The sequence below is a fragment of the Massilia sp. ZL223 genome (genome assembly GCF_018119395.1).
Classification (GTDB): domain Bacteria; phylum Pseudomonadota; class Gammaproteobacteria; order Burkholderiales; family Burkholderiaceae_D; genus Telluria.
Genome location: NZ_JAGPWD010000031.1, coordinates 1 through 57,140, shown reverse-complemented (window position 1 = coordinate 57,140; position 57,140 = coordinate 1). Strand labels below are relative to the sequence as shown.

At 65.4% G+C, this 57,140-nt stretch carries 46 protein-coding genes and 1 pseudogene (1 of these 47 running past the window's edge); 15 read left to right on the top strand and 32 right to left on the bottom strand.

Annotation, left to right across the window (positions count from 1 at the left end; translation table 11 throughout):
- The 4 genes from KBW95_RS18105 to KBW95_RS18090 all read right to left on the bottom strand — a co-directional run.
- A protein-coding gene (locus KBW95_RS18105; protein WP_211526484.1) for a diguanylate cyclase crosses the window boundary here: on the bottom strand, positions 1 to 897 show its 5' portion. 294 nt of this gene lie to the left of the window's left edge; only the first 897 of its 1,191 coding nucleotides appear in the window; its start codon is at positions 895 to 897; the stop codon falls past the left edge of the window.
- Positions 898 to 1,015: 118 nt separating this feature from the next.
- The gene (locus tag KBW95_RS18100) at positions 1,016 to 4,048 is read right to left on the bottom strand and encodes a sensor histidine kinase (RefSeq protein ID WP_211528955.1); all 3,033 of its coding nucleotides are present in this window, start codon (positions 4,046 to 4,048) and stop codon (positions 1,016 to 1,018) included.
- Between the two features lie 168 nt (positions 4,049 to 4,216).
- Positions 4,217 to 4,882, bottom strand: coding sequence for a class I SAM-dependent methyltransferase (locus KBW95_RS18095; RefSeq protein ID WP_211528954.1), 666 nt, complete (start codon positions 4,880 to 4,882; stop codon positions 4,217 to 4,219).
- Between the two features lie 29 nt (positions 4,883 to 4,911).
- Positions 4,912 to 5,850 carry a CysB family HTH-type transcriptional regulator gene (locus KBW95_RS18090; RefSeq protein WP_211526489.1) on the bottom strand — a complete coding sequence of 313 codons (939 nt, stop codon included), beginning with the start codon at positions 5,848 to 5,850 and terminating at the stop codon, positions 4,912 to 4,914.
- A 162-nt stretch (positions 5,851 to 6,012) separates the two neighbouring features.
- On the opposite strand from KBW95_RS18090, the gene KBW95_RS18085 reads away from it, so the two are divergent.
- Genes KBW95_RS18085 through cobA form a run of 6 tightly spaced genes read left to right on the top strand, consistent with a single transcriptional unit; the run spans position 6,013 to position 11,982 of the window.
- Complete coding sequence (locus tag KBW95_RS18085; RefSeq protein WP_211528953.1) at positions 6,013 to 7,701, top strand: nitrite/sulfite reductase; 1,689 nt, start codon at positions 6,013 to 6,015, stop codon at positions 7,699 to 7,701.
- Entirely contained in the window at positions 7,694 to 8,251 is a 558-nt protein-coding gene (locus tag KBW95_RS18080) for a DUF934 domain-containing protein (protein ID WP_211526491.1), read from the top strand. Before KBW95_RS18085 ends, KBW95_RS18080 begins: the two co-directional genes overlap by 8 nt.
- A gap of 9 nt (positions 8,252 to 8,260) precedes the next feature.
- Complete coding sequence (locus KBW95_RS18075) at positions 8,261 to 8,977, top strand: phosphoadenylyl-sulfate reductase (protein ID WP_211528952.1); 717 nt, start codon at positions 8,261 to 8,263, stop codon at positions 8,975 to 8,977.
- A gap of 25 nt (positions 8,978 to 9,002) precedes the next feature.
- Positions 9,003 to 9,941 (top strand): sulfate adenylyltransferase subunit CysD, encoded by a 939-nt coding sequence (cysD, locus tag KBW95_RS18070; protein ID WP_211528951.1) that lies wholly within the window; start codon positions 9,003 to 9,005, stop codon positions 9,939 to 9,941.
- Positions 9,941 to 11,248: a sulfate adenylyltransferase subunit 1 gene (locus KBW95_RS18065; protein ID WP_211528950.1), complete on the top strand. Its 1,308-nt coding sequence runs from the start codon at positions 9,941 to 9,943 to the stop codon at positions 11,246 to 11,248. Before cysD ends, KBW95_RS18065 begins: the two co-directional genes overlap by 1 nt.
- A gap of 14 nt (positions 11,249 to 11,262) precedes the next feature.
- The gene (gene cobA, locus KBW95_RS18060) at positions 11,263 to 11,982 is read left to right on the top strand and encodes a uroporphyrinogen-III C-methyltransferase (RefSeq protein ID WP_211528949.1); all 720 of its coding nucleotides are present in this window, start codon (positions 11,263 to 11,265) and stop codon (positions 11,980 to 11,982) included.
- A 63-nt stretch (positions 11,983 to 12,045) separates the two neighbouring features.
- On the opposite strand, the gene KBW95_RS18055 is transcribed toward cobA, so the two are convergent.
- From KBW95_RS18055 to lptF, 4 genes are all read right to left on the bottom strand, one after another.
- Positions 12,046 to 14,205 (bottom strand): DUF4214 domain-containing protein, encoded by a 2,160-nt coding sequence (locus KBW95_RS18055; RefSeq protein ID WP_211528948.1) that lies wholly within the window; start codon positions 14,203 to 14,205, stop codon positions 12,046 to 12,048.
- 203 nt (positions 14,206 to 14,408) lie between these two features.
- Positions 14,409 to 14,801 carry a sirohydrochlorin chelatase gene (locus tag KBW95_RS18050; RefSeq protein ID WP_211526497.1) on the bottom strand — a complete coding sequence of 131 codons (393 nt, stop codon included), beginning with the start codon at positions 14,799 to 14,801 and terminating at the stop codon, positions 14,409 to 14,411.
- Positions 14,801 to 15,985, bottom strand: a complete 1,185-nt coding sequence (gene lptG / locus KBW95_RS18045; RefSeq protein WP_211526498.1) for an LPS export ABC transporter permease LptG — start codon at positions 15,983 to 15,985, stop codon at positions 14,801 to 14,803. Before lptG ends, KBW95_RS18050 begins: the two co-directional genes overlap by 1 nt.
- Positions 15,982 to 17,106 carry an LPS export ABC transporter permease LptF gene (gene lptF, locus KBW95_RS18040; protein WP_229429854.1) on the bottom strand — a complete coding sequence of 375 codons (1,125 nt, stop codon included), beginning with the start codon at positions 17,104 to 17,106 and terminating at the stop codon, positions 15,982 to 15,984. Before lptF ends, lptG begins: the two co-directional genes overlap by 4 nt.
- Positions 17,107 to 17,228: 122 nt before the next feature.
- On the opposite strand from lptF, the gene KBW95_RS18035 reads away from it, so the two are divergent.
- Positions 17,229 to 18,722, top strand: a complete 1,494-nt coding sequence (locus tag KBW95_RS18035) for a leucyl aminopeptidase (RefSeq protein WP_211526500.1) — start codon at positions 17,229 to 17,231, stop codon at positions 18,720 to 18,722.
- Between the two features lie 233 nt (positions 18,723 to 18,955).
- Here KBW95_RS18035 and KBW95_RS18030 read toward each other — a convergent pair whose 3' ends face one another.
- From KBW95_RS18030 to KBW95_RS18020, 3 genes are all read right to left on the bottom strand, one after another.
- Positions 18,956 to 19,414 (bottom strand): hypothetical protein, encoded by a 459-nt coding sequence (locus KBW95_RS18030; RefSeq protein ID WP_211528946.1) that lies wholly within the window; start codon positions 19,412 to 19,414, stop codon positions 18,956 to 18,958.
- 86 nt (positions 19,415 to 19,500) lie between these two features.
- Entirely contained in the window at positions 19,501 to 19,689 is a 189-nt protein-coding gene (locus KBW95_RS18025) for a DUF1653 domain-containing protein (RefSeq protein ID WP_211528945.1), read from the bottom strand.
- Positions 19,689 to 20,042, bottom strand: a complete 354-nt coding sequence (locus KBW95_RS18020) for a hypothetical protein (RefSeq protein ID WP_211526350.1) — start codon at positions 20,040 to 20,042, stop codon at positions 19,689 to 19,691. The genes KBW95_RS18025 and KBW95_RS18020 overlap by 1 nt, the downstream gene beginning before the upstream one ends.
- Before the next feature lie 706 nt (positions 20,043 to 20,748).
- On the opposite strand from KBW95_RS18020, the gene xth reads away from it, so the two are divergent.
- Positions 20,749 to 21,516: an exodeoxyribonuclease III gene (xth, locus tag KBW95_RS18015; RefSeq protein WP_211526351.1), complete on the top strand. Its 768-nt coding sequence runs from the start codon at positions 20,749 to 20,751 to the stop codon at positions 21,514 to 21,516.
- 12 nt (positions 21,517 to 21,528) lie between these two features.
- On the opposite strand, the gene KBW95_RS18010 is transcribed toward xth, so the two are convergent.
- The 7 genes from KBW95_RS18010 to KBW95_RS17980 all read right to left on the bottom strand — a co-directional run bounded on the left by KBW95_RS18010 (position 21,529) and on the right by KBW95_RS17980 (position 32,527).
- Complete coding sequence (locus KBW95_RS18010) at positions 21,529 to 24,126, bottom strand: EAL domain-containing protein (RefSeq protein WP_211528944.1); 2,598 nt, start codon at positions 24,124 to 24,126, stop codon at positions 21,529 to 21,531.
- A 136-nt stretch (positions 24,127 to 24,262) separates the two neighbouring features.
- The gene (gene prpF / locus KBW95_RS18005; protein ID WP_211526353.1) at positions 24,263 to 25,453 is read right to left on the bottom strand and encodes a 2-methylaconitate cis-trans isomerase PrpF; all 1,191 of its coding nucleotides are present in this window, start codon (positions 25,451 to 25,453) and stop codon (positions 24,263 to 24,265) included.
- A 49-nt stretch (positions 25,454 to 25,502) separates the two neighbouring features.
- Positions 25,503 to 28,109, bottom strand: coding sequence for a Fe/S-dependent 2-methylisocitrate dehydratase AcnD (gene acnD / locus KBW95_RS18000; protein WP_211526354.1), 2,607 nt, complete (start codon positions 28,107 to 28,109; stop codon positions 25,503 to 25,505).
- Positions 28,110 to 28,250: 141 nt separating this feature from the next.
- Positions 28,251 to 29,414 (bottom strand): 2-methylcitrate synthase, encoded by a 1,164-nt coding sequence (gene prpC / locus KBW95_RS17995; RefSeq protein ID WP_211526355.1) that lies wholly within the window; start codon positions 29,412 to 29,414, stop codon positions 28,251 to 28,253.
- Between the two features lie 19 nt (positions 29,415 to 29,433).
- Entirely contained in the window at positions 29,434 to 30,324 is an 891-nt protein-coding gene (gene prpB, locus KBW95_RS17990) for a methylisocitrate lyase (protein WP_211526356.1), read from the bottom strand.
- A 215-nt stretch (positions 30,325 to 30,539) separates the two neighbouring features.
- Positions 30,540 to 32,201 (bottom strand): cation acetate symporter, encoded by a 1,662-nt coding sequence (locus KBW95_RS17985; protein WP_211526357.1) that lies wholly within the window; start codon positions 32,199 to 32,201, stop codon positions 30,540 to 30,542.
- Positions 32,198 to 32,527, bottom strand: a complete 330-nt coding sequence (locus KBW95_RS17980) for a DUF485 domain-containing protein (RefSeq protein ID WP_211528943.1) — start codon at positions 32,525 to 32,527, stop codon at positions 32,198 to 32,200. The genes KBW95_RS17985 and KBW95_RS17980 overlap by 4 nt, the downstream gene beginning before the upstream one ends.
- Positions 32,528 to 32,668: 141 nt before the next feature.
- On the opposite strand from KBW95_RS17980, the gene prpR reads away from it, so the two are divergent.
- The 3 genes from prpR to KBW95_RS17965 all read left to right on the top strand — a co-directional run bounded on the left by prpR (position 32,669) and on the right by KBW95_RS17965 (position 37,122).
- On the top strand, positions 32,669 to 34,282 hold the full coding sequence (prpR, locus tag KBW95_RS17975; RefSeq protein ID WP_211528942.1) for a propionate catabolism operon regulatory protein PrpR: 1,614 nt from the start codon (positions 32,669 to 32,671) through the stop codon (positions 34,280 to 34,282).
- 300 nt (positions 34,283 to 34,582) lie between these two features.
- Positions 34,583 to 35,962: a pyridoxal-phosphate dependent enzyme gene (locus tag KBW95_RS17970; RefSeq protein WP_211526360.1), complete on the top strand. Its 1,380-nt coding sequence runs from the start codon at positions 34,583 to 34,585 to the stop codon at positions 35,960 to 35,962.
- A complete protein-coding gene (locus KBW95_RS17965; protein WP_211528941.1) occupies positions 35,959 to 37,122 on the top strand; it encodes a PLP-dependent aspartate aminotransferase family protein in 1,164 nt (387 codons plus the stop codon). The genes KBW95_RS17970 and KBW95_RS17965 overlap by 4 nt, the downstream gene beginning before the upstream one ends.
- A 67-nt stretch (positions 37,123 to 37,189) precedes the next feature.
- Here KBW95_RS17965 and KBW95_RS17960 read toward each other — a convergent pair whose 3' ends face one another.
- The 4 genes from KBW95_RS17960 to clpS all read right to left on the bottom strand — a co-directional run bounded on the left by KBW95_RS17960 (position 37,190) and on the right by clpS (position 45,116).
- A complete protein-coding gene (locus KBW95_RS17960) occupies positions 37,190 to 38,767 on the bottom strand; it encodes a methyl-accepting chemotaxis protein (protein WP_211526362.1) in 1,578 nt (525 codons plus the stop codon).
- 151 nt (positions 38,768 to 38,918) lie between these two features.
- The gene (locus KBW95_RS17955; protein ID WP_211526363.1) at positions 38,919 to 42,281 is read right to left on the bottom strand and encodes a S41 family peptidase; all 3,363 of its coding nucleotides are present in this window, start codon (positions 42,279 to 42,281) and stop codon (positions 38,919 to 38,921) included.
- Positions 42,282 to 42,516: 235 nt separating this feature from the next.
- Positions 42,517 to 44,817: an ATP-dependent Clp protease ATP-binding subunit ClpA gene (gene clpA / locus KBW95_RS17950; protein ID WP_211526364.1), complete on the bottom strand. Its 2,301-nt coding sequence runs from the start codon at positions 44,815 to 44,817 to the stop codon at positions 42,517 to 42,519.
- Positions 44,814 to 45,116 carry an ATP-dependent Clp protease adapter ClpS gene (clpS, locus tag KBW95_RS17945; protein ID WP_211528940.1) on the bottom strand — a complete coding sequence of 101 codons (303 nt, stop codon included), beginning with the start codon at positions 45,114 to 45,116 and terminating at the stop codon, positions 44,814 to 44,816. Before clpS ends, clpA begins: the two co-directional genes overlap by 4 nt.
- Before the next feature lie 320 nt (positions 45,117 to 45,436).
- Here clpS and KBW95_RS17940 point away from each other — a divergent pair, with 320 nt between their 5' ends.
- Entirely contained in the window at positions 45,437 to 45,640 is a 204-nt protein-coding gene (locus KBW95_RS17940; RefSeq protein ID WP_078032457.1) for a cold-shock protein, read from the top strand.
- An 83-nt stretch (positions 45,641 to 45,723) separates the two neighbouring features.
- On the opposite strand, the gene KBW95_RS17935 is transcribed toward KBW95_RS17940, so the two are convergent.
- Both KBW95_RS17935 and icd read right to left on the bottom strand, forming a co-directional pair.
- Entirely contained in the window at positions 45,724 to 46,008 is a 285-nt protein-coding gene (locus KBW95_RS17935; RefSeq protein WP_211528939.1) for a hypothetical protein, read from the bottom strand.
- Between the two features lie 87 nt (positions 46,009 to 46,095).
- Positions 46,096 to 47,349 carry an NADP-dependent isocitrate dehydrogenase gene (gene icd, locus KBW95_RS17930; RefSeq protein ID WP_211526366.1) on the bottom strand — a complete coding sequence of 418 codons (1,254 nt, stop codon included), beginning with the start codon at positions 47,347 to 47,349 and terminating at the stop codon, positions 46,096 to 46,098.
- Between the two features lie 187 nt (positions 47,350 to 47,536).
- Here icd and KBW95_RS17925 point away from each other — a divergent pair, with 187 nt between their 5' ends.
- A complete protein-coding gene (locus KBW95_RS17925) occupies positions 47,537 to 48,094 on the top strand; it encodes a pseudouridine synthase (RefSeq protein ID WP_211526367.1) in 558 nt (185 codons plus the stop codon).
- Positions 48,095 to 48,235: 141 nt separating this feature from the next.
- On the opposite strand, the gene KBW95_RS17920 is transcribed toward KBW95_RS17925, so the two are convergent.
- Together KBW95_RS17920 and rpsT are read right to left on the bottom strand one after the other, a co-directional pair.
- The gene (locus KBW95_RS17920; protein WP_211528938.1) at positions 48,236 to 50,464 is read right to left on the bottom strand and encodes an NADP-dependent isocitrate dehydrogenase; all 2,229 of its coding nucleotides are present in this window, start codon (positions 50,462 to 50,464) and stop codon (positions 48,236 to 48,238) included.
- A gap of 284 nt (positions 50,465 to 50,748) precedes the next feature.
- Complete coding sequence (rpsT, locus tag KBW95_RS17915; RefSeq protein ID WP_211520982.1) at positions 50,749 to 51,015, bottom strand: 30S ribosomal protein S20; 267 nt, start codon at positions 51,013 to 51,015, stop codon at positions 50,749 to 50,751.
- Positions 51,016 to 51,225: 210 nt separating this feature from the next.
- On the opposite strand from rpsT, the gene murJ reads away from it, so the two are divergent.
- Positions 51,226 to 52,776 (top strand): murein biosynthesis integral membrane protein MurJ, encoded by a 1,551-nt coding sequence (murJ, locus tag KBW95_RS17910; RefSeq protein ID WP_211528937.1) that lies wholly within the window; start codon positions 51,226 to 51,228, stop codon positions 52,774 to 52,776.
- Positions 52,777 to 52,917: 141 nt separating this feature from the next.
- Here the strand turns inward: murJ and KBW95_RS17905 are convergent, their stop codons facing one another.
- Positions 52,918 to 53,160: a hypothetical protein gene (locus KBW95_RS17905; protein ID WP_211526376.1), complete on the bottom strand. Its 243-nt coding sequence runs from the start codon at positions 53,158 to 53,160 to the stop codon at positions 52,918 to 52,920.
- 183 nt (positions 53,161 to 53,343) lie between these two features.
- On the opposite strand from KBW95_RS17905, the gene KBW95_RS17900 reads away from it, so the two are divergent.
- Positions 53,344 to 54,744, top strand: a complete 1,401-nt coding sequence (locus KBW95_RS17900; protein WP_211526370.1) for a PLP-dependent aminotransferase family protein — start codon at positions 53,344 to 53,346, stop codon at positions 54,742 to 54,744.
- 54 nt (positions 54,745 to 54,798) lie between these two features.
- On the opposite strand, the gene KBW95_RS17895 is transcribed toward KBW95_RS17900, so the two are convergent.
- The 5 genes and pseudogenes from KBW95_RS17895 to KBW95_RS17875 all read right to left on the bottom strand — a co-directional run.
- Positions 54,799 to 55,284 (bottom strand): DUF2199 domain-containing protein, encoded by a 486-nt coding sequence (locus KBW95_RS17895; RefSeq protein ID WP_267875477.1) that lies wholly within the window; start codon positions 55,282 to 55,284, stop codon positions 54,799 to 54,801.
- Positions 55,285 to 55,323: 39 nt separating this feature from the next.
- Positions 55,324 to 56,046: a type II secretion system protein gene (locus KBW95_RS17890; protein ID WP_307727657.1), complete on the bottom strand. Its 723-nt coding sequence runs from the start codon at positions 56,044 to 56,046 to the stop codon at positions 55,324 to 55,326.
- A 2-nt stretch (positions 56,047 to 56,048) separates the two neighbouring features.
- A complete protein-coding gene (locus tag KBW95_RS17885; protein ID WP_211528934.1) occupies positions 56,049 to 56,456 on the bottom strand; it encodes a prepilin-type N-terminal cleavage/methylation domain-containing protein in 408 nt (135 codons plus the stop codon).
- Positions 56,450 to 56,941, bottom strand: coding sequence for a type II secretion system protein (locus KBW95_RS17880; protein ID WP_211528933.1), 492 nt, complete (start codon positions 56,939 to 56,941; stop codon positions 56,450 to 56,452). Before KBW95_RS17880 ends, KBW95_RS17885 begins: the two co-directional genes overlap by 7 nt.
- Positions 56,938 to 57,140 (bottom strand): annotated as a pseudogene (locus tag KBW95_RS17875) (hypothetical protein); the annotation flags it as partial. The gene KBW95_RS17880 and the pseudogene KBW95_RS17875, both read right to left, overlap by 4 nt.

Below are 57,140 nucleotides of genomic sequence, written 5' to 3'. Positions count from 1 at the left end.
GCGCGCCAGCACGTCGCCGCCGCGCAGCACCTTGCGCACGCTGTCGGCCACCAGGCGCAGCGCCGCGTCGCCGGTGGCGTGGCCGCTCGCGTCGTTGATCGTCTTGAAGTTGTCCAGGTCGACCAGCATCAGGCCCAGCGGCTTGCCGCTGCGGACGGCGCGCGAACGCTCGCGCGCGGCCATGTCGGTGAAGGCCTTGCGCGACCAGGCGCCGGTCAGGTCGTCGTGCCGCGCCGCGAATTCGGCGCGCGCGACGATTTCGCGGTAGGCCATCAACAGGCCGCCCAGCGCCAGGGCCGGCAGCGCCAGCGAAGCGCCGACCAGGAACAGGACGCCGGTGTCGCTCGGCTGCAGCAGCGAGGCCGGCGCATGGCCGGCCGCGCCGACCCAGGCGATGCGCCCCGCGTGGCCGAGCGCCACCAGCGCGCACATCCCCAGCACGAAGCCCTGCGCATACCAGCGCCGCGGCCAGGCGCCGCGCGTCGACAGCACGGTGCGGGCGATTTCCACGCAGGCGCAGATCTGGAACAGCGAGACCACGGCGCTGCGCCCCGCGAAGGAGTCGATCTGATAATGAAAGAATGCCACCAGGATGCCGAGCGCGATGACCAGCGCGGCCAGGACCGGCTTGCCGGCGTCACGCCCGGCCAGCTGGCGGTAACCCGCCATCAGCGCGGCGCTGGCGGCCGCATAGGCGACGTTCGCGCCTTCATACGCGACCACCGGCGGCAGCTCGCGCCCGAAGGCGTACAGCATGTTGCCCACCATGCCGAGCACGGAAGCGAGCAGCATGGCGCGCATCCCGCGCACGCCGTCCGAGGTCACGGACAACAGCGCGAGGAAGGTCAGGAAGCAAAGCAGCGAGGCGATGAGGAAGATCTGCTGGGTAGCGAGCATCGGTAGCGGACTGGAAGCGGCGGGCTGGCGCCTTCGTGCCGCTATTATGGGCACGAACGCGCCGGAGTGCGCGCAAGATTCGCTTCGAAAGTGGCCGATCGGCCACAGGTATGATCAATCAGACCACGCTATCCGCCTCCCTGGCCGCCGTGCGCGCCGCAGCAAGGGGCGCGCCTTGCAAAGTCAGCATCACTTCCGTGCCGCGTGCCGGACGGTTGCGGATCACCAGCACGGCGCCGATCCTGGCGGCGCGCTCGCGCATGCCGGTCAGTCCCCAGTGGCCGGGGCGCCCGTGCATCTGGATGGCCGGGTCGAGCCCGATGCCGTCGTCGCGCACGGCCAGCACGGTCTGGCCGTCCGTGCAGGTCAGGTCGATCTCGATCAGTCCCGCGCGCGCATGGCGCATGGCATTGGCGATGGCTTCGCGGGCGACGTGGACCACCTCGTCGTGCACCTCGGGGGCCAGCTGCACGCAGCTCCCCTCGGTGCGCACGGCCACGCGAGCGCCGCTGCCCTCCTTCAGCTGGTCGGCCGCCTCGACCAGCGCCTGCGCCAGCGTGGGCGCGCCGCCGGCGTCGCGCAAGTCCATGACCTGGTCGCGTCCCTCGGCCACCACCCGGTCGGCCAGGTCGAGCGCGCGGTCGAGCTGCGCACGCGCCTCGCTGCCCGGCTCCAGGCGCTGGGCCAGCACCTGCAGGCGCAGGATCAGCCCCTGCAGGCTTTGCAGGAAGGTGTCGTGCAGGGTGCGCGCGATGCGCTCGCGCTCGCCCAGCCGCTCTTCCATCCGCGCCTGGAACTGGCGCTTTACCTGCGCCAGGCGCAGGCGGTACAGCAGGAACACGATCCCAGCCCCGAGCACCACGCACAGGGCCGCGAACCAGGGCGTCTGCACGAAGCGCGGGCGGATCTCGAAGGGCGGCGAGGCCGCCACGGCGCTCGCCACGCCGTCCTCGTTGACGGCGGCGACTTCGAAACGGTAAGTGCCCGGCCCAAGGTTGGTGTAATAGGCTACGCGGCGCGTGCCGACATCCTGCCAGCCGTGGTCGAGGCCGACCAGGCGGTAGCGGAAGGCGATCCGCTCGGGCGTGGTGTAACTCAAGGCCGTGTAGTCGATCTGCAGCTGCTCGGTGCCCGGCGCGAAGGCCGCGACCTCGTGCGGCCGGTAGCGCCGGCCGCCCGCGTGGATGGCCTGGATCGCCACCGGCGGCGCCAGCGTATTGCTGCGCAGCCGGGCCGGATCGAACCAGGCCGCGCCGTCGGTGCCCGCCACCCACACCTTGCCGTCCGGCGCCACGAAGGCGGAGGGCGTGCGCACCAGGGTTTCGGCGCTGCCCGGATAGCCGTCGACATCGTTCCACAGGGCCGCGCGCAGCGGCAGCGCGGGGTCGCGCATGGAGGCGCGCCAATCCTCGGCGCGCACCCGCAGCAGGCCGCGGCTGGTGTTGAACCAGCGCGTGCCGTCGGCAGTCACCGCCATTCCCGACACGTTCGACAGCATGTCGGGCTGCTCCGGCACGACCGGCCGGAAGCGTCCGTCCTGCAGCACCGCCATGCCGTTGTCGCCGCTCAGCAGCAGCTCGCGGCTGGCGTCGATGAAGCGCACGCCGCCGACCGCGATGCCTTCCTGCGGGCCGTATGCGCGCCATCGCTCGCCCTCGCGTACCAGCACACGGTCGTTGCGCAGTCCGAACCAGGTCTTGCCCGCGGCGTCGGCGGTGGCGTACAGCACGCCCTTGAGCTGCGGATGGGCCGACGGCGGCAGCCACTGGCCCGCGTGCCAGCGGTACAGGCCGCGCCCGCCGATTCCGACCCAGATGCTGTCGCGGTCCTGCGCGAGCAGCAGCACGAAGTTGCGCGGATTGTCGCCCGGCTGCAGGGGCGGCAGCGGATAGCTGGCCAGCACCCGGTCGCCGCGCCGCCGCTCGATCCGGCGGTTGCCGCCGACCAGCACGCTGCCGTCGCCGGCGGCCGCGACCACGTAGGTCTTCTGGTCGGTCGCCACCTGGCGCATGGCGCCATGGTCCAGGCGCCACAGGCTGGCGACGTCGCCGATCGAGTGGGTCACGCCCCAGACCGCGCCGCCGCCGTCATGCGCCAGGCCCAGGCGGCCGGCGTCCGAGGGGAAGGCCAGGCGGATCAGCTTGTTATGCCGGAAGCGCTCCAGCCCGGCCACGGTGCCGACCCAGATATTGCCTTCCCGGTCTTCCATCATCGAATGGACGTTCAGGCTGCTCATCTGCCAGAGCTGGTCCAGGCGCTCGTCGCCGCCGCCCGCCGGAAATTCCGCGCCGTGGACTTGCCAGCTCAGGGGTACGGAGCGGCACAGGCCAACCGGGCAATTACCCTTCCAAAAATTTCCATCGCGGTCGAACAGGGTCTGGAAGCTGCTGCCGGCCAGGCCGGAACGGGGCGCGGGACGCCAGCCGCCGGCCGGCTCGGGCAGGAGCCGGACCCGGTTGCCGTCGGCGACCCAGACCCGGCCATCCGGCGAGCCCAGCAGCAAAGGCCCGGGCGCCACATCGAGCACCGGCGTGAAGCGCCCGCTGGCGCGGTCCAGCAGGTGGAGCTGCTTGCCGTCGGAGGCCCACAGGCGGTCGTAATGGTCGCGGTAGACGTATTCGGCGCGCGGCAGCGGATAGTTCTGGGCGCTTCCCATGCGCGTCCACTTGCCTGCGCGATAGTGCAACAGGCCGGTGGTCGAGGCCACCCAGGCGCTGCCGTCGCGCTCGAAGGCGATGCTGAAGGTAGCGCCGACCGGATCGCCCGCGACCGGTGCGACGTGCTGCAGGCGGCCGTCACGCAAGACGCTCAAGCCGCCGAAGGTATAGCCGATCCACAGCTCGCCGTTGGGGCGGGCCGCCAGCGCGGTGATGCCCTTGCCCAGCAACTGTTCGCCGCCCTGCGGCTGGAAGGCCTCGAAGCGCACGCCGTCGAAGCGGTACAGGCCCGAGGTGGTGCCGAGCCAGATCCAGCCGTCGCTGGTCTGGGCCATGGCGTCGATCTCGCGCGGGGCGCCCTGTTCGCCGGACCAGATATCGTGGTGATAGGCGCCCAGGCGCACCGAAGGATCCAGCGCGCGGGCAGGATTTATCGAGCCCAGCCAGAGGGCGAGCACGAACAGGAAAAACGTCAGACGAATGCGAACAGGCACGGCAAGGCGGAAAGATGAACCAATCAGCAATTGTAGTGTTTCTGCAATTTGCTGCAATGCCATCTACTTTCGCTTACACATCGGCCACGCAGGACGCGAGGATGGCTGTGGTACGCGAGTACGCGCCGCGAGTCGGCGGCGCGTGGCGCAATGGCGCGCCCGCGATGCTCACTTGAGCCGGCAGGTCAGCACCCAGTAGAACTCCCAGCGCGCCAGCTTGATCTCCTTGCCGACATTGCCGAGGCGCTTGCGCAGCGCGCTGTCGGTCGGATAGCTCTTGGCCAGCTCGTGGCGACTGCCGTCCTCGTCTTCGAAGATCTGGTAAGTCGTGCCCTGGGCGTCGGTGCGCGCGATGGTGCCGCTCTCGCCTTCGATGTATTCGTCATCGACCAGCACCAGCAGTACATCCTTGCCGAGGCGCTTCTTGAGCTGGGCCAGGAAGGCGTCCTGCTCGTCGCGGTCGAAATGCGACCACAGGCCGGCCATGAAGACGGCGGTGAATTTGCCGCCCTCGCCCTCCAGGCCGGCAGGCAGGTCGAACACGTCCGCCTGGCGCCAGCTGACGTTGTCCAGGCCCTCGCCCAGCTCGCGCGCCACGGCCAGCATTTCCTCGTTGACATCGGTGGCGACGACCGAGGCCGCGCCCTGCGCGATCATCTCGGTCCAGACGCCCGTGCCGCAGGCCAGCTCCAGCACCCGGTGACCGGACAGCAGCGTGGCGAGCTGCTCCCCCGCCTCCAGCAAGTCTTCCGAGCGCTCTTCCGAGTGTTCGACCAGCGAGTGATAACGCTCCGCGTTGCGGGCGTAGTAAGCGGCAACCGCATCCTTGTTCATGGTGTTTCCTTGTATCTCAATTCTAGTTATTACAGTTCGTAGTTTTCGCCGCCGCGCATCGCCGACTCGACCATCTTGCGGTTGAGCGTAGGGGCCAGCAGTTCGATGAAGGTATAGATATAGCTGCGCAGGTAGGCGCCCTGCTTGATCGCCACGCGCGAGGTGTTCATGCCGAACAGGTGCCCGACCGGCAAGGCGCGCAGGTTGCGGTCGCGCTCGGGGTCGAAGGCGATGCTGGCGATGATGCCGACGCCCATGCCCAGCTCCACATAGGTCTTGATCACGTCCGCGTCGATCGCCTCCAGCAAGACGTCCGGCTTCAGGTTGCGCAGCGAAAACGCATGATCGATCTTGCTGCGGCCCGCGAAGGCGGCGTCGTAGGTGATCACCGGGTAGCTGGCGATTTCCTCCAGGGACACGGCGCGCGACTTGAACAGCGGGTGGTCCGGCGGGGCCACCACCACGTGTTCCCATTGGTAAGCCGGCAAGGTGATCAGGCCCTCGACCGCCGTGATCGACTCGGTGGCGATGGCCAGGTCGGCCTGGTCGTTCTTGATCATGTCGGCGATCTGGCGCGGGTTGCCCTGCAGCAGCGACAGGCGCACCTTCGGGTATTTCTGCATGAAGGACTGCACCACCTTGGGCAGCATGTAGCGCGCCTGGGTGTGGGTGGTGGCGATGGTGAAGCTGCCGCTGTCGTGGGCGGCGTATTCCTTGCCGATGCGCTTGAGGCTGTCGATCTCCTGCATGATCAGCTCGACCGACTGCAGCACCAGCCGGCCCGGCTCGGTCAGGCCGCGGATGCGCTTGCCGTGGCGGGTGAAGATGTCGACCCCGAGTTCTTCCTCGAGCTCGATGATGGCTTTCGATACCCCCGGCTGGGAGGTGAACAGGGCCTTGGCCGCGTCGGTCAGGTTGTAATTCTGGCGTACGGCCTCGCGGACGAAGCGCAATTGATGAAGATTCATGCAGGCTGGGTTGTTGGTTTGGCAGTAGACGCCATTTTAAGATGCTTATTCAAGTTACGCATATAAGCAAATAAATTCTCCGTAGTTTGGAATATAGAGCCTAGTCCTTATTATTGGAAATACTTTAACGAGTGGGACCTTACCCGCTCACTGGACGAGACCATGTACCGCTACGACCAATACGACCACCTCATCGTGCGCGAACGGATTGCGCAATACCGCGACCAGGTTGCGCGCCGCCTCAGCGGTGAGCTGACCGAAGAAGAATTCCTGCCGCTGCGCTTGCAGAACGGCCTGTACATGCAGCGCCATGCCTACATGCTGCGTATCGCCGTGCCCTACGGCCTGTTGTCGTCCAAGCAAGTGCGCATGTTCGCGCACATCGCGCGCAAGTACGACCGCGGCTACGGCCACTTCACCACCCGCCAGAACATCCAGTTCAACTGGATCGAGCTGGAGCAGACCCCGGAGATCCTGAGCGACCTGGCTTCGGTGGAAATGCACGCCATCCAGACCTCGGGCAATTGCATCCGCAACATCACGACCGACGAATTCGCCGGCGTGGCCGCCGACGAGCTGATCGATCCGCGTCCCTTCGCCGAGATCCTGCGCCAGTGGAGCACCTTCCACCCCGAGTTCCTGGCCCTGCCGCGCAAGTTCAAGATCGCCATCAATGGCTCGCTCGAAGACCGCGCCGCCATCGCCGTGCACGACATCGGCCTGACCATGGTGCGCAACGAGGCGGGCGAAGTCGGCTTCAAGTACATGGCCGGCGGCGGCCTGGGCCGCACGCCCATCCTGGGCAGCGTGATCCGCGAATTCCTGCCGTGGCAGCACATCCTGACCTATACCGAAGCCGTGATGCGCGTGTATAACCAGTTCGGCCGCCGCGACAACAAGTACAAGGCCCGCATCAAGATCCTGCTGAAGGCCCTGGGCGTCGAGGAATTCACCCGCCTGGTCGAAGCCGAATGGGCCGACCTGAAGGATGGTCCGGAAACCCTGACCCGGGAAGAATTCGACCGCGTCGCCAAGTGGTTCCAGCCGCACGCCTATGCGCAGCTGGAAGACAGCGACGTGCTGACTGCCCATGCGGACAACCGCGCCTTCGCCAACTGGGTCAACCGCAACGTCAAGCCGCACAAGGTGCCGGGCTACGCCAGCGTGGTGCTGTCGCTCAAGAAGACCGGCGTGCCGCCGGGCGACGCGACCGCCGAGCAGATGGACTTCGTGGCCGAGCTCGCCGACCGCTACAGCTTCGGCCAGGTGCGCGTGACCCACGAGCAGAACCTGGTGCTGGCCGACGTCGAGCAGAGCAAGCTGTTCGAAATCTGGCAGCAGATCAAGGCCAAGGGCCTGGCGACGCCGAACATCGGCCTGCTGACCGACATCATCGCCTGCCCGGGCGGCGACTACTGCTCGCTGGCGAACGCCAAGTCGATCCCGATCGCGGCCGCCATCGCGGAGCGCTTCGACAACCTCGACTTCCAGCACGACATCGGCGACATCGAACTGAACATCTCGGGCTGCATCAACGCCTGCGGCCACCACCACGTCGGCAACATCGGCGTGCTGGGCGTCGACAAGGACGGCAGCGAGTGGTACCAGGTGTCGATCGGCGGCGCCCAGGGCAACGAATCGTCGATCGGCAAGATCATCGGCCCGTCGTTCACCGCCACCCAGATGCCGGAAGTGGTCGGCCGTCTGCTCGAAGTCTATGTGCGCGACCGCGTCGAAGGCGAGCGCTTCATCGACACCGTGGGCCGCATCGGCGTAACGCCATTCAAAGAACACGTGTATGCAACCCCCATCAAGGGCGGTCAACTGGTTGGGGAAGACGAATATGCTTAATCTGCATCCACAAATCATCAAGGGCCGCGAAGTCGTTGCCGACGATTGGGGCGTGCTGCGGCTCGACGAGGGACAAACGGCGGAAACCGTCGAGGTCCCGGCCGGCAAGGTCATCGTGCCGCTCGCCGTGTGGCAGGCCCAGCGCAATGTGCTGAGCGACCGCCAGGACCTCGGCGTCTGGTTCGCGCCGGACCAGCTGGCCGCCGACATCAAGGACGACCTGCACCGCTTCAAGGTGGTCGCGGTCGACTTCCCGAAATTCAGCGACGGCCGCGGCTACTCGATCGCCTTCAATTTGCGCAAGCGCCTGGGCTACACCGGCGAGCTGCGCGCCATTGGCGACGTGCTGCGCGACCAGCTGTTCCAGATGTACCGCTGCGGCTTCGACGCCTACGCGACCCGCCAGGACCGCAGCATCCACGACGCGCTCAAGGGACTGTCGGTATTCTCGGAAACCTACCAGGCATCGGTCGACCAGCCGGTTCCGCTGTTCCGCCGCGCCGCGCGCGGCCTGCAGCCGGAGCACAGCGACCTCGGCGCCGGCATCTAGGAGCATTCCATGAGCGACCTGCATCATCGCGTGGAAGAAACCCGCGCGATCCTGGAACGTATTGCGCGCGATTTCTCGCCCGCCGTGTTCGCCTCCAGCCTGGCGGCCGAGGACATGGTCCTCACCGACCTGATCCTGAAGGCGAAGCTGCCGATCGGGATCTTCTCGCTCGAGACCGGCCGCCTGCACGCGGAAACCCTGGCGATGGTGGACAAGGTGCGCGATACCTATGGCTACGAGATCGCCCTGTTCCGCCCGCAGCCGGAAGCCGTCGAGGCCTATGTGGCGCAGAACGGCCTGAACGCCTTCTACGACAGCGTCGAGATGCGCAAGGAATGCTGCCGGGTGCGCAAGGTCGAGCCGCTCGGCCGCGCGCTCAGCGGCAAGCAGGCCTGGATCACCGGCCAGCGCCGCGCCCAGTCCAGCACCCGCGCCGAACTGGCGGTGCAGGAAGACGACGCCGCGCACGGCATGCAGAAGTTCAACCCGCTGGCCGACTGGTCGGAAGACAACGTCTGGGAGTACCTCCGGGCCAACGAGGTGCCGTATAACGCCCTGCACGACCGCGGCTACCCGTCGATCGGCTGCGAACCCTGCACCCGCGCGATCCAGCCGGGCGAGGATGTACGCGCCGGCCGCTGGTGGTGGGAAAACCCCGAGTCGAAGGAATGCGGCCTGCACGTGGTCGACGGCAAACTCATTCGTATCAAATCCGTGGCAGCTTGAGCCACAACGACAAGACAGGCAGAACATGACGACCGTATTGGAACAACCCGCCCTGCTGAGCGACGTGAACGCACGCCACCTGGACGCCCTGGAATCGGAAGCGATCCACATCCTGCGCGAAGTGGCGGCCGAATGCAGCAACCCTGCCCTGCTCTTCTCGGGCGGCAAGGACTCGGTGGTGCTGCTGCGCCTGGCCGAGAAAGCCTTCCGCCCCGGCAAATTCCCCTTCCCGCTGGTGCACATCGACACCGGCCACAACTTCGACGAAGTGATCGCCTTCCGCGACGCGCGCGCCGCGGAACTGGGCGAGCGCCTGATCGTCGGCTCGGTCGAGGACTCGATCAAGCGCGGCACCGTGCGCCTGCGTAACCCGGCCACGGACTCGCGCAACGCGGCCCAGGCCGTGACCCTGCTGGAAACCATCGCCGAACACGGCTTCGACGCCTGCATCGGCGGCGCCCGCCGCGACGAAGAGAAGGCCCGCGCGAAGGAGCGCATCTTCTCCTTCCGCGACGAATTCGGCCAGTGGGACCCGAAGGCCCAGCGTCCCGAACTGTGGGACCTGTATAACACCCGCGTCCACCCGGGCGAGAACATGCGCGTGTTCCCGATCTCGAACTGGACCGAACTGGACGTGTGGCAGTACATCGCCCGCGAAAAACTGGCCCTGCCGCCGATCTACTTCGCGCACCAGCGCGAAGTGATCCCGCGCAACGGCCTGCTGGTGCCGCTGACCCCGCTGACCCCGGCGCGCGAAGGCGAGACGGTGGAAACCCGCACCGTGCGCTTCCGCACCGTGGGCGACATCTCCTGCACCTGCCCGGTCGCCTCGACCGCCGACACGGTGGAAGGCATCATCGCCGAGACCGCGGTCACCGAAGTGACCGAGCGCGGCGCGACCCGGATGGACGACCAGACCTCCGAAGCTTCGATGGAAAAACGCAAGAAAGCGGGCTACTTCTGATGAACGCAATGACTGACAACCTCAACCAGCGCGGCTTGCTCCGCTTTATTACCGCCGGCTCCGTCGACGACGGCAAGAGCACCCTGATCGGCCGCCTGCTGTTCGACAGCAAGGGCATCTTCGCCGACCAGCTGGCCGCCGTCTCGCGCGCCAAGCACAAGCGCACCGTGGGCGACACCATCGACCTGTCGCTGCTGACCGACGGCCTGGAAGCCGAGCGCGAGCAAGGCATCACGATCGACGTGGCCTACCGCTACTTCGCGACCCCGAAGCGCAAGTTCATCATCGCCGACACCCCGGGCCACGAGCAGTACACCCGCAACATGGTGACCGGCGCCTCGACCGCCGACGCTGTGATCATCCTGGTCGACGTGTCGAAGGTGAAGCTCGGTGACGACGGCAGCGTGCAGCTCCTGACCCAGACCAAGCGCCACTCGACCATCGCCAAGCTGCTGCAGATCGAGCACGTGATCGTCGCCGTCAACAAGATGGACCTGGTGAACTACGACCGCAGCGTCTACGAGCGCATCGTCGCCGCCTACGGCGAGTTCGCGCAATCGCTGGGCCTGAAGGACGTCACCGCGATTCCGCTGTCGGCCCTGGCCGGCGACAACGTGGTCGACGGATCAAGCAAGATGCCCTGGTACGAAGGCCCGACCCTGATCGAGCTGCTGGAATCGCTGTCGGTCTACGACGAATCGCACACGGCGCCCTTCCGCTTCCCGGTGCAGCTGGTGGCGCGCCACAACGGCCACGAAGCCAACGACTTCCGCGGCTACATGGGCCGTATCGAGTCGGGCAAGGTCTCGGTGGGCGACAAGCTGGTGGTACAGCCCTCGGGCCACGCCGCTACGGTCAAGGACATCGTCACCTTCGACGGTTCGCTGCAATCGGCCGTGGCCGGCCAGTCGATCACCCTGGTGCTGAACGAGTACGTGGACGTCTCGCGCGGCGACGTGCTGTCCAGCGCCGAACAGCCGGCGACCCTGCTCAAGCAGGTGGAAGCCGACGTGTGCTGGATGTCCGACGAGCCGCTGGACCTGCGCCGCAAGTACTGGCTCAAGCACGGCACCCGCCAGACCGCGGCCAAGGTGAGCGGCGTCGACAGCATCCTGGATGTGAATACCCAGCAGCGTCACGATGCTGAAGGCCTGAAGCTGAACGACATCGCGCGCATCAGGCTGAGCGTCCAGCAGCCGCTGGCGGCCGACGCCTACGCCGACATCCGCGCGACCGGCGCCTTCATCCTGATCGACGAAGTCACCCACCAGACCGTCGCGGCGGGTATGATCCGTCTGGATCAATAAGCGAAAGGGCATGCATGGGGGCGCTGGGCAAAGTCTATCTTGTGGGAGCAGGCCCAGGCGCGGCTGACCTGATCACCGTGCGCGGCGCGCGCCTGCTGGCGCAGGCCGACGTCGTCCTCTACGACGCCCTCGTCACCCCCGAGATGCTTGAACTGTGCGCCCGGGCCGAGAAGATCTCGGTGGGCAAGCGTTCCGGCCAGCGCTCCACCGCGCAAACCCTGATCAACCAGCAGCTGGTGGAGTGCGCGAAGAAATACTCCCTGGTCGTGCGCCTCAAAGGCGGCGACCCGATGCTGTTCGGGCGCGCCGACGAAGAGCTGCGCGCGCTCGAAGCCGAGGGCATTGAGGTCGAAGTCGTCCCCGGCATCACCACCGCCGTCGCTGCCGCGGCCAGCACCCTGCAGCCGCTCACCAAGCGCGGCGTGGCGCGCAGCGTCGCCTTCTTCACCTCCAGCACCGCCCCCGACCAGCCCGACCATCCGGCCCTCCCGGAAACCGATACCCTGGTCCAGTACATGGGCGGACGCGAAGCCGCGGCGACGGCCGAGCGCCTGCTGGCCGAAGGCCGCAGGCCGACCCTGCCGGTGGTGGTGGTGGAAAACTGCAGCCGCAGCGACGAGCGCATCCAGCGTTTGACCCTGAGCGACCTGGCGCACGGGCTCGAGCCCGGACACGGCCCGGTGCTCGTGATGATGGGCGAAGCGCTGGCCATGCGCGAGCACCAAAAAAAATAGGGCGAGGCGCAAACCCGCCCCACCCCTTTCTTCCAGGCGGTAGATGCTGCCGCCTTCCCCTTCTTACAGATACGGCACGAACTCGATCCCGTTCTGGATCGCGCCGATCACCTGCACCTGGTTCTCCGCGCTTTCGCTGAACTGCGCCAGGATCTCCTCGCGCGGGGCCTGGTGCACGATCATCGCATTGATCCAGAAGTTCAGGCCATCCGCATCGGGCGCGCGGTGCAGCACGTTGTCGTACAGCAGGGAGATGAACTCCGCGTTGCTGGTGCTGCTGCCGTACAGGTCCGCGAATTCCTTGCTGCCGGTGAAGCCGCCGGCGATCTGGGCCAGGCTCTTGCCGCTGTCCAGCGCATTGATCCAGTAGCCCAGGCCGCCCTTGTCCGGCGTGCGGTCGAAGGCCGCCTGGTACAGGCGGTAGGCCTTGCCGGCATTGCCCTCGATGTCGAGCGCCACCGTCGAATCGGCAAAGGCCAGGCGTTCCGCGTTGACCAGCGTGGCCGTGGCGCCGCTGCTGTCCACGACCTTGGTCTCCAACGCGCCGCGCTGGATCGAGAAAGCGCCCTTGATGCCGTTGAAGCTGATCGTGTCCAGGCCGCCCATCGCGTCGATGCGCTGGTTGCCGATCGCCTGGATCAGGTTGGCGCCGTCGCTGCCATAGGTCGCCACCGAGCTGCCCATGCCTTCCGAGCTGGCCGTGCCGCTCGGAGCGGTCCAGCCGGCCGGCGTAGCCGAGACCGGCGCGCCGGCCGCGGCCAGCACGCGTGCTTCGACCGTGACCGCGCCGTTCGACTGGGTGTCGATCCAGGCCGCGGCGAAGCCGCCGTCGGCCAGCGCCGTCAGCGCGGCATTGGCCTGGTCGCCCAGGCGCAGTTCGTTGATGGCGAATTCGCGCATGTCGTAGGCGCTGCCGTCGGCGCCGAAACGGCGGCCATAGACGCCGTTGCCGTCGAAGTCGCCGGACGAGGCTTGCCATGCCACGACGAAGCTGCCGTCGCTCAGGGCCGTCACCGAGGCTTCGTCGCGCATGCCGCCGCTCTCGACATTGGCCTGGACGATGTCGCCGACCCGGTTGCCGGCGGCGTCGAAGCGCTGGAAGAAGATGTCGCTCAGGCCAAAGCCGAAGGCCGAATTGGAATAGCTGCTCCAGGCGACCACGAAGCTGCCGTCCTTCAGCGTCGCCACGCTGGGCAGGGGCGCGCCGGTGCTGATGCTGGCCGCCAGTCCGTCGCCGTTGACCATGACCGGCGCGCCGCCGCTGACGGCCGCCATCACGGCGCCGGAACCGATCTCGCCCCAGCTGACCACGTAGCTGCCGCCGCTGGCCGCGATGCTCGGGCTGTAGGCGCTGCCCAGGCTGTTGTAGATCTGCTCGGCGCCGAGGACGCCCGCGGCGTCCGCCTGGCGGACGTGCACCTCGCCGCCGGCGCGCCAGGCGATCGCGAAGCCGCCGCCTGGCATCGCCGCCACGTCCGGCATGGCCGTATCGGCGCCCGCACCCAAGTCCGCATAGACCTGCGGGCCCAGGTTGCCGGCGGCGTCCGCCACGCGGTAGGCCACACGCGCCGTGCCGCCGCTGAGGACGGTGTAGGCGGTCACGAAGCGGCCATCCGCCAGGCCGGCGACGGCCGGCTCGCCCTCGAAGGCGTAGTCGGCGCCGCTGGTCAGCGCGAAGGCGTTGCCGCGGGCGTTGCCGGCCGCGTCGCGCACTTGCGCCATCAGTCCAGAGGCCAGCGTTCCCGGCACTTGCCAGACGGTCACGAAGCCGCCGTCGGCCAGGGTGGCCACGGTCGGATTGGCCTGCGCGCCGGCGCTGCCCAGGCTCAGCTCGCTGCCGAACTGGGCCAGGTCGCGCGTGGCGCCCTGCTCGACCGTGTACACCAGGGTTTCCTGGATGCCGAGGCCGGACATCGGATTGCCGTTGCCGTCGAGCTGGTAACGGTCGTAGTAATGCATGGTCACCGTCGCCCACAGGCCCGCCTCCGGCAGGGCCGCCGCATTGTTGACCACCAGGCGCGCCGAGGTGTCGGTGGCCGGATTGTAGGTGACCGAAAACAGGCCCGGATGCGACTGGGCGTCGATAACCCAGCGGCCGCCGGTCAGCGGACCGGTATCGATGGCGGTCAGGTTCGCGGCAACGTCGCCGTTGCGCAAGGTCGTGAACAGCGTGTCGCGGTCGTCGATGATGCCGACCGGGGCGTAATCGGTGTCGATGCTCATTGTGGGGATCGGTTCCTGGAAATACCGGCAGGGTGCGCGGTCATGTGGTGAACCGATGATGCCTCAGGCCAACTTTTATTGGAAGCAGGAATGTGAATTCCGTGCGGCAATATGGCGCAAACCCAACAGAAGATAGCTAGTTTTTCACCGAAGTTGTCAGCAAATTAGCAGCTCTTGCCGAACCGCCAAGCTTGCCAAAGCGCTTACCGAGAGGGCGTGCCGAAAGCCTGCAGGCAGTAGTCGGCCATGGCCTTCTGTACCCCCGGGTCCTCGCCGATGGCGCCGGCGATGTGCAGCTTGAGCTGGGGATGGGCGGCGCGCAGGCCGTCGGCGAGCTGCGGCAGGTCGCGCAGCAGATGGCCGCCCTGCCCCAGGAATACCGGCACCACGGTGACCTCGGTGATGCCGCGGTCCACCATGTCGGCGACCGCCTCCGGCAGCCTGGGATTCATGAGTTCCAGGAAAGCCAGCGCCACCTCGGCGTCCGGCAGCCTGGCCTTTGCCTGGTCGCGCAGGCGCTCGAAGGGCGCGGCCCAGGCGGCGGCGCGCGCGCCGTGGGCGAACAGGACCAGGCCGCGGGGTGCGTGTGCGCCCATCAGTGCCGCTCCACCCAGTACAGGGCGCCCAGAGCCAGCAGCAGGAACAGCAGGCTGGGCGCGGCCGCGGTGATGAAGGCCGGCCAGGTGGTGAGCACGCCCAAATGCGCGAACAGTGCGTTGATCAGGATGAAACTCACGCCGATCATGATGCCGATGAAGATCTTCAGGCTCACCCCGCCGCTGCGGGTGTGCAGGTAGGCGAACGGCAGGGCCAGGGCCATCAGCACGAAGATCGAGAGTGGGTCGATCAGCTTCTTCCAGAACGCGACCTTGAAGCGGTCGGTTTCCTGGCGGTTCTCGGCCAGGTGGCGGGTGTACACCGCCAGCTCGCTGGCCGACATGCGCTCCGGGTCCGCGCTCGACACGGTCAGGATCTTGGGCGTGATCTCGGACACCAGGGTGAAGGAGTCCAGCTTGCGGGTGGCGACGGCGGCGGTCTCCTGGCCGTAGGTCGAGTTCACGCTCTGCCCGTCCGGCACCGGCGCGCCGGGCGCCGGCAGCTCGCGGCTGTTGGAGAAATCGGTCTGGGTCACGCCGGTCAGGTTCCAGGTGTTGTCGCCGCCGTAGCTGCCCTTCTGCGCCGTGATCACGGAGCGCATCCGCATGTTGTTGTCGAATTCGTAGAGACGCAGGTCCTCGAGCTGGCCATTGGGGCGGATCTGGCGCACGTTGAAGAAGCGGGTGCCGATCACCTTGCCCTTGACGCCCCCTTCGTGCACGCTGTCCTTGGTCCACACGCCGGAACGGAATTCGCCCGAGATCGAGCCGCCCTTGGCCGACAGGCGCAGGCGCTCGGCGAGCGGCGCGGTGCGCGGGGTGATCAGTTCGCCGAACACGAAGGTGATCGCCACGAACACGATGCCGATCTTGAAGAGCATCATGGCGGCCTGGGTGGTCGACATCGACGAAGCCCGCATGATGGTGAATTCCGAGCTCGATGCGAACTGCGCCATCGTGTAGATGGTGCCGATCAGCGCGGCCACCGGCATCACTTCGTACACGTGGCCGGGCACAAGCAGCAGCACGTAGAGGAAGGCGTGCTGGATGCCGTAGTCGTTCTTGCCCACCGAAGGCAGGATGCTGGTCAGGTCCATGAAGGCGATCAGGGCCAGGAAGGCCACCAGGACGAAGACGACCGCCTGGGCGATGTTGACCGCGAAGTAGCGCTGCAGGATTTTCATTCGGCCTCCGCCTTCGGCACCGGTGCGGCCGCGCCCTTGAAGTGGAGGCGGCGCTTCCACGCGTTGATCAGGACCAGCGGATGGTAGCGGTGGTTCACGTTCAGGCGCCAGGCGAACAGCGCCAGCACCGCCAGCGCCGCCGCCAGGTGCAGCGGCCACCAGGCCACCGCGAACTCGAGCCGGCCTTTCTTGACCGAGGCTTCGATCAGCTTGACCAGGTTGTTATAGGTGAAGAAGATCAGCAGCGCCAGGATCAGGTTGGCGGAGCTGCCCGCGCGCGGATTGACGAAGCCGAGCGGGATCGCCAGCAGCATCAGGATCAGGCAGACGATCGGTTGCGAGATGCGCCCCAGCAGCTCGGACAAGGTGAACTGGTTGGGCGCGGCCAGCAACTGCGGCGTGGTCATGGCGCTGACCGGAACGTCGGCGCCCAGCACCGGCACCTGGGTCGCCACGCGCATGCTGTAGCGCTCGAACTCCATCGACTGGAAATCGGCCTCGCCCGGCACGCCCTGGTAGCGGCGGCCGTTGGACAGCACCAGGTACTGGCCGCCCTTGCCGTCCGATTCGATCACGCCTTCCTTGGCCACTACGATGGCGTGGCCGTTGCCGTCCACGCTGTTGACGAACACGTTCTGGACCACGGTCGCGCCTTCGGCGCTCCGCTCCACGAAGAACACGCGGTCGGACGAACTCGATTCGCGGAACTGGCCGGGGGCCACGCGCTTGAGGTCTTCGCGCTTCTGGAAGCGCTCGACGAATTCGGCGCTTTTCAGCTTGGCCCAGGGCGTCACCACCATCGACAGGGCCCCTACCAGCACCACCATCGGCAGGCCGAAGGTCAGCACCGGTCGGATCCAGCGCGCCAGCGACATGCCGGAGGCGAACCACACGACCATCTCGGAATCGCGGTAGCTGCGCGTGACCGCGGCCAGCACCGAAATAAAGGTGGTGAGGATGAGGATGGTTGGCAGATAATTTAGCACCGCGAACCCGATCAGCGCGAGCACGTCGCTGGACGCGACCTTGCCCCCGGCGGCCTTGCCGAGGACCGAGATCAGGGTCCAGGTGACGAGTACGGTGAAGAGCACCGTGAAGGTGGCGCCGGCCGAAGAGGCCATTTCACGTTGCAGAGCGCGTCGGAAGATCATTCAATAGTTATAATTGCAGGTTAGGCACGGGCAGTAAGCCACGGCAAAATCGTAGGCTGTACCGCGCGCCGCGAAAATACATGGAGAATCAAATGGACTTTAGCATAAAAGCATTCGACACCAAGAACACCCTGGCCGCTGCGAAAACCGGCTGCGTGGCAGTGGCGGTGTTCGAAAACAAGAAGCTGTCGTCGGCCGCGCAAGCCCTCGACGTCAATGGTGACATCAGTGCCGCGCTCAAGTCCGGCGACATCAGCGGCAAGGCCGGCACCACCCTGCTGCTGCGCGGCGTGGCCGGCGTGGCCGCGGCGCGCGTGCTGCTGGTGGGCATGGGCTCGAACGACGCCATCACCGAGAAGAGCTTCGGCAGCGCCGTCAGCGCCGCGCTCAAGGTGTTCGGCACCCTGGGCAGCCAGGATGCCATTATCGCATTCCCGATGGCGGATGTGAAAGACCGCGACATCAATTGGGCCGTGCGTTCGCTGGTGATCGCCGCCAACGAAGCCGAATTCCGTACCGATTCCCAGAAGAGCAAGAAGGATCCCCTGCCTGCCGGCGTGCGCAAGCTGACCATCGCGGCCGCCGAAGCCAACCAGCTCAAGGGCGTGCTGGCGCAATCGATCGCGATCGCCAACGGCATGAACCTGACCAAGGAACTGGGCAACCTGTCGCCGAACGTCTGCACCCCGACCTACCTGGCCGACACCGCGCGCCAGCTGGCCGGCGAATTCGGCTTCCAGATCGAAGTACTGGAGCGCAAGCAGCTCGAAGCGCTGAAGATGGGCAGCTTCCTGTCGGTGGCCAAGGGCAGCGACGAAGCGCCGAAGTTCATCGTCCTCAAGCACAACGGCGGCAAGAAGAACGATGCGCCGGTGGTCCTGGTCGGCAAGGGCATCACCTTCGACACCGGCGGCATTTCGCTCAAGCCGGGCCCGAACATGGACGAGATGAAGTACGACATGTGCGGCGCCGGCTCGGTGCTTGGCACCTTCCGCGCCATCGGCGAGATGGGCCTGAAGCTGAACGTGATCGGCATCGTGGCGGCCTGCGAGAACATGCCGTCGGGCCGCGCTTCCAAGCCGGGCGACATCGTGACCGCGATGAGCGGCACCACCATCGAGATCCTGAATACCGACGCCGAAGGCCGCCTGATCCTGTGCGACGCCCTCACCTACGCCGAGCGCTTCAAGCCGGCCGCCGTGGTCGACATCGCGACCCTGACCGGCGCCTGCATCGTGGCCCTGGGCCACCACACCAGCGGCCTGTTCACCCGCCACGACGACGCGCACGACGCGCTGGCCGAAGAACTGCTGGACGCCGGCAAGCAGGCCGGCGACGTCGCATGGCGCTTCCCGCTGGGCGAGAACTACAACGAGCAGCTGAAGTCGAACTTCGCGGACCTGGCCAACATCGGCACCCCGGGCGCGGCCTCGATCACCGCGGCCTGCTTCCTGGAGAACTTTACCCGCAAGTACACCTGGGCGCACCTGGACATCGCCGGCACCGCCTGGAAATCGGGCGCGAACAAGGGCGCGACCGGCCGTCCGGTGCCGCTGCTGACGACCTTCCTGATGAACCGCGTGTGAGGGGCTTGCCTGTGAAAGCTTCTTTCACGGGCGGCGCTTCGGTGAAATAATATTTCACGAATGAAAACAGCCCCGCTTGCGGGGCTGTTTCTTTTGGGGCTGCGGCCTTGCGGGCACACTTGGGTTCCGGCCTTGGCCGGAACGACGGTTATGGGCTTGCCACTTACGTTTGAGTCGTCGTTCCGGCGAAGGCCGGAACCCAAGTTGTTCAGCATACCGAAACGCCTATTCCCTCAGAAAATGCCAGCCTCAACGGGACGCTCCCCCGCCTCCTCGTCCTTCGCCGCCGCCGGCTGCATGAGCACCGTCAGCACCTGCGGATACGCATACCCCGCCCCCGAATGCTTGTCCACGAAATACCCCAGCCCCGCACTGATCACGACATTGCCCATCAGGCTGGTCGTATCGGCCCGTGACTGCACGACCTCGGCCGCACTCCCCTTGCCTTCCTTCTTGCAGCTGACGGTGAGCGGTTTCGAACTCCGCATCACGGTCACCCGCCCTGGCGCGATGACATACCAGCGCCCCATGTCGTTGCTCAACAGGCAGCCGACACCGGCGACTTCGCGATGGTCGAGGATGGTATGCAGCTCGAGCTGCTGCTGGGGAGACTCGGACAGGGTCGCGCAGCCGCCCAGCAGGGCGAATGCGGCGGCGGCGGCGATGGTGGCCGGGCGGAGATGGTCGAACATGGTGGTTTGCCTCATTCCCCCTTAACGGCAGAATGACGCGCAAACTGTAGTCCCGCCGCGATCAAGGCGCGATCGGGCGAAACGGGTCAGGCGAGCGGCGCGAAGCGCGGCACCGCCGCGCCGTCGACCTCGACGGTCTCGAAGAACGCCGCCCTGGGACGCACCCACACCTGCCCGTCCTGGCCGCGATAGACCATGACGGGGGTGTGATCCGCATCCAGCACGGCCTCCGTGACCAGCTCGTAGATGCCGCCCTTGTAGTGGCGGTAGCGCATCAGGCCTTTTCTGCCAGCGCCTTCTGCTTCTTCTTCAGGCCCTGGATGACCTTCAGCACGCCTTCCATGCCGGCGGCTTCGTCGAGCTCGCTGAAGGCGTCCAGCACTTCGTTCAGCACGCGGTTGCGCACTGCCGCCTCGTCCTGGCCGATCGCGATCGGCTTCGACTCCGGCGCGGCCGGGGCGAACTTCGACGGGGTCTCGGCAGCCGCCTTGGCGCCATGCGCCAGTGCAGCCTGCCAGATCACCCAGCGGCGTTGGGTTTCATAAACGAGGTATTCCTCGGGCTTGTCTTCCCGGCGGCGAACGATGTGGCCTTCGCGCTGGGCCCATGCTTCAAAAGCATTGCGCATTTCAGTCCTTTTCAAATCTGCGTTCGGGTTAATCACTATCGAAATGTCTTCCAAATAGCACCACCGCACCACTACGGCACGACTGCTGCCGCGCACAAGCTTGGCAGCCGAACACGCTTCTTACAATCTACAAATGGTACAACTTAAGTTGCCCTAACGCAACTTATTTATTCCCATGTTGCAACATCGTTAAATGCTACATTTTCCCTTTTAGCGTTTAACGAACGTCTTTATATCCCGAACCTCCCGAAGAAGCAACTTCTTTTATTATTCTATTAATTTATTGCTTTCCGGTGTGTTGTATTTTGCATAATATTACTGAAAAACCATACATATTACACATGCTGCATAAGTAAGGGACTGCCTTCTTGCCCCTGTGCAGCCCGCTAGTATAACGCCCTGCCGGATCGGCTGCGTTCAATCGTCCATTCTCCAGTGTGACAGCCGGATGTCCGGCCAATCACCCGATTGCCTACTAAGCATATAGCGTGCCTTAAAAACAACTTCCACCAAAACAAAGGCTTAGCGTATCCCACGACAAGGAGTGGTGCTCCCGTGTAAGAAAATTCGACATCCGGTCACCGCACGCCTGTTCTTTCCTGTTGTTGAACCCGCCGCCCACGGCCCGGCATCGGCAGCGTATACTCTCGGCTTCCGCTGTGCAGAGTGATTGCACGAGGCTCCAACCCACCATAGAACACATTTGATGAAAATCGCCACCTGGAACGTCAACTCCCTGAAAGTCCGCCTGCCTCACCTGCTGCAATGGCTGCAAGCCAACCCGGTCGACGTCCTCTGCATCCAGGAGACAAAACTCACGGACGACAAGTTCCCGCTGGCCGAGATCAACGAAGCCGGCTACCAGGTGGCCTACACGGGCCAGAAGACCTACAACGGCGTGGCCATCCTCTCGAAGCTGCCGATCGAGGACGTGGTGAAGAACAATCCGCGCTTCGAGGACGAGCAGCAGCGCCTGCTGGCCGCCACCATAGGCGGCGTGCGCTTCATCTGCGCCTATGTGCCGAACGGCCAGGAAGTCGGTTCGGACAAGTATGTCTACAAGCTGGCGTGGTTCAAGGCGCTGCAGGAATGGGTGGCGGCCGAGATGCGCGCCCACGAGCAGTTCGCGATCCTGGGCGACTACAACATCGCACCGGACGCGCGCGACGTGCACGACCCGGCCGAGTGGGAAGGCCGCATCCACTTCTCCCTGCCGGAACGGGGCGCGCTGCAGGAACTGATGGGTTTGGGATTGTCGGACGCCTTCCGCCTGTTCGAGCAGCCGGAAAAGCAGTACAGCTGGTGGGACTACCGCCAGCTGGCCTTCCGCCGCAACCGCGGACTGCGCATCGACCACATCCTGCTGTCGGAAAAGCTGGCCAGGCGCTGCACCGCCTGCGTCATCGACCGCGAACCGCGCAAGTGGGAGCAGCCGTCGGACCACACGCCGGTGGTCGCGACGATCGGGGATTGATGGACTGTTGAATCAGCCGACCAGGAAGGCCCCCACCTGGCCGGCCGGCAGCGGCCGCGCGAACAGGTAGCCCTGGGCGAACTGGCAGCCGAAGGAGCGCAGCAGCGCATACTGCGACTCCGTCTCCACGCCCTCCGCCACCACCGACAGCTGCAGGCTGTTCGCCAGCGCCATCACCGCCGCCACGATGGCGCGGTCTTCGGCGCTCGCATCGAGCTCGCGCACGAAGGCGCGGTCGATCTTGATCTTCCTGACCGGGAAGCGCTTCAGGTAGGCCAGGCTCGAATAGCCGGTGCCGAAGTCGTCGATGGACAGCGACATGCCCATCGCGTTGATCTGGCGTAGGATCTCCAGGGTCTGGCCGCCATGCTGCATCAGGGCGGTCTCGGTGATCTCCAGCTCCACCAGGCGCGGATCGATGCCGGTATCGCCGACGATGCGCCGGATCGCCTCCACCAGCCCGTGATGCATGAACTGGCGCGCCGACAGGTTGATCGCCAGCGGCACCACGTCGAGCCCCTCGCGCTCCCACTGCATCAGCTGGGCGCAGGCGCTGCGGATCACCCACTCGCCCACCGGCACGATCATGCCGCTCTCTTCCAGGATGGGAATGAATTCGTCCGGACCCACCAGGGCCTGGCCGTCCCGGCGCCAGCGCAGCAGCACTTCCAGCGCGTGCGGACGGCGCGTGGCCGCGCACATGATGGGCTGGTAGTGCAGCTCGAACTCCTCGCGCACCAAGGCGCCGCGCAGGCTCGATTCCAGCTCGAAGTGGCGCGCCGCGGCCTGGTTCATGCGCTGGGTGAAGAACTGGTAGTTGTTGCGGCCCGCGCCCTTGGCGTGGTACATCGCCGCGTCCGCGTGGCGCATCAGGGTCTCGACATCGCTGCCGTCGTCCGGATACACGCAGATGCCGATCGAGGGCGAGATATGCAGGCTGCGCCCCTCGAAGGGGAAAGGCGATGACAGTGCCTCGATGATCTTGTCACCCACCAGGCGGCACTCCTCGCCTTCCGCGATCTCCGGCAGCAGCACCACGAATTCGTCGCCGCCCAGGCGGGCCACGGTGTCGCTCGCGCGGACGGCCACCACCAGGCGCTTGGCGACCTCGCGCAGCAGGTGGTCGCCGGTCAGGTGGCCGAGCGAATCGTTGATGTTCTTGAAGCGGTCCAGGTCGATGAACATCAGGGCCAGCTTGCGCCCCGTGCGCTGGGCGCCGCGGATCGTGCAATCGAGCCGGTCCGACAGCAGCGCGCGGTTGGGCAGCCCGGTCAGGCTGTCGTGATAGGCCATGTGGTGCACGCGCGCCTCGGCCTGGCGCCGCTCCACGATCTCTTCCTGCAGCAGCGCGTTGGCGCCCGCCAGTTCGGCGGTGCGCTCGGCCACGCGCACTTCGAGCTCGTCGCGCGCGCGCCGGATGGCGTCGGCCGCCTCGCGCTGGGCGGTGACGTCGTCGACCAGCCACACGCTGCGCCCGCGCCGCTGCGAGGCGTCGAAGGGCCGGCCGGACAGGCGCGCCCAGAAGCGGCTGCCGTCGCGCCGCACCAGCTGGTGCTCGGCCATGTGCACGCGGCCGGCCGCGAAATCGGGCGCCGCCAGCGCGCGCGCCGCCTGCCAGCTGGCGTCGTCGGGGTACAGGGCGCGCACGGTCTGGCCGTCCACCTCCCCCGCCGCCGCGCCGAACAGTTCTTCCATCTTGCGGTTGCAATGCAGGGTGCGGCCGTTCTCGACCACCGCGATGCCCAGCACCGCGTTGTCGAGGATGGCGCGGTTTTCCATCAGGGCGTCGCGCAGCGACTGCTCGTCCTGCTTTTCGCGGGTGCGGTCTTCCAGCATCCAGATCGTGCCCTGGTCCGGATCGTGGTGGTTGACCTGGTAGCCGATCAGCTGCACCCAGATCGGCGCGCCGTCCTTGCGCACCATGGTGGTCTCGGCGCGGAAGGAGCGGCCGGCGGCCAGCGGCGGATAGGCGCGTTCGCCCATTTCAAGGAAGGCTTCCTCGTCCGGGTACAGCAGGCGGGTCGCCTGGCCGAGAGCTTCGGCCTCGGTATAGCCGAACATGACCGTGAAGGCCGGATTGCAGCGGCGGATCACGCGGTCGCGGGTGAACATGATGCCGACCGAGGCATTGCTCATGATCGCCTGGACTTCCTTCATGGCCTGGCGCGACCCGGTGACGTCTTCGACGATCCAGATCGTGCCCGCCTCGCGGATGCGCGGATCCACCGCCCTGCCGCGCAGGCGCGCCCAGAACAGGCTGCCGTCTCGGCGGCGGAAAGGCTGCTCGCTGCGTTCGAACAGCTGGCCGGCGGCCAGCACCGTGTAGGCTTCGGCGGTCAGCTCCTGGTAGGCATCCGTCGAGGCGAACAGCTGCACCGGCTTCAGGGCCAGCAGCTCCTCCTGGCTGTAGCCGAGCATCTCGCAGATGCGCGGGTTGAAGGACTTGATCTGCCCGGGGAGCGTGAACACGATCCCGACCGGCGCATTCTCAAGGATGGCGCGCTGCTCGAGGACCAGGTGGCACAGGTCGGCCGCCTCCTGGGAAGGCTGCTCATGCGCGCAAGGGTTCGCTGTGCCGGCGAACGAATCGGGGGTCGGAAATCGGTCCATCAATGCTTGCTGGTGGGTCCGTTGGTCGGAATTGTTGCAACCTGGCAATCATAAACCAGAAATGCTGCCAACTCTACAACCATAAAGCGACAAAGGGGAAGCACCTACGTGCTTCCCCTGACGGAGGTGTTGCGATTTAGAAACTGTCGCCGGGAACCCGCACCCAGCCTTCCATCAGCACGCGTGCGCTGCGGCTCATGATGGCCTTGCTGACGCTCCACTGGCCATTGGCCTCGACCGCCTCGGCGCCGACGCGCAGGGTGCCCGACGGATGACCGAAGCGCACCGCGTTGCGGGTGCCGCCGCCGGCCGCCAGGTTGACCAGGGTGCCGGGAATGGCGGCCGCGGTGCCGATGGCGACGGCCGCGGTGCCCATCATGGCGTGGTGCAGCTTGCCCATCGAGAGCGCGCGCACCAGCAGGTCGATGTCGCCCGCCGCCACCTGCTTGCCGCTGGACGCGACGTAGTCGGCCGGCTTGGCCACGAAGGCGATCTTGGGCGTGTGCTGGCGCTTGGCGGCGTCCTCGATGCTCCCGATCAGGCCCATGCGCAGCGCGCCGTGGGCGCGGATGGTCTCGAACATCGCCAGCGCGCGCGGGTCGCCGTTGATGGCTTCCTGCAGTTCCGTGCCGGTGTAGCCGATGGCGTCCGCGTTGACGAAGATGGTCGGGATGCCGGCGTTGATCATGGTGGCCTTGAGCGTGCCGACGCCGGGCACTTCCAGCTCGTCGACCAGGTTCCCGGTCGGGAACATGGCGCCGCCGGCGCCCTCTTCTTCCGCCGCCGGGTCCATGAACTCCAGCTGCACTTCGGCGGCCGGGAAGGTCACGCCGTCGAGTTCGAAGTCGCCGGTCTCCTGGACCTGGCCGCCCGTCATCGGGACGTGGGCGACGATGGTCTTGGCGATGTTGGCCTGCCAGATGCGCACCACGGCGACGCCGTCCTGCGGCAGGCGCTCGGGGTCGACCAGGCCGCTGCTGATCGCGAAGGAACCGACCGCCGAGGACAGGTTGCCGCAGTTGCCGCTCCAGTCGACGAAAGGCTTGTCGATCGAAACCTGGCCGAACAGGTAGTCGACATCGTGGCCGGGGTGGCTGCTCTTCGAGACGATCACGGTCTTGCTAGTGCTCGAGGTGGCGCCGCCCATGCCGTCGATCTGCTTGCCGTAGGGGTCGGGGCTGCCGATCACGCGCAGCAGGAGGGCATCGCGCGCCGCGCCGGGCACGCGCGCCGCTTCGGGCAGGTCGTCCAGGCGGAAGAACACGCCTTTGCTGGTGCCGCCACGCATGTAGGTGGCGGGAATCTTGATTTGGGGAGTATGAGGCATGATGTGTCCGATATGACAGGAAGGGCGGCCGCGCCGCCCTCCCCGCTGGTTACGCCGCGGCTTTCGATGCCGACGATTCCAGGAAGTCCTGCGCGAAGCGCTGCAGCACGCCGCCCGCCTCGTAGATCGCCACTTCCTCGGCGGTGTCGAGACGGCAGGTCACCGGCACTTCCAGCTTTTCGCCGTTCTTACGATGGATGACCAAGGTCAGGTCGGTGCGCGGGGTGCGCGCGCCCACCACGTCGAAGCTTTCGGTGCCGTCGATGCCCAGAGTCAGGCGGTTGACGCCCGGCTTGAACTCCAGCGGCAGCACGCCCATGCCCACCAGGTTGGTGCGATGGATGCGCTCGAAGCCTTCCGCCACGATGGCTTCCACGCCCGCCAGGCGCACGCCCTTGGCCGCCCAGTCGCGCGAGGAGCCCTGGCCGTAGTCGGCGCCGGCGATCACGATCAGCGGCTGCTTGCGTTCCATGTAGGTCTCGATGGCTTCCCACATGCGGGTCACCTGGCCTTCCGGCTCGATGCGCGCCAGCGAACCGGCTTTCACGTTGCCCATCGCATCAACCACCATCTCGTTCTTGAGGGTCGGATTGGCGAAGGTCGCGCGCTGCGCGGTCAGGTGGTCGCCGCGGTGGGTCGCGTAGGAGTTGAAGTCCTCTTCCGGCAGGCCCATCTTGGCCAGGTATTCGCCGGCAGCGGAATCAAGCAGGATCGCATTCGACGGCGACAGGTGGTCGGTGGTGATGTTATCGCCCAGGACCGCCAGCGGGCGCATACCCGCCAGGGTGCGCTCGCCTGCCAGCGCACCTTCCCAGTACGGCGGACGGCGGATGTAGGTGCTCATCTCGCGCCAGTCGTACAGCGGGCTGACCTTGGCGCCATCGTCCGCGACGCGCGCGAACATCGGCGTGTAGACCTTGCGGAACTGCTCCGGCTTGACGCTGGCGTCGACCACCGCGTCGATCTCGGCATCCGACGGCCACAGATCGGCCAGGCGGACTTCCTTGCCGTTCGCGTCCACGCCCAGCACATCCTTCTCGATGTCGAAGCGGATGGTGCCGGCGATCGCATAGGCCACCACCAGCGCCGGCGACGCCAGGAAGGCCTGCTTGGCATACGGGTGGATGCGGCCGTCGAAGTTGCGGTTGCCCGACAGGACGGCGGTCGCGTACAGGTCGCGCTCGATGATCTCCTGCTGGATGGCCGGATCCAGCGCGCCGCTCATGCCGTTGCAGGTGGTACAGGCGAAGCCGACCACGCCGAAGCCCAGCTTTTCCAGTTCCGGCATCAGGCCCGCTTCTTCCAGGTACAGGGCCACGGCCTTCGATCCCGGCGCCAGCGAGCTCTTGACCCAGGATTTGCGGGTCAGGCCAGCACGGTTGGCGTTACGCGCCAGCAGGCCGGCGGCGATCATGTTGCGCGGGTTGTTGGTGTTGGTGCAGCTGGTGATGGCGGCGATGATCACCGCGCCATCCGGCATCAGGCCTGGCTCGTTCTCCACTTTGCCGGCGATGCCGCGCTCGGCCAGCTCGGAGGTCGGGACGCGCTTGTGCGGGTTCGACGGGCCGGCGATGTTGCGCACCACGGTCGACAGGTCGAAGGACAGCACGCGCTCGTATTGCGCGTTCTTGAGGCTGTCGGCCCACAAGCCGGTTTCCTTGGCATAGGCCTCGACCAGCTTCACGGTCTCTTCCTCGCGGCCGGTGAGGCGCAGGTACTTGATGGTCTGCTCGTCGATGTAGAACATCGCGGCGGTGGCGCCGAATTCCGGGGCCATGTTCGAGATGGTGGCGCGGTCGCCCAGCGTGAGCGCGGAGGCGCCTTCGCCGTAGAACTCGAGGTAGGCCGAGACGACCTTGGACTTGCGCAGGAACTCGGTCAGCGCCAGCACGATGTCGGTGGCGGTGATGCCCGGCTGCGGTTTGCCGGTCAGCTCGACGCCAACGATGTCCGGCAGGCGCATCCAGGAGGCGCGGCCCAGCATGACGCTTTCGGCTTCCAGGCCGCCCACGCCGATGGCGATCACGCCCAGGGCGTCGACCATCGGGGTGTGGGAGTCGGTGCCGACCAGGGTGTCCGGATAGGCGACGCCGTCCTGGGTCTGGATCACCGGGGACATGCGCTCGAGGTTGATCTGGTGCAGGATGCCGTTACCCGGCGGGATCACGTCGACGTTCTGGAAGGCCTTCTTGGTCCACTCGATGAAGTGGAAGCGGTCTTCGTTGCGGCGGTCCTCGATGGCGCGGTTCTTGGCGAAGGCATCGGGATCGAAGCCGCCGCATTCGACGGCCAGCGAGTGGTCGACCACCAGCTGGGTCGGGACCACCGGGTTGACCAGGGCCGGATCGCCGCCCTGGCTGGCGATGGCGTCGCGCAGGCCGGCCAGGTCGACCAGGGCGGTCTGGCCCAGGATGTCGTGGCAGACCACGCGGGCCGGGAACCAGGGGAAGTCGAGGTCGCGCTTGCGTTCGATGATCTGTTTCAGCGAGTCGGTCAGGGTGACCGGGTCGCAGCGGCGAACCAGGTTCTCGGCCAGGACGCGCGAGGTGTACGGCAAGGTAGCGTAGGCGCCGGGCTGGATGGTGTCGACGGCGGTGCGGGTGTCGAAGTAGTCCAGGGAGGTGCCGGGAAGAGGTTTGCGATGGTTCGTATTCATGGCGGTATGAGACCTAAGTGTTAGCCTTAATACCGTCATCCCGGCGAAGGCCGGGATCCAAGTTTATGTGCGTAGCCAATCACGCAAACTTGGGTTCCGGCCTTCGCCGGAACGACGGTTCGGGGGCTGGTGGTGCTTTCTTTACTTGCGCTCTTCAATCGGCACGAACTTCAGATCCTCAGGACCCACATAGTTCGCGCTCGGACGAATGATCTTGTTGTCGATACGCTGCTCGATGATATGCGCCGCCCAGCCGGAGGTGCGCGAAATCACGAACAGCGGCGTGAACATGGCCGTCGGCACGCCCATCATGTGGTAAGACACGGCCGAGAACCAGTCCAGGTTCGGGAACATCTTCTTGACTTCCCACATCACCGACTCCAGGCGCTCGGCGATGTCGAACATCTTCATCGAACCGGCCGACTGAGACAAGGTGCGCGCCACTTCCTTGATCACCTTGTTGCGCGGGTCGCTGATGGTGTACACAGGATGGCCGAAGCCGATCACGACTTCCTTGTTCGCCACGCGGTTGCGGATGTCCGCTTCCGCCTCGTCGGCGTTCTCGTAGCGCTTCTGGATGTCCAGCGCCACTTCGTTCGCGCCGCCGTGCTTCGGGCCGCGCAGCGCGCCGATCGCGCCGGTGACGGCCGAGTAGATGTCCGAACCGGTGCCGGCGATGACGCGGCTGGTGAAGGTCGAGGCGTTGAACTCGTGTTCCGCGTACAGGATCAGCGACACGTGCATCGCCTTGACCCACTCTCCCGACGGCTTCACGCCGTGCAGCAGGTGCAGGAAGTGGCCGCCGATCGAGTCGTCGTCGGTTTCCACCTCGATGCGCTTGCCGTTGTGGCTGTAGTGGTACCAGTACAGCAGGATCGAGCCGAAGGACGCCATCAGGCGGTCGGCGATGTCGCGCGCGCCGGCGATGTTGTGGTCTTCCTTCTCAGGCAGCACGCAGCCCAGCACCGAGGCGCCGGTACGCATCACGTCCATCGGATGGGCGCCGGCCGGCAGCGCTTCCAGCGCGCTCTTGACGGCTTGCGGCAGGCCGCGCAGCGACTTCAGCTTGGCCTTGTAGCCCTTCAGTTCCGCGAGGGTCGGCAGCTTGCCGTGCACCAGCAGGTAGGCGATCTCTTCGAACTCGCAGCGGTCGGCCACGTCCAGGATGTCGTAGCCGCGGTAGTGCAGGTCGTTGCCGGTCTTGCCGACCGAGCACAGCGCGGTGTTGCCTGCGGCGACGCCCGACAGGGCGACGGATTTCTTCGGCTTGAACGCCGGGGTATCGTTGTTCTGCGTAGTGGTCATGCGTGAATCTCCTGGATGATTATTTTGCTTTATTGGCGGCGAACAGGGCGTCCAGCTTCTGCTCGTAGCTGTGGTAATCGATGCGGTCGTACAGTTCGGCGCGGGTCTGCATGGTGTCGATCACGTTCTTCTGGGTGCCGTCGCGGCGGATCGCGTTGTAGACGTTCTCGGCCGCCTTGTTCATTGCGCGGAAAGCCGACAGCGGGTACAGCACCAGGCCGACGTTGGCGCTGGCCAGCTCGTCGACGGTGAACAGCGGGGTCGAACCGAATTCGGTGATGTTGGCCAGCACCGGCACCTTGACGGCGTCGGCGAACTGCTTGTACATCTCGAGGCTGGTCATGGCTTCCGGGAAGATCATGTCGGCGCCGGCTTCGACGCATGCCACGGCACGCTCGATGGCGGCGTCCAGGCCTTCCACGGCCAGCGCGTCGGTGCGGGCCATGATCACGAAATTCTCGTCGGTACGCGCATCGGCCGCAGCCTTGACGCGGTCGACCATCTCGCCCTGGCTGACGATCTCCTTGCCCGGACGGTGGCCGCAACGCTTGGCGCCGACCTGGTCTTCGATGTGGCAGGCGGCCGCGCCGGCCTTGATCAGCGAGCGCACGGTGCGGGCCACGTTGAAGGCCGAGGCGCCGAAGCCGGTGTCGATGTCGACCAGCAGCGGCACGTCGCACACGTCGGTGATGCGGCGCACGTCGATCAGGACGTCTTCCAGGCCCGAGATGCCCAGGTCGGGCAGGCCCAGCGAACCCGCGGCCACGCCGCCGCCCGACAGGTAGATCGCGCGGTAGCCGGCGCGCTTGGCCAGCAGTGCGTGGTTGGCGTTGATCGCGCCGATGACCTGCAGCGGGGATTCTTCCTGGACGGCCTTGCGGAAGGCGGCGCCTGCGGAGTATTGGCTCATGCTTAGTCCTTTCTGATGCGTTTGAGAGTGTCGGGCTTTCTTAATGCAAACGGCGTGCCACCCTGCCCGCCCTAGTATTTTCAAGGACTTGCAACACCGTTTCAGGCGAAGATGTTTCAGTAACGTTTCATTATGAAACATGTGCAAACAAAATGAAACGCCAGCAGGCATAAAAAAACCCCGCCGCAGCGGGGTTCAAACGGAAGCTTGATCGCTCAGTGGGCTGCGGCAGCCGCTGCGCCGATACCGGTTTCGGAACGCACTTCCTGCGCCTCGAAGCCAGCCTTGTCGATCGCGGCGCGCGGGCTCTTGTCGGTGACCGAGAAGAACCAGATGCCGAAGAAGCCCACCGCCATCGAGAAGATCGCCGGCGAGGTGTAGGGGAAGATCGGCGCGGCATTGCCGAACACGTCGACCCATACCGACTTCGACACGATGGTCAGCACGACCGCCGTGGCCAGGCCCAGGAAACCGCCCACGGTGGCGCCGCGGGTGGTGCAGTCCTTCCACAGCACCGACATGAACAGCACCGGGAAGTTGGCCGAAGCGGCGATGGCGAAGGCCAGCGACACCATGAAGGCCACGTTCTGCTTTTCGAATGCGATCCCCAGCAGCACGGCGATGACGCCCAGTGCGATGGTGGTGATCTTCGAGACCTTCAGTTCGTCCGCGCTATTGGCCTTGCCCTTCTTGAACACGGTGGCGTACAGGTCGTGCGACACGGCCGAGGCGCCGGACAGGGTCAGGCCGGCCACCACCGCCAGGATGGTCGCGAAGGCCACGGCCGAGATGAAGCCCAGGAAGACGTCGCCGCCCACGGCCTTGGCCAGGTGGACCGCCGCCATGTTGTTACCACCCAGGAGCTTGCCGGCTGCATCCTTGAACTCGGCGTTGGTGCCGACCAGGACGATCGCGCCGAAGCCGATGATGAAGGTCAGGATGTAGAAGTAGCCGATCCAGGTGGTGGCCCACAGCACCGACTTGCGCGCCTCTTTCGCGCTCGGGACGGTGAAGAAGCGCATCAGGATGTGCGGCAGGCCGGCGGTGCCGAACATCAGCGCCATGCCGAAGGAGATGGCCGAGATCGGGTCCTTGATGAAGCTTCCCGGGCCCATGATGGAATCGCCCTTGGCGTGCACTTCGGTCGCGGTGGCGAACAGTCTTTCAGGGCTGAAGTTGTACTGCGCCAGCACCGAGAAGGCCATGAAGGACGCGCCCGACAGCAGCAGCACGGCCTTGATGATCTGCACCCAGGTGGTGGCGGTCATGCCGCCGAACAGCACGTAGACCATCATCAGGATGCCGACCAGGACCACGGCGATCCAGTATTCCAGGCCGAACAGCAGCTTGATGAGCTGGCCGGCGCCGACCATCTGCGCGATCAGGTAGAACGCGACCACGACCAGCGTGCCCGATGCCGCGAACACGCGGATGGGCTTCTGGTGGAAGCGGTAGGCGGCCACGTCGGCGAAGGTGTAGCGGCCCAGGTTGCGCAGGCGCTCGGCCATCAGGAAGGTGATGACGGGCCAGCCGACCAGGAAGCCGATGGCGTAGATCAGGCCATCGAAGCCGTCCAGGAACACGGCGGCGGAGATGCCCAGGAAGGACGCGGCGGACATGAAGTCGCCCGCGATCGCCAGGCCGTTCTGGAAGCCGGAAATGCCGCCGCCCGCGGTGTAGAAGTCGGAAGCGGAACGGGTCTTGGCCGCGGCCCACTTGGTGATGAACAGGGTCAGGACCACGAAGATCGCGAACATGCTGATCGCGGTCCAGTTGGTGGCCTGCTTGGTGGCCTGGCCGAGGTCGGGCGCGGCCATTGCGGCGCCGGCGGCGCCCAGCAGCGCGAGCGCCGCAGCGGTACGGATCATGGGCTTCATGCGACCACCTTCTCTTTCGGCTGCGCGACGCGTGCCTTGATGGCGTCGGTCAGTTCGTCGTATTGGCTATTGGCGCGGCGCACGTAGATGCCCGTGATGACGACGGTGAAGAGGATGACGAACAGGCCCAGCGGAATGCCCCAGGTCATCACGCCTTCTCCAATGCGCGTGCCCATGAATTCCTTGTTGAAAGCGACCAGGACAGTGAAGCCGTAGTACACGATCATCATTGCCCAGGTGAGGGTCCAGCCGAAACGCGAACGGGTCGCGACCAGCTTGCGGTAGTTGGGGTCGTTCTTGACCCGCTGTACAACGTCTTGGTCCATCTTGTGTCTCCTATTTTGTCATGCCTGTGCGGTGCATACCTTGCAGGTTGAGAGCCATCCTACGGCGACCCCCTTACCTCATTCTTACGCTTGCTTACGCCTATCTGACAGCCTCGCCTCGAAATGCTCTACACTTCGGGCATGAGCTATTCCACCCGCAGCCCCGCGGACGGCGGCGACAAGCCCGTCATCTGGACGGTATCGGTTTCGCGCCTCTCCGACCTGTTCCGCGACATCACCCTCGAGTACGATCACCTGGCTTCGATCGAGCCGCTGCATCTCGGTTTCGACGAAGCGGCAAAGCACATCCGCGAACGCATGGCGACCGAGCGCTGCGACGTCGTCATCGCGGCGGGATCGAACGCGGCCTATCTCAGGGGACGGGTGTCGGTGCCTGTGGTGGTGGCCAAGGCCAGCGGCTTCGATGTGATGCAGGCGCTGGTGCGGGCGCGGCGCGTGTCCTCGCGCATCGGCGTGATCAGCTACCAGCTGCCCTTGCCGGAGCTGGCCGAGTTCGCGTCGACCTTCGGCGTCGATATCGCCCAGCGCACCTACGTCACCGAAGAGGATGCGCGCGCCAGCATCAACGAACTGAAAGCTGCCGGCGTCGAGGTGATCGTCGGCGCGGGATTGATTACCGACCTGGCCGAGGAGGCGGGGCTGACCGGCGTGTTTCTGTACTCGGCGGCCTCGATCCGCCAGGCCTTCGACGACGCGCTGGAGCTGGCGCGCCTGACCATGCTGGAAGCGAACCGCGGCCGCCGTACGGCCGCCAGCGACACGCGGCGTGCGCGGCGTGGGCTCAACGATTTACGCGGGGATTCGGCCGCCATGGAAAGGCTGCGCCAGACCGTGGTGCTGTATGCACGCTCGCCGGCGACGGTGCTGATCCAGGGCGAGACAGGCAGCGGCAAGGAGCTGGTGGCGCAGGCGATCCACCGCGAAGGACCGCGCCGCGCCGGGCGGCCTTTCGTGGCGGTGAACTGCGGCGCCATCGCGGAATCGCTGCTGGAATCGGAACTCTTCGGCCACGAGGAAGGCGCGTTCACGGGCGCGCGCCGGGGCGGCCATGCGGGCCTGTTCGAGGCGGCCAATGGCGGCACCCTGTTCCTGGACGAGATCGGCGAGATGCCGCTCGTCTTGCAGACGCGCTTGCTGCGCGTGCTGGAAGAGCGCGAGGTGATGCGCGTGGGCGGCACGCGGCCGGTGCCGATCGACGTCCGCGTGATCAGCGCGACCCACTGCGACCTGGAAGCACGCGTGCGCGAGGGGCGCTTCCGGGCCGACCTGTTCTATCGCCTGGCTGTGCTGCGTTTGAGTTTGCCGCCGCTGCGCGAACGCGTGGAGGACATTGCGCCGCTGGCGGAATGGTCGCTCAAGAATGCGCTGGCGGCGCTGGATGCGCGGCCGCATCCGAATCTGCATGCGGAGATCAATGCGTGCGCGCCGCTGCTGGAGGCCTACGACTGGCCGGGGAATGTGCGCGAGCTGCGCAACCTGGCGGAGCGCCTGGCCCTGTTTTTGGCGGCGGAGCCCTTGCAGGCCCTGACGCCGAGCTTCCTGCTGTCGGTGGCGCCGGAGCTGGCGCGGCGCGAGGCTGCAGCTGCGCAGGCGATCCAGGTGCCTGCCGCCGAGCCGTCGGCGGAGACGATTGCCGAGGTCCTGGCCCGCTTCGGCGGCCAGCGCGACCTGGCGGCCCGCCACCTGGGCATCAGCCGCACGACCTTGTGGCGGCGGCTGAAATCACAAACCTGATCCATCCCCTCGCCGCCTACCAACGTCGTCCCGGCGAAGGCCGGGACCCAAGTTTGCGTGCGTTACCCCTACGTGTGACCTCGGTTGCTACGGAACGAACTTGGGTCCCGGCCTCCGCCGGGACGACGTTGTTCGGGGCTGCGTGACCCTCCAGCGTCGCGCCTTAACAAAAGTTTAACTAACTCCAACACCACAGCCCCAAAAAAGCCGTATTATGTTTCTTTACTATGGCCCGGCGTCCACCCAGCGCCGGCTCGTCGTAACACGGCGTCCCACGAGGCCCAGCTCATTGGAGGCACTATGCAACATGCGTCGCAAGCTGCACTGTTTTCATTGATTGGCGATACCCCGCTGGTGGAAGTGACCCGCATCGATACCGGTCCCTGCCAGCTGTTCCTGAAACTCGAATCGCAAAACCCCGGTGGCTCGATCAAGGACCGCATCGGCAAGGCCATGATCGAAAAGGCCGAGCATGACGGCCACCTCCAGCCCGGCGGTACGGTGGTCGAGGCGACTGCCGGCAATACCGGCCTGGGCCTGGCCCTGGTGGCGCGCATCAAGGGCTATCGCGTAGTGCTGGTCGTCCCCGACAAGATGGCGGCCGAGAAGATCCTGCACCTGAAGGCGCTCGGCGCCGAGATCCACCTGACCCGCTCCGACGTCGGCAAGGGCCATCCGGAGTACTACCAGGACTACGCCGCCCGCCTGGCCAAGGAAATCCCCGGCGCCTGGTTCGCCGACCAGTTCAACAACCCGGCCAATCCCTGGGCCCACGAACACTTCACCGGTCCGGAAATCTGGGACCAGACCAACCACAAGCTGGACGCCATCGTCGTCGGCGTCGGCTCGTCGGGCACCCTCACCGGCCTGTCGCACTACTTCAAGAAGACCCAGCCGCACCTGGAATTCATCCTGGCCGACCCCAAGGGTTCGATCCTGGCGGAGTACGTCAACACGGGCCACCTGTCGAAAGATGCCGGCTCCTGGGCCGTGGAAGGCATCGGCGAGGACTTCATTCCCGGCATCGCCGACCTGTCGCGCGTGACCAAGGCCTACACCATTCCCGACGAGGAAAGCTTCAACACCGCGCGCCTGCTGCTCCAGCAGGAAGGCATCCTGGGCGGCTCGTCCACCGGCACCTTGCTCGCCGCTGCGCTGCGCTACTGCCGCGAACAAACCCGGCCCAAGCGCGTCGTCACCTTCGTGTGCGACACCGGCACCCGCTACCTGACCAAGGTCTACAGCGACGGCTGGATGGTCGACCAGGGCCTGCTCGCCCGTCCCAAGCTGGGCGACCTGCGCGACCTGATCGGCCGCCGCTACGACGCCGGCGAAGTGGTGACGGTGTCGCCCACCGATACCCTGCTGACCGCCTTCAACCGCATGCGCTCGAGCGACCTGCAGCAGCTGCCGGTGATCGACAACGAAGGCCGGCTGGCGGGCCTGATCGACGAATCCGACCTGCTGCACCACGTGACCACCGAACCGGGCCGCTTCGGCGCGCCGGTGTCGAGCACCATGACGGCCCAGCTGCAGACCTTGCATCCGGCTGCCAGCATGCAGCAGCTGCGCGAAGTGCTCGACCGCGGCCTGACCGCCGTGATCACGGACGGCCCCAGCTTCTACGGGCTGATCACGCGCTTCGACCTGCTGAATCATTTGAGAAGGACGCTTTCATGACCGAATCCAGGAAACACATCGCCACCCGCGTCATCCACGGCGGCCAGGCGCCGGAGCCGAGCACCGGCGCCGTGATGCCGCCGATCTTCGCGACCTCCACCTTCCGCCAGGAGAGCCCGGGCGTGCACAAGGGCCTGGACTACGGCCGCTCGCACAACCCGACGCGCTGGGCGCTGGAGCGCTGCGTGGCCGACATCGAAGGCGGCAGCGCGGCATTTGCCTTCGCTTCCGGCCTGGCGGCGATCGCGGCGGTCCTGGAGCTGCTGCCCGCTGGTTCGCACATCGTCGCGGGCGACGACATGTACGGCGGCACCTACCGCCTGTTCGAGCGCGTGCGCCGCGACAGCGCCGGGCACAGCTTCACTTATGTCGACCTGGCCGATCCGGACGCACTGGCCGCCTCCTTGCGTCCCGAAACGAAGATGGTGTGGGTGGAGACGCCCACCAACCCCATGCTCAAGCTGGCCGACCTGCACGCCATCGCTTCGCTGTGCAAGGCACGCGGCATCCTGACCGTGTGCGACAACACCTTCGCCAGCCCCATCGTCCAGCGCCCGCTGGAGTGCGGCATCGACATCGTGGTGCACTCGACCACGAAGTACATGAACGGCCACTCGGACGTGATCGGCGGAGTGGCCATCGTTGGCGACAATCCCCAGCATGCCGAGCGGCTGGGCTTCATCCAGAACGCGGTGGGCGCGATCCAGGGGCCGTTCGACAGCTTCCTGGTGCTACGCGGGATCAAGACCCTGGCCTTGCGCGTGGAGCGCAGCAGCGCCAACGCGCTGGCCCTCGCGCAGTGGCTGGAACGCGAGCCGAAGGTGCGCAAGGTGCACTATCCGGGGCTGGAGTCGCATCCCCAGCATGCGCTGGCGAGGCGGCAGATGAACGGGTTCGGGGGGATCGTGTCGATCGACCTGGATACCGACCTGGCGGGGGCACGGCGCTTCCTGGAACGCTGCGAGGTATTCACCCTGGCCGAGAGCCTGGGCGGGGTGGAGAGCCTGATCGAGCATCCGGCCTTGATGACGCATGCGAGCATTCCAGCGGAACGCAGGGAGGAGCTGGGGATTGGGGATGGCTTGATTCGGCTATCTGTCGGGATCGAGCATCTCGACGATCAGCGCGAAGACCTGCAGCGCGCCCTGGCCGCCATTTAGCACCACTAGCTCCGTCGTTCCGGCGAAGGCCGGAACGACGTGCTAGCGGTGAGGACTGACGGAGGACTTAAAACATGGCCAGCTCGCGCCTTCCGCTCTCAGCCCGTACCTTGAACGTCCCCACCAGCTCCGACAACTCCGCCGCCTGCTGCCGCATCGACGCCGCCGCAGCCGCAGCCTGTTCCACCATCGCCGCATTCTGCTGCGTCGACAAGTCCATCTCCGCAATCGCCCTGCTCACCTGCTCCACGCCGCTCGCCTGCCCTGCGCTGGCCTCGTGAATCGCCCCGAGGATCCCGGCCACGTCCTGCACGTGCTGCAGCACCGCCCGCATCGTCGACCCGGCCGCTTCCGCGATCCCGGTCCCGGCCTCGATCTCCCCCGCCGATTCCCCGATCAGCTGCTTGATCTCCTTTGCCGCTCCAGCGCTGTGCTGCGCCAGGTTGCGCACCTCCGCCGCCACCACCGCAAAGCCGCGCCCTTCCGTCCCGGCACGCGCCGCCTCGACCGCCGCGTTGAGCGCCAGGATGTTGGTCTGGAAGGCGATGCTGTCGATCATGCCCGTGATGTCCACGATGCGGTCCGCCGACGCCCTGATCGCGGCCATGCGCGTCACCAGCTGCTCGACCGCCTTGGCGCCTTCGATGGCCACCGTGGACGCATTCTGCGCCAGCGCATTCGCCTGCCGCGCACTGGCGTTGTTCTGCACGATCGCGCTGCCGAGGGCGTCCATCGCCCCCACCGTTTCGCGCAGCGCGTCGGCCTGGCGCTCGGTGCGCTGCGACAGGTCCTGGTTGCCGTGGGCGATCTCGCTGGAGGCCGAATCGATGGCCTGCGCGCCCTGCAGGACCTGCGACACGGTCGAAGACACGCCGTGGGTCATGCCGTTGAGCGCATCGAACAGGCGGCCGATCTCGTCGCGGCGCGCATGGCGAATCACCGGGCGCAGGTCACCGTGGGCCACCTGCTCGGCCAAAGTCACAGCCTGCTGCAGCGGCCCGACGATGTTGCGGGTCAGGGTCCAGGCCAGTGCGGCGCCCATCGCCAGCGCGCCCAGGCCCAGCATCAGGAGCAGCGCCTTGCTGAAACTGGAAGCGGCGGCCGACTCGTCGGCCAGGCGGTGCGCTTCGGCGGTCTCGAAGGCCAGCAGGGTTTCCAGCGCGGCGATGTGGGCCTTGTAGGTTTGTTCCCAGCGGCCGGTGACCACCTCCTCAACGACCTGGGTCTGGCCGAACTCCTTGGCGCGGAACAGCTCCGTCTGGATCGTGGCCAGCGCGGCCTTGTGCTTGGCGGCTTCCTGCACCAGCGTGCGTTCGCGGTCGAGGGCCGGCAGCTTGCCGAGCTTGTTCTCGATGGCGGCCGCACCCTTCCGGCCTTCGGCCAGCTGGGCCTGGAAATAGTCGGCCAGCTCCAGGCTGTCGCTACGGGCGATCGAGATGGTGCGCGAGCCGTTCAGGCGCTCGATGCCGAGCAGGTCCGAGACGAGCTGCTGCTTGGCGAGTTTGTCTTCCACCAGGTCGGCCGTCAGCGTGTCCGACGCCTGCATGCGCCACAGGGCGACGGCGGAAATAAGGAGGATGAGGAGAGAAACGATACCGAAGGAACCCAGGAGCTTGGTGCCGGTCTGGAGCTTTGCGAGTCGCATTGCAAGTACGGATAGTTGTGAGTACTTGCAGTTTAGAAATGGTTTGTGACGGGATGATGAATTTGTGTGAAGGGGCGTGTCATGGTTGTGTCACGAGACACGCACGCAAACTTAGGTTCCGGCCTCCGCCGGAACCCAAGTGGTTTTTGACTTAGCGCTTCAAGGCCGGAATCGCCGCCGGCTTCCACGCCTTCACCGGCTGCTCCTTCATCTTCTTCTCCAGCATCTCGAGCGCCACTTCCAGCTGGCGGTCGCGCCCCTTGAAGGTCTCATGCGGCAGGTTGTCGACCTCCACATCCGGCGACACGCCCACGCCTTCGATCAGCCACTCGCCTTCGCTCGAGAACTGCCCGAACTCCGCCACGCGCGCCATGCCGTTGTCGGTCAGCCCGTTGCCGTCGCTGAGCCAGACGCCCGCGCCGGCGGTGCGCTTGCCCACCACCGGTCCGAGCTTGAGCGCCTTGACGCCGGCGGTGAAGGTCTCGCCGTCCGAGTAGGTCAGCTCGTCCGCCAGCACCACCAGGTGGCCGCGGAAGGTGTTCTGCATGTTCGACTGCGGCTGGTTGCCGTTCGAGGCCCAGAAGGCCCACGAGCGGCGCAGCAGCTTCTCGATGATCCAGCTGTCGATATTGCCGCCGTTATTGCGGCGCACATCGATGATCAGGCCTTCCTTGTTGATGTTGGCGTAGAAGTCGCGCGCGAAGGCGTTGATGTCGCGCGCCACCATGGCGCGCAGGTGCAGGTAGCCGATCTTGCCCTTGGAGGCCTCGTCCACCTGCCGCGCCCTGCTCTGCTCCCAGTCGGTGTAGCGCAGGCTCGCGTGGCGCGCCATGCTCACCGGCGTGACGATCACCTGGCGCGGCTTGGCATCCAAGGTCTTCACTTGCAGCAGCACCTGCTTGTCGGCCTGGTCGAGCAGCAGGTCGGCGATGTCGCGCGCCTCCACCAGCGACTTGCCGTTGACGGCCGTGATCACATCGCCTTCCTTGACGCCCACGTCCGGCAGGGACAGCGGACCGGCCTCCGACGGCAGCTCCGGCTCGCTGCGGTAGACGCGGTCGACGCGGTAGCCCTCTGCGGTGCGGGTCAGCACGGCGCCCAGGCTGGACGGCGTGCCTTCGCCCGTCGCGCGGCGCACGTCGCCCGGACGAATCTGCGAGTGGAGCGCGCCGACCTCGCCCACCATCATGCCCAGCACGTCATCCAGTTCCGCACGGTCGGTGACACGATCGACCAGCGGCGCGTAGCGCGTGCGCACGGCGTTCCAGTCGACACCGCGCATCTTGGCGTCGTACAGGAAGTCGCGGTGCATGCGCCATGCGTCGTTGAACATCTGCGTCCATTCGAGGCGCGGATTGGTAATCACTGCCCAGTCGTCGATCTTGACCTTGGCCTTGGTGAGATCGGCGGGTGCCTTGGCGCCGGCGGACACGATCAGCATGTCGCCCGGCGCGCCCTTCGCAAAGGTTCGGTAGAAGACATGCTTGCGGTCGGTGCTCAGGCCGAACTCGCGCACGTTGGACGCGAAGGTCTCCGGCTGCGGCGCGCTGCGCGAAATCTCCAGGGTCTTGAGCACGCCTTTCTGGCCGTCGTCGGAATCGAGCAGGTACAGGCGCTTGTCGTCGACGGCCAGCGCACGGTAGTTACCCGGCGCGACCGGCACTTCGTACAGGCGCTCGCGCAGGCCGGCATAGATGATGGCGGGCGTCGGCTTCTTCGGCTTGTCGCTGCTGGCGGCATTCGCCGCGCTGGTTGCCGCGGCGGCGGCGGCCACGGCGGCCTGCTTGTCGGCGGTCTGCTCGTCCGCGCCTGGCGTCTTCACCGCGGCCTTGGCGGCGGCTTCCGGGGACATCTCCTCCGGCTTGGTCAGCTCGTCCTCGGGCTTGAATGGGAAGCGCGTGTCTGGCTGCAGCGCCAGCGCGTACACGCCGACGCGGTCGTCGAACACCGGTCCCATGTTGCGGTCGCCCCAGACCGAGGCGTTGCCGAGGTTGAAGTGGCGCGCAGAGAGGAAATACAACCATTTGCCGTCCGGCGAAAAGGCCGGCGAGTTGGCTTCGTAGCGGTCGGTGGTGACAAAGCTCATCTGCTTCGACCCGAGGCTGTACAGGCCGATCTGGTTGCGCTGTTCGCTGCTGCCGGTGCGCACCAGCGCCAGGTTGCGGCTGTCGGGCGACCACACCACCTGCTCCAGGCGGTCGACGCCGATCTGGCCGGCGTCGTCGATCACCACGTTGGACTTGGCCGCCAGGTCGAGCAGCCAGGTGCGGCCCTTCTTGTCGGTGTGGGCCAGCCACTTCCCGTCCGGCGACGGATACAGGTTCCAGCGGTGGGCGGCGCCGTCCCTGGTCAGGCGGTCGCCTTGGCCGGAGCCGTCTGCGGCATAGCGCCAGATCTCGTTCTCGCCGCTGGCGTCCGTGATCGCATAGACCCACTTGTCGTCGTGGCTGAACACGGCGCTGCGCGCGCGCACGCCTTCCGGCACGGCGATTTCGACGCGGCGGTAGGTGCCGGTGCCGGCGATGGTCACGCGGCCGCGCGCGGTCAGCACGATGCGCTCGGCCTTGTTGGCCGGTTCGATGCCGGTCAGCGCGTCGAGCGGCGACTTCACGCGGCGCATGCGCTGCTGGTCGAAGTCCGACACCAGGCTGGCCTTGAGCAGGCTATCGGCGCCGCTGGCGAGGTCCAGCACGCGCAGGTCCGCGCCCAGCTGGTAGACGATGCGGCCGTCGCCGAGCGAGGCGGTGCGCACGTCCCATTCCTTGTGGCTGGTATGGGCGCGGCGGTCGCTGCCATCCGGAAGCGACGACCAGATGTTGTCGGCGCCGTCCGCGTCGCTGATGAAGTACAGGCGGCCCTGGTGCCACATGGCGCGGCGGTTGTTGGCCGTGTCGTCCTTGAACAGCTGGGTGGCTTCGCCCTTGGCGTCCAGGTCGAAACGCCACAGCTGGGCGTGGGCGCCGCCGCGGTAGGAGCGGACGTTATCGTTGGTCATGGACAGGCCCATGCGCGTGAAATAGACGACCTTGCCGGCGTCGTCCAGGGTCGCGTCGTTGGCGTCGGCCAGCGGCAGCACGCGGCGCTTCATGGTCGCCGGGTCCAGCGCGGCCACCACGCGGTGCTTGGCGGGGCCGACCGAATTTTCCGTGCTGACCAGGACTTCGCCCTGCGCCGTCCAGCCGAGCACCGTGACGCCGCCGTTCTCGAAGGTGATGCGCTTGGGCAGGCCGCCTTCGAGCGGCATCACGTAGGCTTCCTGCGCGCCTTCGTAAGAGGCGGCAAAGGCTACCAGCTTGCCGTCGTGCGAGATCGCGGCGTGGGTTTCGGCGGACGGGTGGGTGGTCAGGCGGGTGGCCTTGCCGCCCGCGGTCGTGGTGCGCCACAGGTCGCCTTCCGCCGTGAAGACGATGGTGTCGCCGCGGACGGCCGGGAAACGGAAGTAAGGGTCAGCGGCGGCGGCCTGGCTGCCGATGAGGGCGAGCGACAGCGCAAGGATGGTGCGGGAGACGGTCATGGTCACTGTGGCGGAGGTTACTGAAGAACATGAGTTTGCCACAGCAGAAAGGGATGTTGGCGTCCTTACATGCAAAAAAGAACTGGGTGCGTGCTTGCGAGTGCAGGGATACGCTTCTGGTGTGCGTCCCCCTCGGCCGGAACCCAAGTTCGTAGCAACGCCACAATATGTTCATGCCCCCAAACGACAGACGAAAAAAACCGCGCCGAAGCGCGGTTCTTTGTTGAGACCAAAGTTACTCGATCTCGACCGTCTCCGCCGGAGCCGGCGGCGGCAGCACGTCCCCTTCCGGGAACTCGAGCACCACATCGTCCTTCTCGTTCAGGTCCACGGTCACGCGTCCGCCGTTGACCAGGCGGCCGAACAGCAGCTCGTCGGCCAGGGCCTTGCGGATCATGTCCTGGATCAGGCGCGACATCGGACGGGCGCCCATGAGCGGGTCGAAGCCCTTCTTGCCGAGGAACTTGCGCAGCTTCTCGGTGAACACGGCTTCCACCTTCTTCTCGTGCAGCTGCTCTTCCAGCTGCATCAGGAACTTGTCCACGACGCGCAAGATGATGTCCTCGTCCAGCGCGCGGAAGCTGATGATCGCATCCAGGCGGTTGCGGAACTCCGGCGTGAACATGCGCTTGATGTCGGCCATCTCGTCGCCCTGCGCCTTCGAATCCACGAAGCCCACCGAGCGCTTGGTCAGGCTCTCGGCGCCCGCATTCGTGGTCATGATGATGATCACGTTGCGGAAGTCCGCCTTGCGGCCGTTGTTGTCGGTCAGGGTGCCATGGTCCATCACCTGCAGCAGGATATTGAAAATGTCCGGGTGGGCTTTTTCAATCTCGTCCAGCAGCAGCACCGCGTGCGGCTTCTTGGTGATGGCCTCGGTCAGCAGGCCGCCCTGGTCGAAGCCGACGTAGCCCGGCGGCGCACCGATCAGGCGCGACACCGCGTGGCGCTCCATGTATTCCGACATGTCGAAACGCACCAGCTCGATGCCCAGGATGAAGGCCAGCTGCTTGGCGACTTCCGTCTTGCCGACGCCGGTCGGGCCGGAGAACAGGAAGGAGCCGATCGGCTTGTCCGTCTTGCCCAGTCCGGCGCGCGCCATCTTGATGGCGGAGGCCAGCGCTTCGATCGCCGGGTCCTGGCCGAACACCACGTTGCGCAGGTCGCGGTCGATGGTCTGCAGCTTGCTGCGGTCGTCCTGGTTGACCGTCTGCGGGGGAATCCGCGCGATCTTGGCGATGATGTCCTCGATCTCGGTCTTGCCGATGGTCTTCTTCTGCTTCGACTTCGGCAGGATGCGCTGGGCCGCGCCCGCTTCGTCGATCACGTCGATCGCCTTGTCGGGCAGGTGACGGTCATTGATGAAGCGCGCCGCCAGCTCGGCCGCGGTCGACAGCGCCGAGGCGGAATACTTGACGCCATGGTGCTCTTCGAAACGCGACTTCAGGCCGCGCAGGATCGCCACGGTCTGCTCGACCGACGGCTCGTTCACGTCCACCTTCTGGAAGCGGCGGCTCAGCGCATGATCCTTCTCGAACACGCCGCGGAATTCCGTGAACGTGGTCGCGCCGATGCACTTGAGCTGGCCGTTGGCCAGGGCCGGCTTGAGCAGGTTCGACGCGTCGAGCGTGCCGCCCGATGCCGAACCGGCGCCGATGATCGTGTGGATCTCGTCGATGAACAGGATGCCGTTCGGGGTGTCCTTGATCTGCTTGAGCACGGCCTTCAGGCGCTGCTCGAAATCGCCGCGGTACTTGGTGCCGGCCAGCAGCGCGCCCATGTCGAGCGAGTACACGACGGCGTTCTGCAGGATCTCGGGCACGTCCTCCTGGACGATGCGCCATGCCAGGCCTTCCGCGATGGCGGTCTTGCCGACACCGGCCTCGCCCACCAGCAGCGGGTTGTTCTTGCGGCGGCGGCACAGGATCTGGATCACGCGGTCCACTTCTTCCTCGCGGCCGATCAGCGGATCGATCTTGCCGTCCGCAGCCGACTTGTTGAGGTTCTGGGTGAACTGGTCGAGCGGGCTTTCCTTGGTCTGGCCCTCGACCTGCGCTTCTTCCACGCCTTCGGACGCCTTCTGGGTGTCCATCTGCTGGTCCTTGCGGACGCCGTGCGAGATGAAGTTGACCACATCCAGGCGGGTCACGCCCTGCTGGTGCAGGTAGTAAACAGCATGCGAATCCTTCTCGCCGAAGATCGCGACCAGCACGTTGGCGCCGGTCACTTCCTTCTTGCCGTTCGAGGCCGACTGCACGTGCATGATCGCGCGCTGGATCACGCGCTGGAAGCCGAGCGTCGGCTGGGTGTCGACTTCGCCCGTTCCGGGTACGGTCGGGGTGTTGTCACCAATAAAATTAGTCAGGGTCTTGCGCAAGTCTTCAATATTGACAGCGCACGCACGCAGGACTTCGGCGGCCGACGGATTGTCGAGGAGCGCCAGCAGCAGATGCTCCACGGTAATAAACTCGTGCCGTGCCTGCCGTGCTTCGACAAAGGCCATGTGTAGAGATACTTCAAGTTCCTGCGCAATCATACTTCCTCCATCACGCATTGCAGGGGATGCCCCGCCTTACGCGCATGCGTTAAGACAAACTCCACTTTGGTACACGCTATATCTTTGGAAAACACGCCGCACACCCCCTTACCATGCCGGTGCACGGAAAGCATGATCTGCGTCGCCGTTTCGCGATCCTTGTTGAAGTACTCCTGGATGACCGCGACCACGAATTCCATCGGCGTGTAGTCATCGTTCAGCAGCGCCACCTGGTACAAAGGTGGTGGTTTGACGCTCTGCCGCTCCAGTAGTTGTTCAGTGTCGTGCTTCGTTGCCATGGGGGTATTCTAATGCTTTCAGGAATAGTGCCAAGCATAAACATCAGCTCGTTTTCATGTGCTTCCATGTTACTTGGTTTCCGTTCTTTGCGCAGATGGCGATCCAATTGGCGAAATCAAGTGCCCTGTTGAGGTCGGTGTGACAAATTTGACAACGGAGGCGCAAAACCGCTTGACTTCAGTGATTATTCCACCAACAATGCAGTTATTGACATTGTACTTATGTACTTGTTGATAAGAAGTGAGCAGGCTGAGGAGGGGGCAAGAAGCTTCTTGCTTTTATGGCTCGTGTGATATGTTTTTAATTGAAAGTTTCTTTTATGGCAACTGGTACTGTTAAGTGGTTCAATGATTCCAAAGGTTTTGGCTTCATCACTCCTGATGACGGCGGCGAGGATCTGTTCGCACACTTCTCCGCAATCAATATGACCGGTTTTAAGACCCTCAAAGAAGGTCAGAAAGTCCAATTCGAAGTCACGCAAGGCCCGAAAGGCAAGCAAGCTTCCAACATCCAGGGCGTGTAATACCTCTCCCCCGGAAGCAAAAGACCCCGCGCAAGCGGGGTTTTTTTTCGCCCTCCGCAAACGCTACGCCTCCCTGCGCGGCCTTACAGCCAGCCCGCCTTATCTAGATAGCGGTGGATTTCCTCGTTGAGCGCAATCAGCCCGGCTGTGGCCGCCTCGGTGTCGTCGGCCGGCGGATCGGGAAACAGCCCGGACAGCAACTGGCAGTGCGCGCCGAGCGCCCTGCCCCGCGCCACGAGCAAGTCGAGTTCCGGGCCCGGCGCCGCAGCCGCCAGCCGCGCCGCTTCGCCGACCAGCCAGTCGCCGCGCACCTGGGCGTACACGAGCCTGCCGATCCGCTCCGCCTGCGCCCGCCCCGCTGCATGCATGCCGGCCTCCGCACCAAGTAAAAAGCCCCGCCTCTTGCAAGGCCGGGGCTTTCATCCTATCCGAAGCGGCGAAGCGCTGTCGCCTGCTTACATGTGCTCGATCATCACCTCGCCGAAGCCGGAACACGAGACCTGGGTCGCGCCCTCCATCAGGCGCGCGAAGTCGTAGGTGACCTTCTTGGAAGTGATCGCCTTTTCCATCGAGCTGATGATCAGGTCGGCGGCCTCAAGCCAGCCCATATGGCGCAGCATCATCTCGGCCGACAGGATCAGCGAACCCGGGTTCACATAGTCCTTGCCCGCGTACTTCGGCGCGGTGCCGTGGGTGGCTTCGAACATCGCCACCGAGTCCGACATGTTGGCGCCCGGCGCGATGCCGATGCCGCCCACCTGGGCCGCCAGCGCGTCCGAGACGTAGTCGCCGTTCAGGTTCAGGGTGGCGATCACGCTGTACTCCGCCGGGCGCAGCAGGATCTGCTGCAGGAAGGCGTCGGCGATCGAATCCTTGACCGTGATGTCGCGGCCGGTCTTCGGATTCTTGAACTTGCACCATGGGCCGCCGTCGATCAGCTCGGCGCCGAATTCTTTCTGGGCGAGCGCGTAGCCCCAGTCACGGAAGCCGCCTTCGGTGTACTTCATGATGTTGCCCTTGTGGACGATGGTCACGGAGGGCTTGTCGTTGTCGATCGCGTACTGGATCGCCTTGCGCACCAGGCGCTCGGTGCCTTCGCGCGAGACCGGCTTGACGCCGATGCCCGAGGTTTCCGGGAAGCGGATCTTCTTGACGCCCATTTCCTTGGTCAGGAATTCGATGACCTTCTTCGCGCCCTCCGAGCCTTCGGCCCATTCGATGCCGGCGTAGATATCTTCGGAGTTCTCGCGGAAGATCACCATGTCGGTCTTTTCCGGTTCCTTCAGCGGCGAAGGCACGCCCTTGAAGTAACGCACCGGGCGCAGGCAAACATACAGGTCGAGTTCCTGGCGCAGCGCCACGTTGAGCGAGCGGATGCCGCCGCCTACCGGCGTGGTCAGCGGGCCCTTGATCGAGACCACGTAGTCCTTCAGCACGTCCAGGGTTTCGGATGGGAGCCAGACGTCGGGGCCGTAGACCTGGGTCGACTTCTCGCCGGCGAAGATTTCCATCCAGCTGATCTTGCGCTGGCCGCCGTAGGCCTTGGCCACGGCTGCGTCGACCACCTTGATCATCACCGGGGTGATGTCGACGCCGGTGCCGTCGCCTTCGATATAGGGAATGACCGGGGTGTTCGGAACGGTGAGCGAGAAATCGGCGTTGACGGTGATTTTCTGGCCGTCGGCCGGGACCTTGATATGTTGGTACATCGTGTTCTCCCAAGTAGCCACATGCGGGCGTGGCATGCGATCTGAATTACAATGGTGAAGCTGCTAGTCTTGTATAAGACATGGATGTGGCGTCTTGCATTATGCACCAGTATTTTGCCGGATGCCACGCAAGCACCCAAGCACTTTCCGCCCCGGCGGCCCCTGATTCCAGTTTCACCCGTTCGACATGGCCCTGATCCTTTTTAATAAACCCTTCCAAGTCCTTTGCCAGTTCAGTCCACAGGAGGGCCGCGAATCGCTGGCCGACTACCTGAAGATCCCCGGCATCTACCCCGCCGGGCGGCTGGACGCGGACAGCGAAGGCCTGATGCTGCTGACCGACGACGGCAAGCTGCAGCACAAGATCGCGCACCCGGATCACAAGGAAGCCAAGACCTACCTGGTGCAGGTGGACGGCGTGGTGGACGCGGCCGCGCTGGCGCGCCTGCAGGCGCCGCTCGACCTGGGCGACTTCGTCACCAAGCCCTGCCGCGCGGTGCGCATCGAGGAGCCGGGCTGGCTGTGGCCGCGCAATCCGCCGATCCGCGCGCGCGCCGACAAGCCGACCAGCTGGATCGCGATCACGCTCGAGGAAGGCAAGAACCGGCAGGTCAGGAGGATGACGGCGGCGGTGGGCTTGCCTACTTTGCGGCTGGTGCGCAGCAGTATCGGGCCGTTTTCGCTGGCGACGCATCCGTTGATGCCGGGGGAGTATGTTGAGGTGCAGGCGGCCGCGTTGCGGTAAGCGGTTCGTGGCCTGCGCGCTAACTTGGGCGGAACAATGCCAGTGGCATTGTTCCGCCCAAGTTTGCATGAGCAGCACTGGAAATAAAAAAACCGCCGGCCCAAGAGCCGGCGGTTTTCATTTGGTACTACCTAGGGACGATTACGCCAGCACTTCCAGCGCCGCGTTGAAGGTCGCGCTCGGACGCATCACCGCCTTGACCTTGGCGTCGTCGGCCTTGTAGTAGCCGCCGATATCAACCGGCTTGCCCTGCACTTCCAGCAGTTCGGCGACGATCTTGGCTTCGTTCTCGGCCAGGGTCTTGGCCAGCGGAGCGAAGGTGGCTGCCAGGCCGGCGTCTTCGCTCTGCGCCGCCAGTTCCTGGGCCCAGTACATCGACAGGTAGAACTGGCTGCCGCGGTTGTCGAGTTCACCGGTCTTCGGCGACGGCGACTTGCGGTTGTCCAGCAGCTTGCCGGTGGCCGCGTCCAGCGTCTTGGCCAGCACCTTGGCCTTGTTGTTGCCGGTCTTCAGGCCGAGGTCTTCCAGCGACACCGCCAGCGCCAGGAATTCGCCCAGCGAATCCCAGCGCAGGTGGTTCTCTTCGACCAGCTGCTGCACGTGCTTCGGAGCCGAACCGCCGGCGCCGGTTTCGTACATGCCTCCGCCCGCCATCAGCGGAACGATCGACAGCATCTTGGCGCTGGTGCCCAGTTCCAGGATCGGGAACAGGTCGGTCAGGTAGTCGCGCAGGATGTTGCCGGTCACCGAGATGGTGTCCAGGCCGCGGCTGACGCGCTCCAGCGTGTAGCGCATCGCACGCACCTGCGACATGATCTGGATGTCCAGGCCGGTGGTGTCGTGATCCTTCAGGTAGGTCTTGACCTTCTTGATCAGTTCATTCTCGTGCGGACGGTACGGGTCGAGCCAGAACACGGCCGGCATGCCCGAGTTGCGCGCGCGGGTGACCGCCAGCTTGACCCAGTCGCGGATCGGCGCGTCCTTCACCTGGCACATGCGCCAGATGTCGCCCTTCTCCACGTTCTGGCTCATCAGGACTTCGCCGGTGGCGATGTCGGTGATGTTGGCCACGCCGTCTTCCGGCACTTCGAAGGTCTTGTCGTGCGAGCCGTATTCCTCGGCCTGCTGCGCCATCAGGCCCACGTTCGGGACGGTGCCCATGGTCTTCGGATCGAAGGCGCCGTGCCATTTGCAGAAGTTGATGACTTCCTGGTAGATGCGGGCGAAGGTCGATTCCGGAATGACTGCCTTGACTTCCTTCAGGCGGCCGTCGGCGCCGTACATCTTGCCGCCGGCGCGGATCATGGCCGGCATCGACGCGTCGACGATGACGTCGTTCGGCGAGTGGAAATTGGTGATGCCCTTGGCCGAGTCGACCATGGCCAGCGGCGGACGGTGTTCCTGGCAGGCGTGCAGGTCGCGCTCGATCTCTTCGCGCTGCGAGGCCGGCAGGCCGGCGATCTTGTTGTACAGATCGGCCATGCCGTTGTTGACGTTGATGCCGAGGCTGTCGAACAGGGCGCCGTGCTTCTCGAAGGCCTCCTTGTAGAACATGCGCACGCAGTGGCCGAACACGATCGGATGCGAGACCTTCATCATGGTCGCCTTGACGTGCAGCGAGAACAGGATGCCGGTGTTCTTCGCGTCTTCGATCTGCTTCTCGTAGAACTCGAGCAGGGCCTTGCGGCTCATGAACATAGAGTCGATGATCTCGCCGTCCTGCAGCGCGACCTTCGGCTTCAGCACGATGGCCTGGCCGCTCTTGGTGATCAGTTCCATCTTGACGTCACGGGCGCCGTTCACGGTCATCGACTTTTCGCCGTGGTAGAAGTCGCCGTGGGTCATGTGCGACACGTGGGTGCGCGACGCCTGCGACCATTCGCCCATCGAGTGCGGGTTCTTGCGTGCGTATTCCTTGACGGCCTTCGGTGCGCGGCGGTCCGAGTTACCTTCGCGCAGGACCGGGTTCACGGACGAACCGATGCACTTGGCGTACTTGGCCTTGATGGCCTTCTCTTCGTCGGTCTTCGGATCGGCCGGGTAGTCCGGCAGCTTGTAGCCCTTGCCCTGCAGTTCCTTGATCGCGGCGTTCAACTGGCCGACCGAAGCGGAGATGTTCGGCAGCTTGATGATGTTCGCGTCCGGCTCCAGGGTCTTCTTGCCCAGCTCGGCCAGCGCGTCCGGAACGCGCTGCTCTTCGGTCAGGTATTCCGGGAAGTTCGCCAGGATACGGGCGGCGACCGAGATGTCGCTCTGCTCGACCTTGATGCCGGCCGGCTTGGTGAAGGTGCTGACGACAGGCAGGAAGGCGTGGGTCGCCAGCAGGGGCGCCTCGTCGGTCAGGGTGTAGATGATGGTCGGATCGCTCATACGCTTTTTCCTCGATGCTCGCGTGGATGACACGCTATGTAAATTTGGTGCTTCTCGTGATGCTCAAGTCTTCTATAAGACATAAGACGGGCGTTTCACATTATGCACCAGTATTTTACTGTGCGCCATGGTTTTAGACGAGATGCCTTCCGCCAGGGCGCACCGGCAACGCGAGCTCGACAGCGGCCGCGCCAAGCAAAAAAACCCGCCGGGACCAATGGTCGGGCGGGTCTTTCTACTGCACAGAACTTGCCAGCGCGGCCTAGGCCGCGCGCACGCGGTTGTTAGGCCGACAGTGCCTTGATGGCGGCAGCCAGGCGGCTCTTGTGGCGCGCTGCCTTGTTCTTGTGGATGATCTTCTTGTCAGCGATGCTGTCGATGGTCGACACGGACTGCTGGAAGATGGTGGTTGCAGCGGCCTTGTCGCCAGCCTGGATGGCCTTGCGAACTGCCTTGATTGCGGTGCGCAGGGTCGAACGCTGTGCCGAGTTGTGCGCGTTTTGCTTAACTGCTTGACGAGCGCGTTTGCGCGCTTGTGCGGTATTTGCCATGGAATTTCCTAAATCGGGGTCAAGTTGCGTTTGCAAACATTAGCGAGTGAAACCGGCGCTCTTCCGTGCCTGCCCAACGATTAGTGTCTGCCAACAGAATTCAGTACAGCCCACGATTATAGCGAAAGATTCATGTCAGGGCAATTCATAATTCACTTTCAGCCGATTTCTGGACGTGCGCGCGTTGTTGCCCCAGTATAATGTCGGCCCATGAACCTGCTCAGAACTCTCGCCGCCATTTCCAGCATGACCATGGTGTCCCGCGTCACGGGCCTGCTGCGCGAAAGCCTGTTCGCGGCCGCCTTCGGCGCCTCGAACTACACCGACGCCTTCAACATCGCCTTCCGCCTGCCCAACCTGCTGCGGCGCCTGTTCGCCGAGGGCGCGTTCTCGCAGGCCTTCGTCCCGATTCTCACCGAGTACAAGACCAAGCACGGCCAGGAGGCGACCAAGACCCTGGTCGACCATGTGGCGACCGTGCTGATCTGGGCGACCATGCTGACCAGCCTGCTCGGGATCATCGCCGCGCCCATCCTGATCCTGCTGATCGGCGGCGGCCTGCAGCGCGAGCCGGAAGCCTTCGAGGCTTCGGTGTTCATGACGCAATTGATGTTCCCCTACATCGCCTGCATGTCCTTTGTCGCGCTGTCCAGCGGCGTGCTGAATACCTGGCGCCAGTTCAAGATCCCGGCCTTCACGCCGGTGCTGCTGAACCTGTCGTTCATCTTCGCCGCCGTGGTCATGGCGGACTGGTTCGAACAGCCGATCTATGCGATGGCCGTGGGCGTCTGCATCGGCGGCCTGGCCCAGGTCGCGCTCCAGATCCCGTCCTTGAAGAAGCTCGGCATGCTCCCGCGCCTGTCGCTCAACCCGCTGACCGGCCTGCGCGACGCCGGCGTGCGCCGCATGCTCGGCAAGATGGGACCCGCCGTGTTCTCCGTGGCCGCCGCCCAGATCAGCCTCCTCATCAACACCACCATTGCCGCCGGCATCGCCGCCGGCGCCGTCACGGCGCTGCAGTACGCGGACCGCCTGATGGAACTGCCGACCGCCCTGTTGGGCGTCGCGCTGGGCACCATCCTGCTGCCGGGCCTGGCGAAGGCGAATACCGAAGGCAACACCCAGGAATACTCGTCCCTGCTGGACTGGGGACTGCGCCTGACCTTCCTGCTCGCGATTCCCGCCGCGGTGGGCATGGCAACCCTGGCGACGCCGATGATCGCCACCCTCTTCCACTATGGGAATTTCGACAACGCCGACGTTGCCGCTTCGTCGATGCCGCTGATGGCCTACAGCGCGGGGCTGCTCGGCTTCATCCTGGTCAAGACCCTGGCCCCGGCCTTCTTCGCGCGCCAGGACGTGCGCACACCGGTGCGCATCGCGGTGGGCGTGCTGGTGGCGACCCAGCTGATGAACCTGGTGTTCGTGCCGCTGTTCGGCGTGGCCGGCCTGGCGCTGTCGATCGGCGCCGGCGCCTGCCTCAACGCGGCCTTCCTGTACAGCGGCCTGCGCAAGCGCGAGATCTATGTGCCGCAGCCGGGCTGGAGAAAGTTCTTCTTCAAGCTGGTGGTGGCCGTGACGGTGATGGGCGCGGTGTCGTGGTTCGGCCAGGCGCAGTTCGACTGGGTTGCGATGCGGGCGACGCCGCTGCTGCGCGCAGGCGCGCTGGTCGCCATCATCGGCGCCGCAGGCGTCGCTTACTTCGGCGTGCTGGTGGCGCTGGGTTTCCGCCCGCGCGACTTCAAGCGCCGCGCCGGTTGATCGGCACAAGAGGCTGATGTGGCGCGATCAGAAGGGCGCCATACATTCAAAAGCGAACCCTGGCCCTCCTGCCGACGCGACCAATTGCCGCACGGGGAATCACGGCCGTATCACTCGATATCGGCCGACGATGCTTTGCCATCAAGGCAGGCTCATGTCCAAACTAAGCCTGCTGAGAAGGACGAAGGTGACAAGCGCCAGGCCGAGCAGCGACACCACAAAGAGTGCGGCCGCCTTGCCGGCCGCGCGCAACACCGCGCGCTTCTCTTCCTCGATCTTCTTCTCCTTCTTCCCTTGATCGTAATGCCACTTGACAGCGAAGAACATGCCCGTGGCTAACACAAGAACCTTGAACGTAAAGAAGACTATAGGGAACCAATCCATCATTTCAGTATTTCCCGGTTGTTACTTAATACTATCTATCCTGAGGACCACGACGAACGAGTTTGGAACCAGGTTTGTCGCATGCAGATGAGAGGAGAAAACCTCGACAGCTGCCAGCAAAGTGGTGTTGCTACATGTTCTGGGGCATTCTACGTAAAAGCAATTTCCATACATTGAGACAAAATGTCCCAGTTGAAAACCATACAAGACGAGGTTTTGCCGATCTGGTTGCCGCGATTGGCCGTGCAAGGCGGGCCACGTTTTTTGCAGATCGCGGATGCGTTGCAGGCGGCGGTGGAAGACGGATCGCTGAAACCGGGCGATCGTCTGCCTCCACAGCGCCAGTTGGCGGCACAGCTGCACGTCGACCTGACGACGGTCACGCGCGCATACGACGAAGCCAGGCGCCGCAACCTGTTGGAAGGTCGCGGCGCTCGCGGGACGTATGTCGCGGCGCCGAAAGTCGAATTGAACGCGATCCTCGACCTGAGCATGAATACCCCGCCACCGCCGGATGGCGTGGACTTCGACGACATGTTGAAACAAGGTTTGTCTCAAGTACTGATGAGGGCAGACAATGCATTGCTGATGACTTACCACCTGGGCGGCGGGAGCGACTCCGACCGCAAGGCTGCAGCCAAATGGCTCGCACCGATGTTTGGCCATCCGGATTCCGGACAGCTTGTGGTCTGTCCGGGTGCGCAAGCGGCGATCGCCGCATTGATCCTTGCACTGACCGAGCCTGGAGATATCATCCTGGCAGAGCCGACGACTTATCCGGGCTTGCGTACCGCAGCGACCCAATTCGGCCGGCGCATCATGGTGGTGGAAGCGGACAAGCACGGGATGGTGCCCGAGATGCTCGAGGAAGCGTGCCGCCAGCACAAGCCTGGGCTGGTCTACCTCAATCCGACATTACAGAACCCGACCGCCATCACCATTCCGGAGCGCCGGCGCAAGGAACTCGCCGGCATCGCGAAGCGCTGCAATGTGCGCATCGTCGAGGACGATCCATACTGGCTCCTTGCCGATTCCCCACCACCGCCTATTGCCACGTTCGCCCCGGAACAGGTGTATTACATTTCGACCCTGTCGAAATGCCTGACGCCCGGTTTGCGTGTCGCCTTTGTTTTCCTGCCCAATCCGCAGGAACGCGAGCGTTTCCTGGCCGCGCTAAGATCGTTTGCGCTAATGGCCGCTCCTTTGACGGCCGCACTGGCTACTCAGTGGATCGTCGACGGTTCGGCCGGAGAATTGATGAAAGGCGTACGCAAGGAGGCGCGCCTGCGCCACCGGATGGCCCGGGATATCCTGGCGGGGCGGTACAGCGGCGCCGGAGACGGACTGCATGTATGGCTCGAGTTGCCGGCGTATTGGAATTCCTCGCAGCTTGCGCGCGCAGCCGACAGCGAAGGGATCGTAGTCACGCCGGCGGAGGCATTCGCGACAGGCAGCGAATCCGTGAATGCGATTCGGATCTCATTGGGTAGCATCAAGGATCGTGGACGCTTGCAGGCGGGGCTTCAACGGCTGTCTCATCTGCTTGCGCGGCGGCCCGAGTCCTTCAGTGCTGCTGTGGTTTAGCTATCCAGGAAACACTGTGTTTCGTTCGGCTGTTCTCTCGAAGCACATTGACAGCTAAGCGAAGAGCGCCGTGAATTCGGCCACGCGATGCACATCGATTCCGCGTGCCTGTTCGGCATAGAGCTGATGGCTGGTCGGCTTGAGGAACACCCTGGGCCTGACCGTCGGCCCAGACAGGCGCAGCTCCGCATCCAGGCCGAGCGAGCCGGCGGCCGTCGGGATCTCGTTGGCGATGCGCACAGCGAAAGGCGGTTCGAGGCCTTGGTCTTCGGACTCCCACAGGTCGTAGATCCGGTCAAACGCGGCCTGGCTGACTTCCACCCATAAGCCGATGCAGTACGGGTCTTCACGGGATTCGACCGGCAAAGGCAGCACTGCCCGGATGAAAAACCGCTCTTCCCCGATGATGCAAAGATCGCTGTTGTCCCGAAGGAGGCGCAAGCGCTCTTCTTCGGACAGTTTGGCCGCATCGTCGGGCCGGCGGAACGTCAGTTCCATTTCCTCCAGCGGGTGCTCCACGCCACATTTTGCACAAATCAAGGTAAAACTCCCTCATAAGATCGATACATCGAGCACCCGCTAGCGCCGCGCCGGCTGTCCCTCTTGCGGTATTTCTTGCGGTTCCTGTGGCGGTTCTTGTGGCGGTTCCTGCGGCGCGTCCTGAGGCTGCTCCTGCTGCGGTTCCGGCGGCGGCTCTGCCGGCGGGTCCTCGGCAGGCGGTGGAGCAGCCGGCGGTCCGGCCGGTGCAGGCACCGGTGCCGGCGCAGGCACCGCCGGCGGAGCCGGCGTCGGGGGCGGCACGGGCGTCCCGGGAGCATTCTGCACACCCGGCATCAGCAAGCCCTGCCCACTGGCCATGAACTTCCAGTCCGAGATCTTTTCCTTGTTCTCGAAATTCTGGAAACGGCCGTCGAAATTGGCGATCTTGAGCGGCTTCGCAGTCGACAGGCTATAGACGGCAACGACACCTTTCTGGTCGCCCAGGTACACGATGCCCCAATCTGCCTTACCGGTCATGGGGTCGACGAAGATCTTGCGCAGGTGCCTGCGCACGCCGGGAAAGCGCGGGTCCTTGAGCAGTTCCTGCAGGGTCGGCGGCTGCGGCGGCATCCCGCGCGGCGTGGCGGCGGCATAGCTCTGCAGGGCCGCGCCGAAGGCGGCGCCGGTCTCCAGCAGTTCCTCTTCGGCGGCCGCGCGCTGCAGCAGCGAACCGATCTTGAGCGTGGCCGCGCCGACCATGCCGATGATGGCCACGAAGATCACCAGCCCGAGGTAGGTGAACCCGCCCTGCCGCCCGCGCATGCTTACCATTCCGCGTAAGGACGCCCGTTGCGGTCGTTGCCGGGAGCGCCGCTGTGCAGGTTATATAGTTCGCCCTGCTCCCCTTCCTCCGGCGGCACGACGACCCAGGTTTCGCGGCTCTCCGTGATCGGGTCGTACGGAATCTCGCGCAGGTATTTTTTCTCGACTAGCTGCTCCAGCGAATCAGGATAGCGCCCGTTGTCGCCACGGTACTGGTCGATCACGATGCGCGTGTTGCGCAGGTTTTCAAGCAGGATGGTTTCCTTGGACTTGTCCACGCTGGGGAAGAAGCGCGGCACGGCCAGGGTCAGCAGCAGCGCGACGATGCCCAGCACGATCAGCAGTTCGATCAGGGTGAAGCCGCGATGTCGGGAAAAACAGCGGCGGACGCGATTCATCATGCTCACCATTTGTTGTAGGGGACGCCGTTCAATCCCTCTTTCTGCGACAGCGAAAACACATCGTAGACGTCATCGCCCTCGCGCGGCTCGTTCGGTTCGCTGGCGTAGCTGCGCTTGCCCCAGGTGGCGGCTTCGCTCAGCTCCGGATCCGGATTGAAGGGGTCGCGCGGCAGGCGCCGCATGAAGTAGATCCTGGCTTGCTTGGGGCTGCGCAGGTCGCGTACGCCTTCCACCAGCACTTCCAGGCGCGGCGGATAGCCGGTGGCGCCGGCGGCTTTGGCCACCCTGCCCTCGTCGCTGGCCTTCTTGTAGGCGTCGATCCCGGCGCGGATCTCGCGCAGCGCGCGCCGCAGTTCCTGCTCGTCGCGGCGCTGGGCCGTCACCTGGGCCACCGGCACCACCAGGGTGCCCAGCAGCGCCAGGATCGCCAGGGTCACCAGCAGCTCGATCAGGGTGAAGCCGCGGCGCGGGGCCGGGCCGCAAAACGCATTCATGGCTGGGTCGGCGGCGTGGCAGGCTGGTTTGCGGGCGGCGGCGGCGCGACCGGCGTCACCTGGACGTTGGCGGGCGCGGAGGCGGGCGCGGAACCCGGCGGGCTGGAAGGCGGCGATCCGAGCTGCGGCGTCACCGGCAGTTGCGACGGCGGCACCGAGGCCGGCGCGGCGGGCGCGCCCGGCGTGGCAGCTGTGTCTT

Excerpts from the sequence above, each read along its gene's own strand:
- KBW95_RS18095 (WP_211528954.1), bottom strand. The coding sequence starts at position 4,882 with ATGAACAAGGATGCGGTTGCCGCTTACTACGCCCGCAACGCGGAGCGT.
- KBW95_RS18090 (WP_211526489.1), bottom strand. The coding sequence starts at position 5,850 with ATGAATCTTCATCAATTGCGCTTCGTCCGCGAGGCCGTACGCCAGAAT.
- KBW95_RS18085 (WP_211528953.1), top strand. The coding sequence starts at position 6,013 with ATGTACCGCTACGACCAATACGACCACCTCATCGTGCGCGAACGGATT.
- KBW95_RS18080 (WP_211526491.1), top strand. The coding sequence starts at position 7,694 with ATGCTTAATCTGCATCCACAAATCATCAAGGGCCGCGAAGTCGTTGCC.
- KBW95_RS18075 (WP_211528952.1), top strand. The coding sequence starts at position 8,261 with ATGAGCGACCTGCATCATCGCGTGGAAGAAACCCGCGCGATCCTGGAA.
- cysD (WP_211528951.1), top strand. The coding sequence starts at position 9,003 with ATGACGACCGTATTGGAACAACCCGCCCTGCTGAGCGACGTGAACGCA.
- KBW95_RS18065 (WP_211528950.1), top strand. The coding sequence starts at position 9,941 with ATGAACGCAATGACTGACAACCTCAACCAGCGCGGCTTGCTCCGCTTT.
- cobA (WP_211528949.1), top strand. The coding sequence starts at position 11,263 with ATGGGGGCGCTGGGCAAAGTCTATCTTGTGGGAGCAGGCCCAGGCGCG.
- KBW95_RS18055 (WP_211528948.1), bottom strand. The coding sequence starts at position 14,205 with ATGAGCATCGACACCGATTACGCCCCGGTCGGCATCATCGACGACCGC.
- KBW95_RS18050 (WP_211526497.1), bottom strand. The coding sequence starts at position 14,801 with ATGGGCGCACACGCACCCCGCGGCCTGGTCCTGTTCGCCCACGGCGCG.
- lptG (WP_211526498.1), bottom strand. The coding sequence starts at position 15,985 with ATGAAAATCCTGCAGCGCTACTTCGCGGTCAACATCGCCCAGGCGGTC.
- lptF (WP_229429854.1), bottom strand. The coding sequence starts at position 17,106 with ATGGCCTCTTCGGCCGGCGCCACCTTCACGGTGCTCTTCACCGTACTC.
- KBW95_RS18035 (WP_211526500.1), top strand. The coding sequence starts at position 17,229 with ATGGACTTTAGCATAAAAGCATTCGACACCAAGAACACCCTGGCCGCT.
- KBW95_RS18030 (WP_211528946.1), bottom strand. The coding sequence starts at position 19,414 with ATGTTCGACCATCTCCGCCCGGCCACCATCGCCGCCGCCGCCGCATTC.
- KBW95_RS18025 (WP_211528945.1), bottom strand. The coding sequence starts at position 19,689 with ATGCGCTACCGCCACTACAAGGGCGGCATCTACGAGCTGGTCACGGAG.
- KBW95_RS18020 (WP_211526350.1), bottom strand. The coding sequence starts at position 20,042 with ATGCGCAATGCTTTTGAAGCATGGGCCCAGCGCGAAGGCCACATCGTT.
- xth (WP_211526351.1), top strand. The coding sequence starts at position 20,749 with ATGAAAATCGCCACCTGGAACGTCAACTCCCTGAAAGTCCGCCTGCCT.
- KBW95_RS18010 (WP_211528944.1), bottom strand. The coding sequence starts at position 24,126 with ATGGACCGATTTCCGACCCCCGATTCGTTCGCCGGCACAGCGAACCCT.
- prpF (WP_211526353.1), bottom strand. The coding sequence starts at position 25,453 with ATGCCTCATACTCCCCAAATCAAGATTCCCGCCACCTACATGCGTGGC.
- acnD (WP_211526354.1), bottom strand. The coding sequence starts at position 28,109 with ATGAATACGAACCATCGCAAACCTCTTCCCGGCACCTCCCTGGACTAC.
- prpC (WP_211526355.1), bottom strand. The coding sequence starts at position 29,414 with ATGACCACTACGCAGAACAACGATACCCCGGCGTTCAAGCCGAAGAAA.
- prpB (WP_211526356.1), bottom strand. The coding sequence starts at position 30,324 with ATGAGCCAATACTCCGCAGGCGCCGCCTTCCGCAAGGCCGTCCAGGAA.
- KBW95_RS17985 (WP_211526357.1), bottom strand. The coding sequence starts at position 32,201 with ATGAAGCCCATGATCCGTACCGCTGCGGCGCTCGCGCTGCTGGGCGCC.
- KBW95_RS17980 (WP_211528943.1), bottom strand. The coding sequence starts at position 32,527 with ATGGACCAAGACGTTGTACAGCGGGTCAAGAACGACCCCAACTACCGC.
- prpR (WP_211528942.1), top strand. The coding sequence starts at position 32,669 with ATGAGCTATTCCACCCGCAGCCCCGCGGACGGCGGCGACAAGCCCGTC.
- KBW95_RS17970 (WP_211526360.1), top strand. The coding sequence starts at position 34,583 with ATGCAACATGCGTCGCAAGCTGCACTGTTTTCATTGATTGGCGATACC.
- KBW95_RS17965 (WP_211528941.1), top strand. The coding sequence starts at position 35,959 with ATGACCGAATCCAGGAAACACATCGCCACCCGCGTCATCCACGGCGGC.
- KBW95_RS17960 (WP_211526362.1), bottom strand. The coding sequence starts at position 38,767 with ATGCGACTCGCAAAGCTCCAGACCGGCACCAAGCTCCTGGGTTCCTTC.
- KBW95_RS17955 (WP_211526363.1), bottom strand. The coding sequence starts at position 42,281 with ATGACCGTCTCCCGCACCATCCTTGCGCTGTCGCTCGCCCTCATCGGC.
- clpA (WP_211526364.1), bottom strand. The coding sequence starts at position 44,817 with ATGATTGCGCAGGAACTTGAAGTATCTCTACACATGGCCTTTGTCGAA.
- clpS (WP_211528940.1), bottom strand. The coding sequence starts at position 45,116 with ATGGCAACGAAGCACGACACTGAACAACTACTGGAGCGGCAGAGCGTC.
- KBW95_RS17940 (WP_078032457.1), top strand. The coding sequence starts at position 45,437 with ATGGCAACTGGTACTGTTAAGTGGTTCAATGATTCCAAAGGTTTTGGC.
- KBW95_RS17935 (WP_211528939.1), bottom strand. The coding sequence starts at position 46,008 with ATGCATGCAGCGGGGCGGGCGCAGGCGGAGCGGATCGGCAGGCTCGTG.
- icd (WP_211526366.1), bottom strand. The coding sequence starts at position 47,349 with ATGTACCAACATATCAAGGTCCCGGCCGACGGCCAGAAAATCACCGTC.
- KBW95_RS17925 (WP_211526367.1), top strand. The coding sequence starts at position 47,537 with ATGGCCCTGATCCTTTTTAATAAACCCTTCCAAGTCCTTTGCCAGTTC.
- KBW95_RS17920 (WP_211528938.1), bottom strand. The coding sequence starts at position 50,464 with ATGAGCGATCCGACCATCATCTACACCCTGACCGACGAGGCGCCCCTG.
- rpsT (WP_211520982.1), bottom strand. The coding sequence starts at position 51,015 with ATGGCAAATACCGCACAAGCGCGCAAACGCGCTCGTCAAGCAGTTAAG.
- murJ (WP_211528937.1), top strand. The coding sequence starts at position 51,226 with ATGAACCTGCTCAGAACTCTCGCCGCCATTTCCAGCATGACCATGGTG.
- KBW95_RS17905 (WP_211526376.1), bottom strand. The coding sequence starts at position 53,160 with ATGGATTGGTTCCCTATAGTCTTCTTTACGTTCAAGGTTCTTGTGTTA.
- KBW95_RS17900 (WP_211526370.1), top strand. The coding sequence starts at position 53,344 with ATGTCCCAGTTGAAAACCATACAAGACGAGGTTTTGCCGATCTGGTTG.
- KBW95_RS17890 (WP_307727657.1), bottom strand. The coding sequence starts at position 56,046 with ATGCGCGGGCGGCAGGGCGGGTTCACCTACCTCGGGCTGGTGATCTTC.
- KBW95_RS17885 (WP_211528934.1), bottom strand. The coding sequence starts at position 56,456 with ATGGTGAGCATGATGAATCGCGTCCGCCGCTGTTTTTCCCGACATCGC.
- KBW95_RS17880 (WP_211528933.1), bottom strand. The coding sequence starts at position 56,941 with ATGAATGCGTTTTGCGGCCCGGCCCCGCGCCGCGGCTTCACCCTGATC.